At 72.1% G+C, this 56,649-nt stretch carries 51 protein-coding genes (2 of these 51 cut by a window edge); 19 read left to right on the forward strand and 32 right to left on the reverse strand.

Annotated elements, in window-relative coordinates:
• From hypB to ACIGO6_RS27015, 11 genes are all read right to left on the reverse strand, one after another.
• Positions 1-476: the 5' portion of a hydrogenase nickel incorporation protein HypB gene (hypB, locus tag ACIGO6_RS26965; RefSeq protein ID WP_399880566.1), read on the reverse strand. Its footprint begins 220 nt before the window's first position; the window shows 476 of its 696 coding nt (coding positions 1-476); it begins with the start codon at positions 474-476; its stop codon lies off the left edge, out of view.
• A gap of 2 nt (positions 477-478) precedes the next feature.
• On the reverse strand, positions 479-865 hold the full coding sequence (locus tag ACIGO6_RS26970) for a hydrogenase maturation nickel metallochaperone HypA (RefSeq protein WP_399880569.1): 387 nt from the start codon (positions 863-865) through the stop codon (positions 479-481).
• A 130-nt stretch (positions 866-995) separates the two neighbouring features.
• A complete protein-coding gene (locus ACIGO6_RS26975) occupies positions 996-1,112 on the reverse strand; it encodes a DUF6893 family small protein (RefSeq protein WP_399880572.1) in 117 nt (38 codons plus the stop codon).
• A gap of 69 nt (positions 1,113-1,181) precedes the next feature.
• Positions 1,182-1,697: a hydrogenase maturation protease gene (locus ACIGO6_RS26980; RefSeq protein ID WP_399880574.1), complete on the reverse strand. Its 516-nt coding sequence runs from the start codon at positions 1,695-1,697 to the stop codon at positions 1,182-1,184.
• A complete protein-coding gene (locus tag ACIGO6_RS26985; protein WP_399880577.1) occupies positions 1,694-3,169 on the reverse strand; it encodes a hypothetical protein in 1,476 nt (491 codons plus the stop codon). Before ACIGO6_RS26985 ends, ACIGO6_RS26980 begins: the two co-directional genes overlap by 4 nt.
• A complete protein-coding gene (locus ACIGO6_RS26990; RefSeq protein WP_399880580.1) occupies positions 3,166-3,804 on the reverse strand; it encodes a DUF6084 family protein in 639 nt (212 codons plus the stop codon). The genes ACIGO6_RS26985 and ACIGO6_RS26990 overlap by 4 nt, the downstream gene beginning before the upstream one ends.
• Positions 3,801-4,409: a DUF5947 family protein gene (locus tag ACIGO6_RS26995; RefSeq protein WP_399880861.1), complete on the reverse strand. Its 609-nt coding sequence runs from the start codon at positions 4,407-4,409 to the stop codon at positions 3,801-3,803. Before ACIGO6_RS26995 ends, ACIGO6_RS26990 begins: the two co-directional genes overlap by 4 nt.
• A 245-nt stretch (positions 4,410-4,654) precedes the next feature.
• A complete protein-coding gene (locus ACIGO6_RS27000) occupies positions 4,655-5,224 on the reverse strand; it encodes a hypothetical protein (protein WP_399880583.1) in 570 nt (189 codons plus the stop codon).
• Entirely contained in the window at positions 5,221-7,002 is a 1,782-nt protein-coding gene (locus tag ACIGO6_RS27005; RefSeq protein WP_399880586.1) for a nickel-dependent hydrogenase large subunit, read from the reverse strand. The genes ACIGO6_RS27000 and ACIGO6_RS27005 overlap by 4 nt, the downstream gene beginning before the upstream one ends.
• Positions 7,003-7,077: 75 nt before the next feature.
• Positions 7,078-8,163: a hydrogenase expression protein HypE gene (locus ACIGO6_RS27010; RefSeq protein WP_399880589.1), complete on the reverse strand. Its 1,086-nt coding sequence runs from the start codon at positions 8,161-8,163 to the stop codon at positions 7,078-7,080.
• 55 nt (positions 8,164-8,218) lie between these two features.
• The gene (locus ACIGO6_RS27015) at positions 8,219-9,925 is read right to left on the reverse strand and encodes a hydrogenase maturation protein (protein WP_399880591.1); all 1,707 of its coding nucleotides are present in this window, start codon (positions 9,923-9,925) and stop codon (positions 8,219-8,221) included.
• Between the two features lie 340 nt (positions 9,926-10,265).
• Here ACIGO6_RS27015 and ACIGO6_RS27020 point away from each other — a divergent pair, with 340 nt between their 5' ends.
• Positions 10,266-10,565: a hypothetical protein gene (locus tag ACIGO6_RS27020; RefSeq protein WP_399880594.1), complete on the forward strand. Its 300-nt coding sequence runs from the start codon at positions 10,266-10,268 to the stop codon at positions 10,563-10,565.
• A gap of 318 nt (positions 10,566-10,883) precedes the next feature.
• Here the strand turns inward: ACIGO6_RS27020 and ACIGO6_RS27025 are convergent, their stop codons facing one another.
• Positions 10,884-11,909 (reverse strand): bile acid:sodium symporter family protein, encoded by a 1,026-nt coding sequence (locus ACIGO6_RS27025; protein WP_399880597.1) that lies wholly within the window; start codon positions 11,907-11,909, stop codon positions 10,884-10,886.
• Between the two features lie 171 nt (positions 11,910-12,080).
• On the opposite strand from ACIGO6_RS27025, the gene ACIGO6_RS27030 reads away from it, so the two are divergent.
• From ACIGO6_RS27030 to ACIGO6_RS27040, 3 genes are all read left to right on the forward strand, one after another.
• Positions 12,081-12,962: a LysR substrate-binding domain-containing protein gene (locus ACIGO6_RS27030; protein ID WP_399880600.1), complete on the forward strand. Its 882-nt coding sequence runs from the start codon at positions 12,081-12,083 to the stop codon at positions 12,960-12,962.
• 265 nt (positions 12,963-13,227) lie between these two features.
• On the forward strand, positions 13,228-15,054 hold the full coding sequence (locus ACIGO6_RS27035) for an AMP-dependent synthetase/ligase (protein ID WP_399880603.1): 1,827 nt from the start codon (positions 13,228-13,230) through the stop codon (positions 15,052-15,054).
• An 83-nt stretch (positions 15,055-15,137) separates the two neighbouring features.
• Positions 15,138-15,974: an aldo/keto reductase gene (locus ACIGO6_RS27040; RefSeq protein ID WP_399880606.1), complete on the forward strand. Its 837-nt coding sequence runs from the start codon at positions 15,138-15,140 to the stop codon at positions 15,972-15,974.
• A 67-nt stretch (positions 15,975-16,041) separates the two neighbouring features.
• Here the strand turns inward: ACIGO6_RS27040 and ACIGO6_RS27045 are convergent, their stop codons facing one another.
• Both ACIGO6_RS27045 and ACIGO6_RS27050 read right to left on the reverse strand, forming a co-directional pair.
• Complete coding sequence (locus ACIGO6_RS27045) at positions 16,042-16,968, reverse strand: class I SAM-dependent methyltransferase (protein WP_399880609.1); 927 nt, start codon at positions 16,966-16,968, stop codon at positions 16,042-16,044.
• A gap of 152 nt (positions 16,969-17,120) precedes the next feature.
• Positions 17,121-18,842 carry a glycoside hydrolase family 6 protein gene (locus tag ACIGO6_RS27050; RefSeq protein WP_399880612.1) on the reverse strand — a complete coding sequence of 574 codons (1,722 nt, stop codon included), beginning with the start codon at positions 18,840-18,842 and terminating at the stop codon, positions 17,121-17,123.
• Positions 18,843-19,353: 511 nt separating this feature from the next.
• On the opposite strand from ACIGO6_RS27050, the gene ACIGO6_RS27055 reads away from it, so the two are divergent.
• On the forward strand, positions 19,354-22,281 hold the full coding sequence (locus tag ACIGO6_RS27055) for a glycoside hydrolase family 48 protein (RefSeq protein ID WP_399880615.1): 2,928 nt from the start codon (positions 19,354-19,356) through the stop codon (positions 22,279-22,281).
• A gap of 247 nt (positions 22,282-22,528) precedes the next feature.
• A complete protein-coding gene (locus ACIGO6_RS27060; protein WP_399880618.1) occupies positions 22,529-25,183 on the forward strand; it encodes a cellulose binding domain-containing protein in 2,655 nt (884 codons plus the stop codon).
• Here ACIGO6_RS27060 and ACIGO6_RS27065 read toward each other — a convergent pair.
• The 4 genes from ACIGO6_RS27065 to ACIGO6_RS27080 form a co-directional block, all read right to left on the reverse strand.
• Positions 25,176-25,844, reverse strand: coding sequence for a hypothetical protein (locus ACIGO6_RS27065; protein ID WP_399880621.1), 669 nt, complete (start codon positions 25,842-25,844; stop codon positions 25,176-25,178). The genes ACIGO6_RS27060 and ACIGO6_RS27065 overlap by 8 nt on opposite strands.
• 109 nt (positions 25,845-25,953) lie before the next feature.
• A complete protein-coding gene (locus tag ACIGO6_RS27070) occupies positions 25,954-27,831 on the reverse strand; it encodes a rhamnogalacturonan lyase (protein ID WP_399880624.1) in 1,878 nt (625 codons plus the stop codon).
• An 87-nt stretch (positions 27,832-27,918) separates the two neighbouring features.
• On the reverse strand, positions 27,919-28,659 hold the full coding sequence (locus ACIGO6_RS27075) for a class I SAM-dependent methyltransferase (RefSeq protein ID WP_399880627.1): 741 nt from the start codon (positions 28,657-28,659) through the stop codon (positions 27,919-27,921).
• Positions 28,660-28,664: 5 nt separating this feature from the next.
• Positions 28,665-28,970 carry a 4a-hydroxytetrahydrobiopterin dehydratase gene (locus ACIGO6_RS27080; protein WP_399880630.1) on the reverse strand — a complete coding sequence of 102 codons (306 nt, stop codon included), beginning with the start codon at positions 28,968-28,970 and terminating at the stop codon, positions 28,665-28,667.
• 162 nt (positions 28,971-29,132) lie between these two features.
• Between ACIGO6_RS27080 and ACIGO6_RS27085 the strand changes: the two genes are divergently transcribed.
• Positions 29,133-29,948, forward strand: coding sequence for a helix-turn-helix domain-containing protein (locus tag ACIGO6_RS27085; RefSeq protein WP_399880633.1), 816 nt, complete (start codon positions 29,133-29,135; stop codon positions 29,946-29,948).
• Here the strand turns inward: ACIGO6_RS27085 and ACIGO6_RS27090 are convergent.
• Positions 29,930-30,355: a hypothetical protein gene (locus ACIGO6_RS27090; RefSeq protein ID WP_399880635.1), complete on the reverse strand. Its 426-nt coding sequence runs from the start codon at positions 30,353-30,355 to the stop codon at positions 29,930-29,932. The two genes, ACIGO6_RS27085 and ACIGO6_RS27090, sit on opposite strands and share 19 nt — an antisense overlap.
• A 218-nt stretch (positions 30,356-30,573) precedes the next feature.
• Here ACIGO6_RS27090 and ACIGO6_RS27095 point away from each other — a divergent pair, with 218 nt between their 5' ends.
• The 6 genes from ACIGO6_RS27095 (at position 30,574) to narI (ending at position 38,939) form a co-directional block, all read left to right on the forward strand.
• Positions 30,574-31,437: a helix-turn-helix transcriptional regulator gene (locus ACIGO6_RS27095; protein WP_399880638.1), complete on the forward strand. Its 864-nt coding sequence runs from the start codon at positions 30,574-30,576 to the stop codon at positions 31,435-31,437.
• 73 nt (positions 31,438-31,510) lie between these two features.
• Positions 31,511-32,326: an SAM-dependent methyltransferase gene (locus ACIGO6_RS27100; RefSeq protein WP_399880641.1), complete on the forward strand. Its 816-nt coding sequence runs from the start codon at positions 31,511-31,513 to the stop codon at positions 32,324-32,326.
• Positions 32,327-32,430: 104 nt separating this feature from the next.
• Positions 32,431-36,126, forward strand: a complete 3,696-nt coding sequence (locus tag ACIGO6_RS27105) for a nitrate reductase subunit alpha (RefSeq protein ID WP_399880643.1) — start codon at positions 32,431-32,433, stop codon at positions 36,124-36,126.
• Positions 36,126-37,721 (forward strand): nitrate reductase subunit beta, encoded by a 1,596-nt coding sequence (narH, locus tag ACIGO6_RS27110; RefSeq protein ID WP_399880646.1) that lies wholly within the window; start codon positions 36,126-36,128, stop codon positions 37,719-37,721. The genes ACIGO6_RS27105 and narH overlap by 1 nt, the downstream gene beginning before the upstream one ends.
• Before the next feature lie 4 nt (positions 37,722-37,725).
• Complete coding sequence (gene narJ / locus ACIGO6_RS27115; RefSeq protein WP_399880648.1) at positions 37,726-38,220, forward strand: nitrate reductase molybdenum cofactor assembly chaperone; 495 nt, start codon at positions 37,726-37,728, stop codon at positions 38,218-38,220.
• Positions 38,217-38,939, forward strand: coding sequence for a respiratory nitrate reductase subunit gamma (narI, locus tag ACIGO6_RS27120; RefSeq protein ID WP_399880651.1), 723 nt, complete (start codon positions 38,217-38,219; stop codon positions 38,937-38,939). Before narJ ends, narI begins: the two co-directional genes overlap by 4 nt.
• 20 nt (positions 38,940-38,959) lie before the next feature.
• Here the strand turns inward: narI and ACIGO6_RS27125 are convergent, their stop codons facing one another.
• From ACIGO6_RS27125 to ACIGO6_RS27150, 6 genes are all read right to left on the reverse strand, one after another.
• Positions 38,960-39,385 carry an OsmC family protein gene (locus ACIGO6_RS27125; RefSeq protein WP_399880653.1) on the reverse strand — a complete coding sequence of 142 codons (426 nt, stop codon included), beginning with the start codon at positions 39,383-39,385 and terminating at the stop codon, positions 38,960-38,962.
• Positions 39,386-39,471: 86 nt separating this feature from the next.
• On the reverse strand, positions 39,472-41,280 hold the full coding sequence (locus ACIGO6_RS27130) for a hypothetical protein (RefSeq protein WP_399880656.1): 1,809 nt from the start codon (positions 41,278-41,280) through the stop codon (positions 39,472-39,474).
• Positions 41,277-42,338: an ATP-binding protein gene (locus tag ACIGO6_RS27135; protein WP_399880659.1), complete on the reverse strand. Its 1,062-nt coding sequence runs from the start codon at positions 42,336-42,338 to the stop codon at positions 41,277-41,279. The genes ACIGO6_RS27130 and ACIGO6_RS27135 overlap by 4 nt, the downstream gene beginning before the upstream one ends.
• Positions 42,339-42,414: 76 nt before the next feature.
• Entirely contained in the window at positions 42,415-43,833 is a 1,419-nt protein-coding gene (locus ACIGO6_RS27140) for an amino acid permease (RefSeq protein ID WP_399880662.1), read from the reverse strand.
• Positions 43,834-43,917: 84 nt separating this feature from the next.
• Positions 43,918-46,062, reverse strand: coding sequence for a phage holin family protein (locus ACIGO6_RS27145; protein WP_399880665.1), 2,145 nt, complete (start codon positions 46,060-46,062; stop codon positions 43,918-43,920).
• 118 nt (positions 46,063-46,180) lie between these two features.
• Positions 46,181-46,582: a hypothetical protein gene (locus ACIGO6_RS27150; protein ID WP_399880667.1), complete on the reverse strand. Its 402-nt coding sequence runs from the start codon at positions 46,580-46,582 to the stop codon at positions 46,181-46,183.
• Between the two features lie 83 nt (positions 46,583-46,665).
• Between ACIGO6_RS27150 and ACIGO6_RS27155 the strand changes: the two genes are divergently transcribed.
• Together ACIGO6_RS27155 and ACIGO6_RS27160 are read left to right on the forward strand one after the other, a co-directional pair.
• Complete coding sequence (locus ACIGO6_RS27155; protein ID WP_399880670.1) at positions 46,666-47,439, forward strand: MBL fold metallo-hydrolase; 774 nt, start codon at positions 46,666-46,668, stop codon at positions 47,437-47,439.
• Positions 47,436-48,071: a DedA family protein gene (locus ACIGO6_RS27160; RefSeq protein WP_399880672.1), complete on the forward strand. Its 636-nt coding sequence runs from the start codon at positions 47,436-47,438 to the stop codon at positions 48,069-48,071. Before ACIGO6_RS27155 ends, ACIGO6_RS27160 begins: the two co-directional genes overlap by 4 nt.
• A 258-nt stretch (positions 48,072-48,329) precedes the next feature.
• Here the strand turns inward: ACIGO6_RS27160 and ACIGO6_RS27165 are convergent, their stop codons facing one another.
• The 5 genes from ACIGO6_RS27165 to ACIGO6_RS27185 form a co-directional block, all read right to left on the reverse strand.
• Complete coding sequence (locus ACIGO6_RS27165) at positions 48,330-49,394, reverse strand: MBL fold metallo-hydrolase (RefSeq protein ID WP_399880675.1); 1,065 nt, start codon at positions 49,392-49,394, stop codon at positions 48,330-48,332.
• Positions 49,391-50,701 carry an aminotransferase class I/II-fold pyridoxal phosphate-dependent enzyme gene (locus ACIGO6_RS27170; RefSeq protein WP_399880678.1) on the reverse strand — a complete coding sequence of 437 codons (1,311 nt, stop codon included), beginning with the start codon at positions 50,699-50,701 and terminating at the stop codon, positions 49,391-49,393. Before ACIGO6_RS27170 ends, ACIGO6_RS27165 begins: the two co-directional genes overlap by 4 nt.
• Positions 50,702-50,833: 132 nt before the next feature.
• Positions 50,834-51,649: a hypothetical protein gene (locus ACIGO6_RS27175; RefSeq protein ID WP_399880681.1), complete on the reverse strand. Its 816-nt coding sequence runs from the start codon at positions 51,647-51,649 to the stop codon at positions 50,834-50,836.
• Between the two features lie 596 nt (positions 51,650-52,245).
• Entirely contained in the window at positions 52,246-52,488 is a 243-nt protein-coding gene (locus ACIGO6_RS27180; RefSeq protein ID WP_399880684.1) for a DUF5133 domain-containing protein, read from the reverse strand.
• Between the two features lie 197 nt (positions 52,489-52,685).
• Positions 52,686-53,063, reverse strand: coding sequence for an STAS domain-containing protein (locus ACIGO6_RS27185; protein WP_399880686.1), 378 nt, complete (start codon positions 53,061-53,063; stop codon positions 52,686-52,688).
• Positions 53,064-53,175: 112 nt separating this feature from the next.
• On the opposite strand from ACIGO6_RS27185, the gene ACIGO6_RS27190 reads away from it, so the two are divergent.
• From ACIGO6_RS27190 to ACIGO6_RS27205, 4 genes are all read left to right on the forward strand, one after another.
• Complete coding sequence (locus ACIGO6_RS27190) at positions 53,176-53,547, forward strand: helix-turn-helix transcriptional regulator (protein ID WP_399880689.1); 372 nt, start codon at positions 53,176-53,178, stop codon at positions 53,545-53,547.
• Between the two features lie 166 nt (positions 53,548-53,713).
• Positions 53,714-54,274: a DUF6328 family protein gene (locus tag ACIGO6_RS27195; protein ID WP_399880692.1), complete on the forward strand. Its 561-nt coding sequence runs from the start codon at positions 53,714-53,716 to the stop codon at positions 54,272-54,274.
• A gap of 341 nt (positions 54,275-54,615) precedes the next feature.
• Entirely contained in the window at positions 54,616-54,813 is a 198-nt protein-coding gene (locus ACIGO6_RS27200) for a hypothetical protein (RefSeq protein WP_399880695.1), read from the forward strand.
• 144 nt (positions 54,814-54,957) lie between these two features.
• On the forward strand, positions 54,958-55,320 hold the full coding sequence (locus ACIGO6_RS27205; RefSeq protein ID WP_399880698.1) for a helix-turn-helix transcriptional regulator: 363 nt from the start codon (positions 54,958-54,960) through the stop codon (positions 55,318-55,320).
• A gap of 42 nt (positions 55,321-55,362) precedes the next feature.
• Here the strand turns inward: ACIGO6_RS27205 and ACIGO6_RS27210 are convergent, their stop codons facing one another.
• Positions 55,363-55,695 carry an STAS domain-containing protein gene (locus ACIGO6_RS27210; RefSeq protein ID WP_399880701.1) on the reverse strand — a complete coding sequence of 111 codons (333 nt, stop codon included), beginning with the start codon at positions 55,693-55,695 and terminating at the stop codon, positions 55,363-55,365.
• A protein-coding gene (locus ACIGO6_RS27215) for a PP2C family protein-serine/threonine phosphatase (RefSeq protein ID WP_399880704.1) crosses the window boundary here: on the reverse strand, positions 55,692-56,649 show its 3' portion. It continues 332 nt past the right edge of the window; 958 of the gene's 1,290 nt are visible here — the last part of the coding sequence; the start codon falls outside the window, past its right edge; its stop codon occupies positions 55,692-55,694. Before ACIGO6_RS27215 ends, ACIGO6_RS27210 begins: the two co-directional genes overlap by 4 nt.

The following is a 56,649-nucleotide window of genomic DNA, read 5'->3' on the forward strand; positions in this document are numbered from 1 at the left end:
AGGCCGAACGCGGTGGGGTACTTGATCGGCTTGTCCTCGCCCTCGGTGACCGAGGCGAGGACGACCCGCAGCGACTCGCCCAGGTCGTAGGAGGCGGGACAGACGAGGTTGCCCACGTTCTCCACGAAGAGCAGACGGGTGTCCTCGGGCAGCCAGCCGTGCAGGTGCCCGGCGAGCATGTCCGCCTCCAGGTGGCACAGCCCGTCGGTGAGCACCTGCTTGACCGGTACGCCCGAACGGGCCAGGCGGTCGGCGTCGTTCTCGGTGGCGAGGTCGGCGGTGAGGGCCGCGACCGCGACGCCGCGCTCCCGGGCCAGCCGCAGCTCACGCTCCAACAGGGCCGTCTTCCCGCTGCCGGGGCTGGACAGGAGGTTGATCACCGTTGTGCCCCGGGCCGTGAGTTCGGCGCGCAGGACGCCCGCCGCCCTCGTGTTCTTGGCGAGCACGGCCTGCTGGAGGTCGACTGTGCGGCACATCGTCAGTTCTCCTCGGGGTGCGTTACGGGGAGGGTGGCGGGCGTCTCGGCCCAGCCCACCTCGGTGATCGTCAGTTCGCGACCCGACAGCAGCTCGGTCGCCGCCGCACGGCAGTGGGCACACACCAGGTCGGGAGGCATTCCCGTGTCCCACGTACGCCCGCACGGCGTGCAGACCGCCCGGCCGGGGAGAGTCCGGGTGCGGAGTTCGCAGCCCTCCAGGACCGTGCCGACACAGGCGAGTTCGAAGCAGAAGCCGAGCGCGTCGGAAACCACTCCGGCCAGTTCGCCGATGTCGACGCGCACATGTCGCACGCCGCGCGCGCCGCGGACGCGCGCCGCCTGCTCGACCTGGTCCACGACGGACAGGGCGACGGACATCTCGTGCATCGCCACTCCGTCCTGGGCCGGGGATGTCTTGCGCCGCTCATTAGAGAAGGCCCGCCGAGGCCGGGCATACCGGCGCGCCGGGAAGGGGTGGGCGGATAGCCCGTTCGGTGCAGGCGAAGGCCGGGCGGTGTCACATTCTGCGGATACGCAGGTAACGCCGGAGGTCCGGCCAGAAGTTCGCGATGACCACCGCCAGCGCGGTGGCGGTGAGGGAGGCGGCGGCACCGCCGACGAGACGCTTGTTCATGGGGCACTCCGTGGAGTTTCTTGACGTGGGTTTCTGGGGGTCCGATGCCTCGGTGCTACGGGCGGGGCGTCACACGACGGCCGCGTCGCGGATCAGTTCGCCGGCCATCCGCACCGCCTCGGGCACCGCGGCGGCGACCCGCGGGCTGAGGCCGATGCCCTCATCGACGGTCTGTGGTTCGCAGCCCACGACCAGGGTCCGCCGCGGAGGTCGCGCGCCGGTGCCCGCGCACAGGGTGTCCAGCAGGCCCAGCACGGCATCGGGTGACATGCGGTGGCCGTCCAGGGCGGACGCGTCCGGCGACTGCCGTGCGCCGGGAGCGCGGGCGTCGATCAGGTACAGCGTGCCCGGCTCACCGCCCCGCGCCGTCGCGTCGAGCAGGATGAGCGTGTCGTACCCGTCGAGAAGCTGGTAGGCCAGGTGGACCCCGCGGATGCCGATGTCGGTGACCTCGACGCCCTCGGGCAGCTCCTGGCCGGCCAGGGCGCGGGCGGCCTCGACACCGAAGCCGTCGTCGCCGAGGAAGATGTTGCCCACCCCGGCGACCAGGGTGCGGGGGCCGGGCGGTGGGGTGCCGGTGGTCACAGGTCCTCCCCGGTGTCCGCGACGTCTACCTCGTCGGGCTGGAAGTAGAGATAACGGCCCTGTTCACGGCGGATGTCGGCGCCGGGGTCGTCCTCGACGGTGACCGCGATGTGCACGCCCCCGTCGACATCGTGCAGGACCGCCTCCACCAGGGCGCGCCGGCCGCTGACGAAGAGGTCCTGGGCGTCGGAGTGCCGCAGCCGTGGCCGCAGTACGACTCGGCTGCCGGCCCGTACGGGGTGGCCGTCGACGAGGACGTGGTCATGGGCGGGGTCCACGGAGTCGTCGGCGCCCGGGTCCCACCAGGGTGTGTCCGGCCGTACACCGTCCTGGCCGGCGGAGCGGGGCTCCGGCGGGGGCCCGCCGAACACCGGTACGCCGTCGGGTGCCGGCGTCCGCAGCGCGGGTGCTCCGGGCGTGGTGACCTCGCGCAGCCCGCGGACCGCTCCGTGCAGCCGTTCCAGCACCTCCGCCGGCATGGAGTCGGCCAGGTCGATCACCGCGGCGGCCCGGTCGTCGGTGCCCCTGGCCTCGCGCTTCTCCTCGTCGGTGAGGGCGGCGGTGCGCAGGGCCAGGATCTCGTCGATCTCCGTGGCGTCGTACAGGGCGCCCGGGCTCTCGGGGGCGATGGCCGGGTGGTCCTCCAGGATGATCGGCGAGGAGAGGACCAGGTCCGCGGAGCCGGGCTCGCCCGCCAGCACGGGCCAGGTGTGCAGATTGCGGCAGCCGGCGACCGCGGCCCGGGCCCATTCCGGCGGATCCGTCAGCGAGAGGAACCGTCCGGTGTCCAGGCGCAGCAGCGTGTGCGTGGCGACCAGGGAGCGGCCCAGCGCGGTGTCACGGCCGGTGTCCTCGTCCGGTGTCCAGTCGCTGGTGTTCTCCACCACCACGCTCAGCCGTCGCGTGGTGTACGGGCCGTCCAGGTCGCTCGCCGACAGGCGCAGGCGGCCCCTGATCTCCTCGCGGCGGCGCACCAGCCGGCCCACGGTCCGCCCGGCGGCGTCCGTGACCGGCTCGGTCTCCTCGCCCCCCGGCCGGTCGAAGGGGACGACGGCGCCCCCGCCCGCCAGCTCCTCCACGGCGACGGTGAGCCGGACCCGTTCCTCGTGGCCCTCGTCCCAGGGGACCAGGATCCGGTCGTCCAGGTGCAGTTCGGGTACGGTCTCGAAGCCACCGTCCGGCAGGGTCCGCTGGACGGTGCGCCGCCCGGCGTGCAGGAAGCGCAACTCGACGGCGAGGTTCGCGCCCTTGCGGGGCTCCATGAGCAGCTCGGTGTGCTGGAAGTCGTGCTCGTCGGCCGCCGCGGTCCAGGACGGGGGCACGAGGACCCCGAACTGCCAGCGCAGCCGGTTCTTGGCCGCCGAGGCCCGGTAGGGGTAGAGCACGTACCCCTCGAACAGCACGGCGTCGGCGACCTGGCGCGCGACGGCCAGCCTGGTCTCGGTCTCGGAGGTGAACGCGGTCGTGGTCACGGTGTCCTCTCCCCGGCCGCTCGCACGAGGTGTTCGACGGTGGCGTCCCACGAGGGCAGCGCCTGCCGCGACCGGTAGTCCAGCAGCGCGTCCATGGCGTCCCGGGGCAGCCGGATCCAGCCGGAGCCGGGGAAGTGCTGCTCGATCATTTCCTGCCAGGTCTTCACCGGCAGCCGGAACGAGGCCTCCTTGTCCCAGGGGACGGGTTCGACGTGGAAACCGCCTGCCCCGGTGAAGGCGGTACCGGAGAACAGCATCAGCAGCGGTACCTCGCCCTCCTCCAGGGCGTGGAAGTAGCGGGTGGAGGCGATGTCCATGTCGTAGGTGCAGGGCACGACCACGTCGGTCTCCGTCTCGCCGGTGAAACCCTGGACCATCACCGGCACCTGAGCGAACTGCACGGGATGGAGACTGCTGCCCCAACGGGAGCGCTCACCGAAGAGGTCGGTCAGTGCGCGGGCCTCGCCGTCGCCGTAGCCGCGGCGGGCGGGCTCGATGCGGATCTGGCAGCGCAGTGCCAGCGCGTGCACGCGGGTGCCCGGGGACGCGGTGACGCGCAGCCGGAAGACGAGCGTGGGGCCCGCGGCGTACGGGTCGGCGCGCACACCGGTGCACGCGAAGGCGAACTCGGTCACGACCGGCCCCCTCGATGGTCGCGGGCCCGCTCGCGGACATGGGTGAAGAAGGCCTCCAGGTCGGCGCGCGCCTCCGCGCCCCCGTCGAAGCCCTGCCACCGCAGCCGCATACGGCCCACCAGTTCGTAGCAGACGTCGATCGGCACCAGATGGCACTCGACACGACCCTGGTCGCGGCGCAGCAGCAGCGCTTCGACATCGGGCTCCAGAAGGGGTGCCAGCGACGAGGTGGCGAGCACGGACTCCCAGGAGTCCGGCTCCAGTTCACTCTCGGTCGCGCCGGCCGGGCTCGGGTACAGGGCGACCAGCCGGTCGAGCACGGAGTTGTGGAAGAAGAAGGCGACGGAGACGGGGATGCGCAGCCGTTCCCACGCCTGTTCGTCGATGTGGTGCCCGGGGTCGCTCAGGTAGCGGCCGGGAACGGTGCGGAAGCGTCCCGTCGTCCCGCCCGAGCGGTCCAGCAACTGGGCGCAGGGCTCGCAGGCACAGACCAGCGCCCGCTTCTCGGTGTCGACGAGATGCCGGTGCCGCGCGTCACCCACCGGTACCGCGCACAACTCGCACCGCTCGTCCCGGGGCGGACGGGGCGCGGTGAACCGTAGCAGCCCCCGGAGCCCGGGGCGCTGCCGCGCCGGGTCCGGGACGGCCGGGTGGAGGCCGGGCGGAACGTGGGTCGTCGTGACGTGACCGGGCTCCCCGACATCGTGGCGCCCCGCGACCGGCCCCTGCCCGGCGGCAGCACCCGGAAGGCCCGTCCTCGGTGGCTGCCCATCCCCGGCACCGTCCCGGTCGGCGGCCGGCTGTCGCGTCGTGGGGGAGCCTGCGCCGTCGGCCGCCCTCTGCCCGGTGTTCACGGCGCCGTCGCGGTCGGCGGCCGGCCGCTCGTGGTGGCCGTGTCCGGCGGGCCCGCGCCGATCTGGAGCAGAACCGGTTCCCGTGCCGTGTCCTCCTCCAGGACCACCGTCGTGACCTCCGGGGCGAAGCAGGCGAGCGCGTCGCGTGCCGCCTGTTCGACGGCCTCGTGAGTGCCGCGGCAGCCGCAGCCGGCGGATGCGGCCGGGCGCAGTCGCAGTTCGCCGGTCACCGGGTCGAAGCCGGCGTTCTCCACGGGCTGCGGGAGATCGTCCAGGGCGCGGGCGATGCGGGTGGGCGCGTCGTGCGGGTGCAGTCCGTGCAGGACCAGCAGGCTCGCGACGAGGTCGTCGACGAGCAGGGCGTCCAGGGTGCCGGCGGCCCGTCCACCGGGGTCGCGGCCGAGCAGTTCCACAATGCGGGCGAGTCCGGCGCCGTAGAACTCCATGAGCACGCGGACGAGTTCGTCGGCGGCCTCGCACGCCGCGCGGTCGCCGGAGTCGGCGAGCCGGTCCAGGATCTCCTCGACCCGCCGTCCCGCCGACTCCGCGTCGGGTACGGCGCTCATCCGGCCAGACCGCTCAGTCCGGTGGGCACGTGCATCGTCTTCACCGTCCGGCCGTCACCGACGTACATGTGGACGCCGCACGGCAGACAGGGGTCGAAGCTGCGCACGGCGCGCATGATGTCGATGCCCTTGAAGTTCTCCGGGGGGTTCTCCTCGAAGATCGGCGTGTTCTGCACCGCGTCCTCGTACGGTCCCGGGGTGCCGTAGGTGTCGCGGGTGGAGGCGTTCCAGGGGGTCGGCGGGTAGGGGTGGTAGTTGGCGATCTTGCCGTCCCGGATGACCATGTGGTGCGAGAGCACGCCGCGCACCGCCTCGGTGAAGCCGACGCCGATGGACTCCTCCGGCACCTCGAACTTCTCCCAGGTCTGGGTGCGTCCGGCGCGGACCTCCGCGAGGCCCATCTCCGCGCAGTGCAGGGCGACGGCGGCGGCGTAGGCCTGGAAGTAGGTCCGGGCGCGGTTGCGCTCGAGCGCGTTGCTCCACTTCGGGATCTTCCACTCGAAGGTGGTCTCCGGCTTGGTGAGCGTGCGGGGCAGGTTGATGACGACGCTGTGGCCGGTGGCCTTGACGTAGCCGATGTCGACGAGCCCGGACAGGGCTGTGGACCACAGCCGGGCGATGGGGCCGCCGCCGGTGTCCAGGGCCAGGTGGTCCTTGCCGTCGAACCAGCGCGGTGACATCACCCAGCTGTACTTGTCGTCGAAGTTCCGCTTCTGCGGCGCCGGGATGGTGTGCTGGTTCCAGGGGTGGCGCGGGTCGACGGGATTGCCCAGCGGGTCGTGCGTGACGAACTGCTCCTGGCCCTCCCAGTCCTCGTAGTACGAGCCGCCGAGCAGGATGCGGATGCCGAGGTTGATCTCGGTGAGGTCGTTGGTGACGAGCTTGCCGTCCACGATCACGCCCGGGGTGACGAACATGCGCCGCCCCCAGTCCGACATGTTGGCGTACGTGAAGTCGCAGTACTCGGGGTCGTTGAGCGCGCCCCAGCAGCCGAGCAGGACGCGTCGGCGGCCGACCTCCTCGTAGCCGGGCAGGGCCTCGTAGAAGAAGTCGAAGAGGTCGTCGTGGAGCGGCACGACCCGTTTCATGAACTCGACGTAGCGCATGAGCCGGGACATGTAGTCGGTGAAGAGCTGGACGGAGCCGATGGTGCCGACACCGCCCGGATAGAGGGTGGAGGGGTGCACGTGGCGGCCCTCCATCAGGCAGAACATCTCACGGGTGTAGCGGCTGACCTGGAGCGCCTCGCGGTAGAACTCGCCCTCCAGCGGGTTGAGCGAGCGCATGATGTCGGCGATGGTGCGGTAGCCGTGCTCGGCGGCGTGCGGCGCCTCGGTGCGCTCGGCGAGTTCCAGCACGCCGGGGTTGGTCTCGCGGACCATCTTCTCGCAGTAGTCGACCCCGACCAGGTTCTCCTGGAAGATGTTGTGGTCGAACATGTACTCCGCGGACTCGCCGAGGTTGATGATCCACTCGCCGAGGTGCGGCGGCTTCACGCCGTACGCCATGTTCTGCGTGTACACCGAGCAGGTGGCGTGGTTGTCGCCGCAGATGCCGCAGATGCGACTGGTGATGAAGTGCGCGTCACGCGGATCCTTGCCGCGCATGAAGACGCTGTAGCCGCGGAAGACCGACGAAGTGCTGTAGCACTCGGCGACCCGCTTCTGCTTGAAGTCGATCTTCGTGTGGATGCCGAGGCTGCCCACGATCCGGGTGATCGGGTCCCACGCCATCTCCACCAGACCGGAGCCGTCACCGGTCGTAGTCGAGGTCGCCATTGTGTCTGTGCTGCCCTTCGGTCGGTCGGTTCTGCCTGGTGGATACGGGTCGTCGGGTGGCCGGGGTGGGGCCCCTCACCACGGCGGCCGGTAGCCGGTGGTGATCTCGCGGCCGGTATGCCGCCACTTGGGCTCCTTGTCCACCGTCCGGGCCGTGATGGTCCGCAGTCTGCGGATCACCGCGCCGTACGCGCCGCTCGCGGTGCTGGAGAGCTTGCCGCCGGGCGGCTCGTCCATGAAAGGCATGAACTTGTCGGGGAACCCGGGCATGGTGCAGGCGATGCAGATGCCGCCCACGTTGGGGCAGCCGCCGATGCCGTTCATCCAGCCGCGCTTGGGCACATTGCACTTCACGACGGGGCCCCAGCAGCCCAGTTTCACCAGGCACTTGGGCGAGTCGTACGACTCGGCGAACTGGCCCTGCTCGTAGTAGCCGGCCCGGTCGCACCCCTCGTGGACGGTCGCCCCGAACAGCCAGGTCGGGCGGAGCTTGTCGTCCAGCGGGATCATCGGCGCGGATCCGGCGGCCTGGTAGAGCAGGTAGGTGAGGGTCTCGGCGAAGTTGTCGGGCTGGATGGGGCACCCCGGCACGCACACGATCGGGATGCCCGCCTGCGACTTCCAGTCCCAGCCCAGGTAGTCGGGCACTCCCATCGCACCGGTCGGGTTCCCGGCCATGGCGTGGATGCCGCCGTACGTGGCGCAGGTGCCGATCGCGACGACGGCCAGGGCCTTGGGGGCGAGCCGGTCGATCCACTCGCTCGTGGTGATGGGCTGGCCCGTCTCCGGGTTGTCACCGAAGCCGCACCAGTACCCCTCCTGCTTGATCGACTCGTTCGGGATGGATCCCTCGACCACCAGGACGAAGGGGTCGATCTCGCCGCGCTCCCCCTTGAAGAACCACTCGATGAACGTGTCCGACCCGCCCACCGGCCCGCACTCGAAGTCGATGAGCGGCCAGTGCACGGCGATCTTGGGCAGGCCCGGCAGGGCTCCGAGGGCGATCTCCTCGATGCTGGGCTGCATGGCGGCCGTCAGGGCGACCGAGTCGCCGTCGCAACTCAGCCCGGCGTTGATCCAGAGGATGTGGATCGGCTTCTCGTCCGTGCCGAGTGCGTCGGAGTCCGGCTCCGCGCCCGTGGCCGGGGGTGCTGCGCTCATCACTGCCTCCCGGGGAGGAATACGGCGAAGCCGATGAAATCGGCCCGCGTCCTAGCTAAGAGTCGGCCAGCTCCGCCGCCACCGCACGCGTAGCGGCCGACCGGTCGAGTGCCGTCTCCTTGCGGACGAACGCCCGGCGCAGTGCGTGGTAGGGCGCGTCGGGGTCGAAGAAGATCGCGCGCATGCGGTCGAGTTCCCGCTCGCGGACCACCGCGAGGGGGGTGACGGTATCCCGGCGCTCGTGCTCGGCCTTCTTCGCGGCGAGACGGGTCTGCGTTCCGGAGACGGCCGACCAGCGTTCGGCCAGCCGGGTGACCTCGTCGGTGAAGCGGGCCGGGTCACACTCGACGACCCGGTCGACCAGACCGATCTCCCGGGCCCGGCGGGCACTGACGGGCAGCGCCTCGTTGGTCAGCCGTTCCGCCATGGCGGCGCCCACCCGGCGCGGCAGGCTGTACGTCCAGTACTCGGAGCCGGTCAGGCCCATGCGCCGGTAGTGCGGGTTGAGCACGGAGCCGGCGCGGCACCACACTTCGTCGGCGGCCAGCGCCAGCATGACCCCGCCGGCCGCGGCGTTGCCGCCGAGCGCGCTGACGACGAGCCGGTCGGTGGTGGTCAGGACGGCCTCGACCAGGTCGTTCATCGCGTTGATGTTGGCCCAGGACTCCGCGGCCGGATCGGGCGCCGCCTCGATGACGCCGAGGTGGATACCGTTGGAGAAGAAGTCACGGGTGCCGCCGAGCACCAGCACGGCGGTCGGCCGCTCGCACGCCGCGCGGTAGGCGGCCAGCAGGCGCCGGCAGTGGCCGGCGGACATCGCGCCGCCGGGGAAGGAGAAGGACAGCACGCCCACCGTTCCCTCCTCCCGGTACCGGATGTCCGACCAGACGTCGTCGTCCACGGACGCCAGTACGGGCGCCGGCACCTCCGCCACCCCGGTCAGCCGCCCGGCCAGGGCGAGGGCGGCCGGCAGCTTGCAGGCGCGCGGGGCACCGGCGCCCGTCCGGGCCCGCAGCTCGGGAAGCCACACCGCGCCGTCCACCGTGGCCCGGCAGACCGCGCCCGCCCGGGTCGCCAGCAGCTCGCCGGGACGCCCGCGCAGACGCGGCTCGGCGTGGCCGCCGTGCAGGAACCACTCCCGGCCGAGCAGCTCGTCCAGGACGCCGGGCTGGGAGTCGGCGGCGCGCAGCTTGCGCAGCACGGTCCCGGTCGGGTCGTGGGCCCAGTCGATGCGGCGTGTCTCCTGGCGCATCGGGGGCCGGCTCCGGGCGCCCGGCAGCGTGCGCTGGTCGAGCGGTGTGTACGTGCCGGACGAGAACCGGTCGACGGCGGCCAGTACGGCACCCACGGCCGCGTCGGACAGCTCGTTGCGGTACAGGTCGCTCTTGCCGACCCCCGGCACCGGGCAGCTCGCCGTCGCCCACACGGGGCCCGCGTCCATCTCCTCCTCGGCCTGCAGGACGGTCACGCCCCATGTGCCGGCACCCTCCTGGACGGCCCAGTCCAGCGAGGACGGCCCCCGGTCGCCGACGGGCCCGGGGTGCACGATCAGGCACGTCCGGGTCGTCCAGACCGCACGCGGTACGACGGTCTTGAGCATGGGCGCCACGACCAGATCGGGCGCGTGCCGATCGACGGCCGTGCGCACGTCGTCCCCTCGGGTCGTCACCTCCACGGCCACGCTGTGCCCGCGGTCGCGCAACTCGGCGTGCACGCGCTGGGTGAGGCTGTTGTTGGCGCTGGCGATGAGCAGGATGCGCATGGCGACCCTTCCGAGGGTGCTTCGAGCGTCGGCGGTGAGGCGTCCGGCTGCCTGTGATGGTCGGGCACACCGGTCCGCGTGCGTCGACACGAATCCCGCACATCACCCGCAGGGGTGACAGGTTTCGCCACATGGCAGGCCGCCGACAGAGGGAGCCGACATGCCTTGAATGCGGCTAAATGGGATAATCGTAAGGTCCTGGGCACCGGAGAACGTGCCCTTCCGCCAGAGCGCACAGACAGGTCGGCACATGCCCGAGGAACGCAGGTCGTCGAAACCGTCGGACGGTCGCGGAACCGGTCGTCACCGGTCCGGCGAGCACCACGGCTGGTCGCCGGACGTGGACGAGACACAGCAGCAGGACGACAATCCGAGCGCCCGTCGGTCCTTCCACGCCGAGGAGCACGCGCCGTCGCCCGGAGCGGGCCGGAAGACCTCCAAGGAGGAGCGCACCCCGGTCCCGGGCGATGTCGCGGACAGCGGCGCGCGGCGGGGCGAGGAGCAGGACGCCGGAAGGGAGAAGGGGATGCGGGACACCGGTGGCAGGGGACGGTCCGGGCGGCCGAGCGGCACGAAGGACGACTCCGCCTTCACCGGAGTCGACCCGGACGCACCAAAGGGCAGGCGCCGCCCCGGCTGACCTCGGGCCGACCACCCCGGCACCGTCACCGCCTCACCGGCCGCCGTCTCCCCGCACGGCGGCCGGTCGTCGTGCCCCCGTCCGAAGTCACCTCACTGCACGCGTCGGCGGCTCGCTCCCGGTCGGCGGACGCGAGGACCGGGCCCAGCCACGCCGGGACGGCGGACGGCACCGCGGGCGGCGCGCTCTCCCTCGACGGTGCCCCGCGCGTGCCTGCCGTACGACGAGCGGCTCGCGCTCAGGGCCGGCAGGCGACGGCACCGCCCCGGCACTCGGCGGCCGACGGCATTCCGCGTGGACCGGGTGGACGCTGGCGGCTCACGACGGCCGTCCGGCCGGCTCAGCCGGAACGGCTCCCGGTGCCGTGGCGCAGGCGGGGGCGGCGGACTCCTCCGAAGCGGCCTCCGGGTCGTGCGACCGGCGCCTGGCGATGACCGCGCAGACCATCAGCTGCATCTGGTGGAAGAGCATCAGCGGCAGCACGGCCAGTGAGGCGTGGGCGCCGAACAGCACGCTCGCCATGGGCAGTCCGGCGGCCAGCGACTTCTTCGACCCCGCGAACTGGATCGCGATCCGGTCCTCCCTGCCGAAGCCCAGCCCCTTGGCCCCGTACCAGGTCAGGAGCAGCATCACCGCGAGCAGTACCGCCTCCACGGCCAGCAGACCGGCCAGCCGGACGGGGCTCACCTGGTGCCAGATGCCCTGCACCATGCCCTCGCTGAACGCGGTGTAGACGACGAGGAGGATCGAGCCGCGGTCGACGAGCCCCAGCACCTTCTTGTGCCGGGCGACGAACCCCCCGATCCAGCGGCGCAACAGCTGTCCGGCGACGAACGGCACGAGCAGCTGCAGCACGATCTTCACCACCGAGTCGGCGGAGAACCCGCCGCCGCTGCTGCCCAGCAGGGCGGCGGCCAGCAGCGGCGTGACGACGATGCCCACCAGCGAGGAGAAGGAGCCCGCGCAGATCGCGGCGGGCACGTTGCCGCGGGCGATGGAGGTGAAGGCGATCGACGACTGGATGGTCGACGGGACCAGGGTGAGGAAGAGCAGGCCCTGATAGAGGGGGTCGGTCAGGAAGACCGGGACCAGTCCGCGCGACGCGAGCCCGAGCAGCGGGAAGACGACGAAGGTGCAGGCCAGCACGGTGACATGGAGCCGCCAGTGTCGCACCCCGTCCATCGCCTCACGGGTGGAGAGCCGGGCGCCGTAGAGGAAGAAGAGGAAGGCGATCGCGGCGGTGGAGGCGCCGGAGGCGACGTCCGCGCCCGTGCCGCGGGCCGGCAGCAGCGCCGCGAGGCCCACGGTCCCGAGCAGCAGCAGGATGTAGGGATCGATCGGCATCCAATGCGGCCAACGCAGGCGTTTCACGGTGCTCCACTTACTCGTTCGCTCTTGACTCACGTGACTCACGGGTCCCCGCTCCATCCTGCTCTCCCGCCCCGCGATCGGGAATCCCGTATACCGCTCTGACTGCCATCACGTTCCCCGATGGCCCCGCGCTAGGCTGGAGCGATGTACGACCCCTCCCACCTGCGCACCTTCCTGTCCGTGGCCCAGACGCTGAGCTTCACGCAGGCCGCCCGTCGGCTCGGGCTGCGCCAGTCGACGGTGAGCCAGCACGTGCGGCGGCTGGAGGACGCCACCGGACGGCAGCTGTTCACCCGCGACACGCACTCCGTGGAGCTGACCGAGGACGGCGAGGCGATGCTCGGCTTCGCCCGCCGGATCCTGGAGGTGCACGAGCAGGCGACGGCGTTCTTCACCGGTACGCGGCTGCGCGGGCGGCTGCGCTTCGGGGCGTCCGAGGACTTCGTGCTGACCCGGCTGCCGGAGATCCTGGAGGGCTTCAGGCACGACCACCCGGAGGTCGACCTGGAGCTGACGGTGGAGCTGTCGGGCACGCTGCACGAGCAACTGGCCGCCGGCAAACTCGACCTGGTGCTGGCCAAGCGGCGGCCGGAGGACCCGCAGGGCGAGCCGGTCTGGCGCGACCGGCTGGTGTGGATCGGCGCGGAGCGGCTGCGCCTCGAACCGGACCGTCCGGTGCCGCTGATCGTCTATCCGCCGCCCGGCATCACCCGCGCGCTCGCGCTGGACGCCTTGCAGCGGCAGGGCCGCGAGTGGCGCATCGCGTGCACCAGCGGCAGCCTCAACGGTCTGATCGCGGCGGCCCGCGCGGGCCTCGGCGTGATGGCGCACTCCCGGGGCCTCGTCCCGCCCGGCCTGGTGCGGGTTCCGGAGCGGGCCGGGCTGCCCGAGCTGGGCCGGGTCGACTTCGTGCTGGTGCACGGCCGGCGCCGGGCCTCGGCCCAGGACGCGGCGGACGCCCTGGCGTCGGCGATCCTGGCGGGCGGCGACCGCCTGCACCGGCCTCGGGGCACGGGCCTCGGATAGGTGAGCCGCTCGCCCCGGCACGGGTGCCCGGACGCCCCCCGTACCGGCAGTAAGCGGGTCGTACAGATTCGGTGGAGATTACGCCCCCGAAACTTACTCAACCGTCAGGAAACTGTCCGACCCTTCCCCATGTGAGCGCATTTTCTCTCGCTGACCAGCGCGAACATGAGCGCTGTTCGGATTCGCCGCCCCTCCCGCCCCCGCCCGGCGTGGGGTAGCTTTCACGGCGCTGTGCGGGGGCGTCACGAGGAGCGGGGAGCGGGGTTTGCGCGAGTTCACCAGTCCTCCGTCGACGTCGGCACCACCGGTGGGCGGTCTGGCCGACGTCGTCTTCCAGCATGCCCAGGACGACCCGCTCCACATCGCGCTGGGCCGCAAGGACGAGGCCGGCCAGTGGCGGGACGTGACCGCCGGCGCGTTCCGCGACGAGGTGCTGGCCCTCGCCAAGGGGCTGCTCGCCCAGGGCGTCCGCTTCGGCGACCGGGTCGCCATCATGTCCCGCACCCGCTACGAGTGGACGCTCTTCGACTTCGCCCTGTGGGCGATCGGCGCCCAGGTGGTGCCCGTCTACCCGACCTCGTCGGCCGAGCAGTGCTTCTGGATGCTGTACGACGCGGAGGTGACGGCCGCGGTCGTGGAACACGAGGACCACGCCATGACGATCGCCACCGTCATCGACCGGCTGCCGCACCTGCGCGGCCTGTGGCAGCTCGACTCCGGCGCCGTGCAAGAGCTGTACGACGCGGGCGCCCACCTCGACGACGAGGTGGTGCACCGGCACCGGAAGGCGGTCACGCCGGACACGGTCGCCACCGTCATCTACACCTCCGGCACCACGGGCCGCCCCAAGGGCTGCGTCATCTCGCACGGCAACTTCATGTACGAGGCGGACACCGTCATCGGACGCTGGGAGCCGGTGTTCCACTCCAGGAAGGGCGACGAGGCGGCGACCCTGCTGTTCCTGCCGCTCGCCCACGTCTTCGGACGGATGGTGGAGGTCGCGGCGATCCGCGGCAGGGTCCGCTTCGGCCACCAGCCGCAGCTGAACGCCGCCGCGCTCCTGCCCGACCTGGCCGCCTTCCGGCCGACCTTCATCCTGGCCGTGCCGTACATCTTCGAGAAGGTGTTCAACGCGGCCCGGCGCAAGGCCGAGAAGGAGGGGAAGGCCGGTCCCTTCGAGAAGGCCGTCGAGGTGGCCGTGAAGTACGCGGAGGCGGTGGAGGCGAAGGCCTGGGGCGACGGCCCCGGCCCGTCGGCCGGCCTGCGCATGCAGCACCAGTTCTTCGACAAGCTCGTCTACACCAAGGTGCGGGCCGCGATGGGCGGACGCATCCGCAACGCCATGTCGGGCGGCTCGGCGATGGACCGACGGCTCGGCCTGTTCTTCGCGGGCGCCGGCGTGCAGATCTACGAGGGCTACGGCCTGACCGAGTCCACGGCCGCCGCCACCGCCAACCCGCCCGAGCGCACCCGCTACGGCACGGTCGGGCAGCCCATACCGGGCGTCACCGTGCACATCGCGGACGACGGCGAGATCTGGCTCAACGGCGACAACGTCTTCCAGGGCTACCTCAACAACCCCAAGGCCACCGACGAGACCCTGCACGACGGCTGGCTCGCCACGGGAGACCTCGGCTCGCTCGACGAGGACGGCTACCTCACCATCACCGGCCGCAAGAAGGAGATCCTGGTGACCTCCGGCGGCAAGAGCGTCTCGCCGGGCCTGCTGGAGGAGCGCGTACGGGACCACCCGCTGGTCAACCAGTGCATCGTCGTCGGCAACGACCGCCCCTACGTCGCCGCCCTGATCACCCTCGACCAGGAGGCGGTCGAGCACTGGCTGGCGATGCGCAACAAACCGCCGATGTCCTCGGCCGACCTGGTGCACGACGCCGATCTGGAGACGGAGGTGCGGCGCGCGGTCGTCACGGCCAACACGCTGGTGTCGCAGGCCGAGTCGATCCGGACCTTCCGCATCCTGGCCCAGCCGTTCACCGAGGAGCACGGCCTGCTGACACCGTCGCTGAAGCTGAAGCGCCGGGCCATCGAGAAGGCCTACGGCACGGAGGTCGAGGCGCTGTACACCGCGTGAATTCGCCGGTCAGGAATGCATCGCGGCCCGTGATCGTTGACGATGGGAGTAACACCTTTCCACAACCGAAGGATCAAGAGCTCGTGAGCAGCAAGGTCCCCCCGATCATCCTGAACAACGGCGTCGAGATGCCCCAGCTGGGCTTCGGCGTCTGGCAGGTCCCGGACGACGAGGCCGAGACCGCCGTCGCCCAGGCGCTGGAGGCCGGGTACCGCAGCATCGACACAGCGGCGATCTACGGCAATGAAGAGGGCACCGGCAAGGCGATCGCCGCCTCCGGCATCGCCCGCGAGGAGCTCTTCGTCACCACCAAGCTCTGGAACAAGGACCAGGGGTACGACTCCACCCTGCGCGCCTTCGACACCTCACTGGGCAAGCTCGGCCTGGAGTACGTGGACCTGTACCTGATCCACTGGCCGCTGCCGTCGAAGGACCGGTACGTCGACACGTACAAGGCGTTCGAGAAGCTGCACGCCGACGGCCGGATCCGGGCCATCGGCGTCTCCAACTTCCTCCCGGAGCACCTGGAGCGGCTGATCGGCGAGACGTCGGTCATCCCGGCCGTCAACCAGATCGAGCTGCACCCCCACCTCCAGCAGCACGCCGCCCGTGAGTACCACGCGGAGCAGGGCATCGCCACCGAGGCCTGGTCCCCGCTCGGCTCCGGCAAGGGCATCCTGGAGATCCCGGCGATCGTGGCGATCGCCCAGAAGCACGGCCGCACCCCGGCCCAGGTCGTGCTGCGCTGGCACCTGCAGACCGGCAACGTGGTGATTCCGAAGTCCGTGACGCCCTCCCGGATCAAGGAGAACATCGACGTGTTCGGCTTCGCCCTGGACACCGAGGACCTCGCGGCGATCAGCGCGCTGAACGAGGACCGCCGCCTGGGTCCGGACCCGGCGCAGTTCGACGTCGTCTGAGCGTCACGCACACGGGTCGAGGCCCGGTCCCGGCGGACCGGGCCTCGACCCGTCTCGCGCACCCGCGTCAGACCGGCCGTACGGCCGTGTAGACCGTGTGCGCCACCAGCACGAACACGTCCTGCCGCCGGTGCACGCTCGCCTCGTCCCCGGGGTCGAGCAGCCGGTCGAGCGTGGTCCGGTCGACGGCGTCGAGGCCGTCCCCGATCCTGTCGCGCATCCGGGTCAGCGAGCCGGCGACGTACGCCCGCGCCTCGTCCGGCAGGGGCGCCGGCAGGTCCAGCAGGAAGCTGCGGGTACCGGTGGGCTTCAGGCCGGCCGCGGTCAGCATCGCGGGCCAGTCCTCGGTCTCGGCCACCGAGCCGGGCAGGCTCGCGCGCATCTCGGCGAAGTAGCCCTCCTCCACGGCGTGCATCCGGGCCTGCAGCCCGGGGCGTCCGATTCCGATGTCGCGAGGCAGGAAGCGGGCGGGCAGCCCGCCCTCCAGGACCGCCAGGGTGCCGCCGGGCGCGAGGTGCCCGGCGAGCGCGGCCAGGGCGGCCCGCTGGTCGCCGAGGTGGTGCAGGCTCTGGCTGGCCCACATCAGGTCGGCGGGGTACTCCAGCTCGCCCAGGACCCCGGGCAGATCGCCGGTGAGGGTGCCGAAACGGTCGGCGAGGCCGAGCCGGGCGGCGCGGTCGCGGGCCCGCTCCAGCAGCGGTCCGGCGCCGTCCGCGGCGACGACCCGGGCGCCGGGGAAGGCGTCGGCCAACAGGCAGGAGACGACGCCGGGCCCGCTGCCGACGTCCACGACCAGGCCTGGCTCGGTCGCTTCCCGCGCCAGCCAGGCCATGGCCTGCCGGTACAGCGGCGTGTACAGCTCGGCCTGCTCCTCCAGCATGGGGGCCATCTCGGCCCAGTCGATGTCGGTGTGGTCGTGAGCGTGTCCGTGTGCGTGTCCGTGTGCGTGTGCGTGTGCGTGTCCGGCGTCGTGCTGGTGGTGGTCGTGCGCCATGGTGGTCGGCCTCCCGTTCGCGGTGCCGTCAGCGTGCGACGCCGCACCGCACCGGGGCAAGCCGTGTTGCCGCAACCGCAAAAAAGTCACCCCACCGGGGCCCGGTCCCGAGAGGACCGGACCCCGGCGGCGTCATCCGCCCCTCGGTCCGCCTACGGCAGCGGCGGGTAGGCGTTCTTCATCAGCTCCTGGAACTGCGCGGAGAACCAGGCCCCGGAGATCGGGGCGTCGGGCAGGGCGCCCGACATGTTGTTGCCGTTGCGCGCGTTGCCCGTGTAGGTGGGGTCGCACATCCGGTCGAAGCCCTTGCCGTCCGGGTTGTCGATCAGCTTGCTGGAGCCGTCGGACTCGCCCGGGGGCTTCATCCACACGTACGCGTCGATCCCGGCGGCGGGGCTGGCCTGCGGGCGTTCGCCGAGACCGGCTCCGGACTGGTTGCACCAGTTGCCGAGGTGGATGCGGCGGTCGTAGCGGCCCCCGTCGACGTAGGCGTCGACGCTGGTCTGCGGGCCGGGACCGGCGGGCCGGGCGGTGCCGCCCCAGCCGTTGCGGGAGGTGTCGATCAGCATGCCGAGGTTCGTGTCGAAGCCGATCGAGACCAGCTTGTCGCGCATGGCCTGGGCGTAGGACAGCTCGTCCGTGTACTGGTTCCAGTCGACCCACTTGGACTGGCGCACGGAGGTGCCGTTCACCGAGTCCGAGATCTTGAAGTTGTCCTCCTTCAGGGCGCTGTAGTTGGCCGTGTTGACGATGAAGCCGTGCACGTCGTCGACGGTCGCCCCCTCGGTGGTCGCGGCGGTCTTGAACATCTCGGCGGAGGGGCCGAAGTTGCTGTCCCAGCCGAGCCAGCCGTGGTGGCCGGCGTCGACGTAGTTGTAGACGTTGCCGATGTCGCCGAGCTTGTTCAGGGCGTAGCCGACGCCCTTCTGGTAGTTGCCGTTGGCCTTCATCACGTCGCAGTTCTCCGTGGCGGTCGGCCGCCCGGAGACGTTGGTGACCAGGTTGGGCAGCGAGTCGATCTCGACCGTGGTGACGATCCGGAGGCCCGCGTACTTGGGGTCGGCGAGGATCTCGGCGATCGGGTCGATGTACTCGGTCTTGTACCGGTCGATCTCCGTGGGGCCTAGCTCGCCGTTGGAGGCGAGGGCGGCGCAGTCGCGGCCGGGCAGGTTGTAGATGACGAGCTGGACGGCGAGTTCGCCGGAGCCCTTCTGCGTCAGCGCCTCGTCGAGGTGGTCGCGCAGCCCCATGCCGCCGTTGGCGCCCTCGATCGCGGCGATCCGGTCGAGCCACACACCGGTGGGCTGGTTCGCGATGCGACTGCCACCCGGTTCGGCCGCGGCCTTCGCCTGCCACTCCGGGTTCACGTAGACCTTGGCTCCGGTGTACGGGTTGTCGACCTTGTCGCCCGTCTCCGGCGGGTCCGTCGGGTCCGGCGGGTCGGTCGGGCCGCCGCCGTCGACGTTGCAGGTCACGCCGTTGAGGGTGAAGGTGGCCGGGATCGCGTTGCTGCCGCTGTAGGTGGCCTGGAAGCCGAAGCTCGCCGAACCGCCGGTGGACAGGGTCCCGTTGTAGGACTCGTTGGCCACGGTGACGGCGGCGCCGCTCTGACTGACCTTCGCGTTCCAGCTGTTGGTGACCTTCTGGCTTCCGGCGTACGTCCAGCCCAGTGACCAACTGGAGGTGGCGGCACCGTTGTTGGTGACGGTCACGGCGGCGGTGAAGCCGCTTCCCCAGTCGTTCTGCACCTTGTAGTCGACGGCGCAGGCGGGGGCCGCCGCGCCGGCGTTCGCGGAGTGCGCGGCGAGGGCCGTGCCGGAGGCGCCGGCGACCAGTGTCAGGGCGGCGAGCATCGCGGTTCTGCTACGGGTCATGAGTGCGGGTTCCTTCTTTCGTGGGGTGACGAATGCTGTCGTCCCGGGCCGCGCGTCCGTCGGGCGCGGCCCCTTGCCGACGGCATGGGGGTGCCGTCGCGTGCGGAGATCAGGAACGGCCCGCGGGCACGGTGAGAGCGCCCCGGGGATGTGCGAGCCGGCGTGCCGGCCGTTCGCGCGCCGGACGGGCCGCAGCGGCGGCTAAAAGTCCTGAACGCGGGAGATGGTACGGGGGTGGCGCATGGGCGGCTCCTCGCAGTTCGGGCGCGCCGTGACGTACGCGCCGACTGGTGGAACCGCTCCCACTGGTGCTGCGAAGGTAGCGCCAAGTGACGGTGAAGAACAGAGGAGTCACCGAAATTCTCTCGGTGACGGTCGTCGAATCTTTTCGACTCTTCACACACCTTGACCGCCCTGGACCCCCTCCGCACTATGGGAGCGCTCCCACTGGTTCAAGGCTTGTTGCTCCTCCCCCACTCCCCTCCCCGAGCCGCAAGGAGGAACCAGCACGATGCACTCCGAACGCAGACGCAGACCCGGCCGCCGCGCCGCGCGGCGACTGTGGACCGCCGCACTGGCGGCCCTCGCACTCCCCCTCACGATGCTGGGCACCGGAGCAACTCCCGCCCAGGCAGCGGCAGTTCAGTGCAGCGTCGACTACCGGACCAACGACTGGGGCTCCGGCTTCACCGCGGAGCTGACGCTCACCAACCGCGGCGACGAAGCCATCGACGGCTGGACCCTGTCGTACACCTACGCGGGCAACCAGAAGCTGACGAACGGCTGGAACGGGACCTGGTCGCAGTCCGGCCGGACGGTCACCGTGACCAGCGCCGCCTACAACGCGCGGATCGCCGCCGGCGCCGCCGTCTCCACCGGCGGGCAGTTCAGCTACAGCGGCAGCAACACGGCGCCGACGGACTTCACCGTCAACGGCACCGTCTGCGCCGGGGCCCACCAGCCGCCGATCACCGTGCTGACCAGCCCGGAGCCGGGCGCGGTGTACTCGCAGGGCGAGGCGGTCCCGCTGGCGGCCACGGCAGCGGCGGCCGACGGCGCCACGATCAGCAAGGTGGAGTTCTACGACGACACCACCCTGCTGGGCACCGACTCCAGCGCGCCCTACACGCACTCCGCCTCTGGCTTGACCGTGGGCAGTCATTCTCTGGTGGCGAAGGCCTACGACAGCACGGGCGCCGCGGCGGACTCGACCCCGGTCGGCATCACGATCGCCGCGGGCCCGACCGTCGCCGCCACGCCCACCCAACTGGGCGTGCAACAGGGCGAGTCGGGAACGTACGAGGTCAAGCTGTCGAAGCAGCCGACCGCGAACGTGACCGTCACGACGTCCCGCGCGAGCGGCAACACGGGCCTGACGGTCACCGGCGGGGCGAGCCTGACCTTCACCCCGTCCAACTGGGACACCGCCCAGAAGGTGACCGTCGCCGCCGACGCCTCCGGCACCGGCTCGGCGGTCTTCGAGTCGACGGCCCCCGGCCACGGCAAGGCCACGGTCACCGTCACGCAGCTGGGCGCCACCAAGGACTACGACGCCCGCTTCCTGGAGCTCTACGGCAAGATCACCGACCCGGCGAACGGCTACTTCTCGCCCGAGGGCATCCCGTACCACTCGGTCGAGACCCTGATCGTCGAGGCCCCCGACCACGGGCACGAGACCACGTCCGAGGCGTACAGCTACCTGCTGTGGCTCCAGGCCATGTACGGCAAGGTCACCGGCGACTGGGACCGGTTCAACAACGCCTGGGAGATCATGGAGACGTACATGATCCCCACCCACGCCGACCAGCCGACCAACGCGGCATACAACGCCTCGAAGCCGGCCACCTACGCGCCCGAGCTGGACACGCCGGACGAGTACCCGGCACCCCTGGACGGCGCGGTCTCCGTCGGTCCGGACCCGATCGCCGGCGAGCTGAAGTCGGCCTACGGCACGGACGACGTGTACGGCATGCACTGGCTCCAGGACGTCGACAACACCTACGGCTACGGCAATTCGCCGGGCAAGTGCGAGGCGGGCCCCTCCGACACCGGCCCCTCCTACATCAACACCTTCCAGCGCGGCGCGCAGGAGTCGGTGTGGGAGACGGTGCCGCAGCCGACCTGCGACGCGTTCAAGTACGGCGGCCCGAACGGCTACCTCGACCTGTTCACCGGTGACGCGTCCTACGCGAAGCAGTGGAAGTTCACCAACGCCCCGGACGCCGACGCGCGCGCCGTGCAGGCCGCCTACTGGGCGGACCTGTGGGCCGAGGAGCAGGGCAGGGGCGACGAGATCGCCGGAACCCTCGACAAGGCCGCCAAGATGGGCGACTACCTGCGCTACGCCATGTTCGACAAGTACTTCAAGAAGGTCGGGAACTGCGTGGGGGCGTCGAGCTGCCCCGCCGGCACCGGCAAGGACTCCTCGCACTACCTGCTGTCCTGGTACTACGCGTGGGGCGGCGCGGTGGACACCTCGGCGGGCTGGGCCTGGCGCATCGGCTCCAGCCACACCCACGGCGGCTACCAGAACCCGCTGGCGGCGTACGCGCTGAGCACCTACGACGACCTGAGGCCGAAGTCGGCGACGGGCGCGGACGACTGGGCCAAGTCCCTGGACCGGCAGATCGAGTTCTACCGCTGGCTGCAGTCCGACGAGGGCGCCATCGCGGGCGGCGCGACCAACAGCTGGGCGGGCCGGTACGCCGTGCCGCCGGCCGGTACGCCGACGTTCTACGGCATGTTCTACGACGAGAAGCCGGTGTACCACGACCCGCCGTCCAACCAGTGGTTCGGCTTCCAGGCGTGGTCCATGGAGCGGGTCGCCGAGTACTACCAGCAGAGCGGTGACGCCCGGGCGAAGGGGGTCCTGGACAAGTGGGTCGACTGGGCCCTGTCGGAGACGACGGTCAACCCGGACGGCAGCTTCCGGATCCCCTCGACGCTGAAGTGGTCGGGGCAGCCGGACACCTGGAACGCCTCCTCCCCGGGTGACAACGGCGACCTGCACGTCACCGTCGCGGACTACACCAACGACGTCGGTGTGGCGGCGGCGTACGCCAAGACGCTGACGTACTACGCCGACCGCTCGGGCGACACGGAGGCGGCCTCGACCGCCAAGGCGCTGCTCGACGGCATGTGGGAGAACAACCAGGACGCGCTCGGCATCGCCGTCCCGGAGACCCGCGCCGACTACAACCGCTTCGACGACCCGGTGTACGTCCCGAACGGCTGGACCGGGACCATGCCGAACGGCGACACGATCGACGCGTCGTCGACCTTCGCCTCGATCCGCTCCTTCTACCAGGACGACCCGGCCTGGTCGAAGATCGAGAGCTATCTCGCGGGCGGTGCCGCGCCCACGTTCACGTACCACCGGTTCTGGGCCCAGGCGGACATAGCCCTCGCCATGGGCTCGTACGCGGAGCTACTCGAATAGTCCCCGCGAAGCGCTCCGCGGGGTTGCGCGGGTTTTCGTCTGCGGGCCGGTGCGTGGCTGGTCGCGCCCGCGCGGCGGTAGCCGCACGTTGGCACCGCCCCGCGCCCCTGCGGGGCGCTTGACGGCTCCGTGTGCATGGTTCCGCCACCGGACGGCGGAGCCACCTGCCGGGCGGCCCTCGTCCACGCCGAGGGCCGCCCGGTCCTCGCATGTGTTCTGCTCCTGACGGAAGGACGGTTCCCCCACCGTGCGAAGAACCCGCATCCTCACCGCGACGCTGGCGCTCGCGGCCGGCCTCCTCATCGGCGGCCCGCCCGCCGCACTGGCCGCCGAGACGCCGAAGGCGGCCGTGGCCGCCGACTCCTACACCTGGAAGAACGCCCGCATCGACGGGGGCGGCTTCGTCCCCGGCATCGTGTTCAACCGCTCCGAGAAGGACCTGGCCTACGCCCGTACCGACATCGGCGGGGCCTACCGGTGGCAGGAGTCGTCCCACACCTGGACGCCGTTGCTGGACCACGTCGGCTGGGACGACTGGGGTCACACGGGCGTGGTCAGTGTCGCCTCCGACTCCGTCGACCCGGACCGGGTGTACGCGGCGGTCGGCACCTACACCAACGACTGGGACCCGGGCAACGGCGCGGTGCTGCGCTCCGCCGACCGGGGTGCGAGCTGGGAGAAGGCCGACCTGCCGTTCAAGCTGGGCGGCAACATGCCGGGCCGCGGCATGGGCGAACGCCTGGCCGTCGACCCGCACGACAACGACGTGCTGTACCTGGGCGCGCCCAGCGGCAAGGGCCTGTGGCGGTCCACCGACGCGGGCGCGACGTGGTCGCAGGTGACGGCCTTCCCGAACCCCGGGAACTACGCGCAGGACCCCGGCGACACGAGCGGCTACGCCTCCGACAACCAGGGCATCGTCTGGGTCACCTTCGACGAGTCCACGGGTACGGCGGGCGCGGCCACGAAGACGATCTACGTCGGGGTCGCCGACAAGGAGAACGCCGTCTACCGCTCGACCGACGCGGGCGCGACCTGGCAGCGGATCGCCGGGCAGCCCACCGGCCACCTGGCCCACAAGGGCGTGCTGGACGCGGAGAACGGCTACCTCTACCTCGCCTACAGCGACACGGGCGGCCCGTACGACGGCGGCAAGGGCCGACTGTACCGGTACGCGACGGCGACGGGCGCCTGGACGGACATCAGCCCGGTGGCGGAGGCCGACACCTACTACGGCTTCAGCGGTCTGACCGTCGACCGGCAGAACCCCGGCACGGTGATGGCGACGGCGTACAGCTCCTGGTGGCCGGACACGCAGATCTTCCGCTCGACGGACAGCGGCGCGACGTGGACCCAGGCGTGGAGCTACACGTCGTACCCGAACCGCGAGAACCGCTACACCATGGACGTCTCGTCGTCCCCGTGGCTGACCTGGGGCGCGAACCCGACCCCGCCCGAGCAGACGCCGAAGCTGGGCTGGATGACGGAGGCGCTGGAGATCGACCCGTTCGACTCGGACCGGATGATGTACGGGACGGGCGCGACGATCTACGGCACGGAGAACCTCACCAACTGGGACGACGCAGGCGGCAGGTTCGCCATCGAGCCCATGGTCCGCGGGCTGGAGGAGACGGCGGTGAACGACCTGGCCGCTCCCCCGTCCGGTGCCCCGCTGCTGAGCGCGCTCGGTGACGTCGGCGGCTTCCGGCACACGAGCCTGACCGAGGTGCCGTCGATGATGTTCACCTCCCCGAACTTCACCTCCACCACGAGTCTGGACTTCGCGGAGACGAACCCGGACGTGGTCGTGCGGGCCGGGAACCTGGACGCGGGCCCGCACATCGCCTTCTCCACGGACAACGGCGCCAACTGGTTCGGCGGGACCGACCCGTCGGGCGTGAGCGGCGGCGGCACGGTGGCCGCGGGCGCCGACGGCAGCCGCTTCGTGTGGAGCCCGCAGGGAGCCGGCGTCCACTTCACCAGCGGCTTCGGCACGTCCTGGCAGGCGTCGAGCGGCATCCCGGCCGGGGCGGTCGTCGAGTCCGACCGGGCCGACCCGAACACCTTCTACGGCTTCAAGTCCGGGAGGTTCTACGTCAGCACGGACGGCGGCGCGACCTTCACCGCGTCGGCGGCGACCGGCCTGCCCGCCGGGGACAGCGTCCGCTTCAAGGCGCTGCCGGGCGGGGAGGGCGACATCTGGCTCGCCGGCGGGTCGGCGGACGGGCCGTACGGCCTGTGGCACTCGACGGACGGCGGCGCGACCTTCACCAAGCTCCCGAACGTCGAGGAGGCCGACACCGTCGGCTTCGGCAAGGCGGCACCGGGCGCCTCGTACCAGACCCTGTACACCAGCGCGCAGATCGCCGGCGTCCGCGGCATCTTCCGCTCCACCGACCAGGGCGCCACCTGGACCCGCGTCAACGACGACGCCCACCAGTGGGGCTGGACCGGCGCGGCCATCACGGGCGACCCGCGGGTGTACGGGCGGGTGTACGTGGCGACCAACGGCCGCGGCATCGTCTACGGCGACACGGCCGACACCGACCCCGGCCCGGGCCCCGGCCCGGCGCCCACCGGCGCCTGCGCGGTGACGTACACCATCACCAACCAGGGGGCGGACGGCTTCCAGGCCGACGTCCGCCTCACCAACACGGGCACGTCCGCGTGGAACGGCTGGTCCCTGGCCTGGTCGTTCACCGGCGACCAGAAGGTGACGCAGATGTGGAACGCGGGGCACACCCAGTCCGGCACAACGGTGACCGCCGAGAACGTCGGCTGGAATGCCGGCGTGGCCCCGGGCGCGTCCGTGAGCTTCGGGTTCACGGGGACTCGGTCGGGGGCCAACCCGGTGCCGGCCGTCTTCGAGAGGGACGGCCGGCGGTGCTCGGGCGCTAGTTGACCTGCCCCGTGAAGATCGCCGTCTCCGAGTCGAAGTCGGGGGCGACCTCGATCTGGATGAGCTTCTCGCCCTTGGGGAGTGCGCAGCCCCACGGTACGTTGATCGACCGGCCGGCGAGGAGCTTGGTCTGGGGTCCGCCCCCGAGGTCCGCGTCACTGTCGAAGATGCCCTCGCTGCTCCGCCCGTCCTTGCCGTAGGAGCAGTTGACCGTGAGGAGGGTGGAGTCGAGGGTCTCGGTGCCGCCGTTCTTCACCTTGACCGTGAACCGTACGTAGGGGGTGTTCTCGGGCGAGGCGTACTCGCCCGACACCGAGCGCTTGAAGCCGGAGAGGCTGATCTCGACGTCGGACTCGTAGGTGACCGGCTCGTCGAGTGCGACGACGCCGTCGTCGCTGTCCTCGGGCGCGGGCTCCGTCTCCTCGTCGGCCGCGGCGGCGGCGCCCTCGCTCACGGCCTCCGTCTCGGTGACGGTGACCGTGGGCGCGGGTCCCGCCTCGTCGTTGCCCGTGACGCCCGCGGTGACGGCTGCGGAGACGGCGGCGGCCACCACCGCGGCGGCCACGGCGACGACGGCCGTGTGGTTCCTCTTCGGCGGCGGAGGAGGCGGGGGCACCGGTGGCCCGTAGGCAGGCACGGGCGGCGGTGGGACGGCGTTGTTCATGGTTCCCCCCAGGGAATGATGCAGTTGCGCGGTACATCATCACCCGAGGGGCCCTCATGTGGAGATTACGTGATGAAAACGTGTCATTGATCGTGTGGCCGGCTCCGCGTCACGGCGTGTACACCGTCGGCCTGGGTGCCGTCGTCATGCCGTTGCCGAGGAAGAAGCTCGGGTGCGGGGGCTGGTTGTAGGCGGTGTTCTGCCAGGCCAGGGCCGTGCGGTACTGGGTGTCGTGGAGGAGGGTCGTGATCCTGCGGTCCGTGTCGTGCGGGGTGGAGTAGATACGCAGGGCCGTGTTGCTCGACGTGCGCCAGACGACCTCCTCCCTCCAGTCGCCGAGGATGTCGCCGGACAGGACCGGGGTGGCCTTGGTGCCGTTGTTGGACGCCACGCCGGAGCCGGTGAGCAGGCGGGTGTCGCCGGAGGTGCCGTACTTGTCGACGCGGGTGCCGTCGAGGAGTTCGCGGACGGGGTCGCCGTCCCACCAGGACAGGAAGTTGGTGCTGGAGGGCTTGCGGCTGTTCACCACCGTGCCCTTCGGGTTGCGGATGCCGCTCTCGGCCGAGGACCAGGACTCGGCGCCCGCGCTGCCGGACCAGATGTCGGCCGAGACGCCCCGGCCGTTGTCACCGCTCGCGCCCGTGGACCAGATGATCTGGCCGGTGCGGGCGTCGGCCATCCAGGACGAGGGCTTCGAGCTGTCCTCGTCGACCTTGAACTCCTCCAGGCCCGCGCGGGACGGGTCGAGGTCGCCGACGTGCATGGCGTCGCCGTGGCCGTTCTTCGTGGTCCACAGGGCGTTGCCGTTGTCGTCGACCGCCATCGCGCCGTAGACGATCTCGTCCTTGCCGTCGCCGTCGACGTCCGCCACGGACAGCTGGTGGTTGCCCTGACCGTCGTAGCCCTTGCCCGCGTTGGTGGAGGAGTTGGTGTCGAAGGTCCAGCGGCGGGTGAAGCGGCCGTCCCGCCAGTCCCAGGCGGCGATCACGGAGCGGGTGTAGTAGCCGCGCGCCATGATCAGGGAGGGGCGGGAGCCGTCCAGGTAGGCCGTGCCGGCCAGGAAGCGGTCGACGCGGTTGCCGTAGGAGTCGCCCCAGGAGGAGACGGTGCCCCGGGCGGGGACGTAGTCGACCGTGCCCATGGCCTTGCCGGTCTGCCCGTTGAACATCGTCAGGTACTCGGGGCCGGTGAGGATGTAGCCGGAGGAGTTGCGGTGGTCGGCCGAGGAGCTGCCGATGACCGCGCCGGTGCCGTCCTTCGTGCCGTCGGCGGTCTTCATGGCGACCTCGGCCTTGCCGTCGCCGTCGTAGTCGTACACCTGGAACTGCGTGTAGTGCGCGCCGGAGCGGATGTTGCGGCCCAGGTCGACGCGCCACAGCCGGGTGCCGTCGAGCCGGATGCCGTCGACGATCGTGTTGCCGGTGTAGCCGGACTGGGAGTTGTCCTTGGCGTTGGTCGGCTGCCACTTGAGGACGATGTCCAGCGCGCCGTCACCGTCGAGGTCGCCGACCGAGGCGTCGTTGGCCTCGTAGGTGTAGGCGACGCCGTCGGGGGTGGTGCCGCCGGCGGGCGGGGTGATCGGCACGTCCTTGTACCCCGCCCGGAACTGGATCGCGTGGACCGAGTCGCCCTGCTCCGTGCCGCCCACGACCGCGCGGACGGTGTAGTCGGCGTGGGAAGGGGCGCCGGAGTGGAAGTAGGTGGTGGAGCCGGTGATCGGCGTGGAGTTGACCTTCGTGCCGGCGCGGTAGACGTTGAACGCCACGTGGTCCGGGTCGGTGCCCAGCCAGCGCCAGCTGACCAGGTTGCCGTCGCCGGTGTGGACGCTGACCACGCCCCGGTCGAGGGCCTCGACCTGCCGGGCCGTGGCGGCCTCGGCCTCGTCGGTGACGAGGGTCGTCAGACCCGCGCCGACGAGCCCGGCGGCGGCGAGTGCCGCGCCGAGGACGAGCGGACGGCGTCTGCGGTGCTTGTGGGGGTGCCTCACGGGACGAACCTCCTGGGAGGACGGATGGATTCCGCCTCTCAGTCGCCGCCCGGGGCCACGGGGTTGCCGCTCCCGCTCCACCGCTTCCTACGGCTTTCTGAACGCCCTGAGGGTGAAGACCGGGTCGGGCCGGGGACGGTCCTGGTCGGGCAGGGCAGCGAGCCGGGCGGCGAACTCCTCCGCGAGCGGCTCCCCCGGCGGCAGCGTGACGAACCAGCCGCGTCGCAGATCGGCGACCGTGCGGCGCGGGCTGCGGCCCTGGCCGTGCCCGGTGAAGCGGGCCTGCCCGGCCGGGACCAGGCCGTGCGCGCGGGCGTACGCCTCGACGAGATCGGCGGCGTCGTGGGCGGTGCTCGGCGGGCGGGAGGAGAGTACGGCGTCGATGTCACTGCCGACGTTGTGCGAGGCGCCCTTGTCGACCGTGGTCACGTACACCCCGCCGGGCCGCAGGACGCGGGCGCACTCCCCGACGATCGCCCGCGCGTTCTCGGCGCCGCCGGCCAGGTGCAGCAGCCACACGCTGGTGGCGGCGTCGAACTCGCCCTCCCGGAAGGGCAGTCGGCGACTGTCGGCCAGCACCACGGCGCCGGGCAGCCGGGCGGCTGCGTAGCGCGTCATGGTGGGGGCGAGGTCGGCGCCGGTCACGCGCATGCCCTGCCGTCCGGCGGCGAACCGCCGGGTGACGATGCCGGTCCCGCAGGCGACGTCGAGCAGGCTGCGCGCCTGTGGGGGTACGAGGCTCAGTACGGCCTGTGCGGCGGCCTCGGCCCGGGGCTCGCCGCCGCGGGAGGCGTCGTACCGTTCCGCTTCCTTGTCGTAGTCGAGCACACCCCTCAGTGTGCCCCGTGGCCGGCGGCCAGGTCTTGCACCCTGCGGGCGAGCTCCACGTCCTTCTCGGTGACGGCACCGCCCGCGCTGTGGGTGTGCACGGCGAGGGAGACGGTGTTGTAGCCGAGGGTCAGGTCGGAGTGGTGGTCGAGTTCCTCCTGCACCTGGGCGACGTGGACGACCATCGCGGTCGCGGCGAAGTGCGAGCCGAGCCGGTAGGAGCGGGTGAGGCGGCCTTCGTCGAGGGACCAGCCCGGCAGCTCGGCCAGCCGCTCCTCGATCTCCTTCTGCGACAGCGGTTCGACGGGCATGGGCTGCGCTCCTTACCTGCGTGGCGGTGCCTGGTCGGCAGTACCTGGGTGGCGGTGCCTGGCTGAGGCTCTCTCCCAGCCTGCCACAGCACGGCCGCCGCAGCCCCGGCCCGGAGAACCGGCCGGGCCCGGCGGGGACCGCCGTCGACTACCGTTCGGAGCATGACCGCACTCACGTCCGGTACCGTCCCCACCGCCCAGGGCGTGGGCCCGCTGCTGCGCGCCTGGCGGGAGCGGCGGCGGGTCAGCCAGCTGGAGCTGGCGCTGCGCGCGGACTCCTCCGCCCGGCACATCAGCTTCATCGAGACCGGCCGCTCCCGGCCGAGCGAGGAGATGGTGCTGCGGCTCGCCGAGCACCTGGACGTCCCCGTCCGGGAACGCAACGCGCTGCTGCTCGCGGCCGGTTACGCCCCGCACTACCCGGAGACACCGCTGGACGACCCGGCGCTGGACGCCCTGCGCGAGGGCATGGAGCGGCTGATCCGGGGATACGAGCCGTACCCCGCGCTGGTCGTGGACGCGACGTACCAGGTGCTGGCCGCCAACCGGGGCATCCTGATGCTGATGGACGGGCTCCCGGAGCACCTGCTGGAGCCGCCCGTCAACGCGATGCGGCTGACCCTGCACCCGGAGGGACTGGCACCGCGCATCCGCAACCTGCGCGAGTGGCGCGGGCACCTGCTGGAGCAGATGGAGCGGCAGATCGCCCTGCACCGCTCGGAGCCGCTCCGGGCGCTGTACGAGGAGGTGGCGGCGTACCCGGTGCCCGAGACCGGCGCGGGCGAGGAGCCGGCCGAACCGGTGCCGTACTTCGCGCTGCCGATGCAGATCGAGCACGAGGGACGGACCCTGTCGTTCATCTCGTCCATCTCCACGTTCAACACGCCGATGGACGTGACCGTCGCCGAGCTGGCCATCGAGACGCTGCTCCCGGCCGACCCGGCGACGGTCAAGTACCTTCACACACTGCTCCCCTGACGCTGCCTCAGCGCCGCGTACTGGAGCAGCGCGAACCCGGCGACGGTGAGCGCCTGGAGCACCGTCCACACGGCACCGGCCGTGGTGGGCGTCAGCCACAGGCCGAGGGCGGCGAAACTGACCGCCGCCCAGGCGAGGTTGGCCTCCACGACGGCCCGCACCCCGAGGGCCTGCGGCCGGGGACGCGCGGCCAGCAGCGCGACGCATCCGGCGTACACCGCGAGGAAGGCGCCGAGGGCGAGGAGCAGCCCGGAGTCGGCGCCGAGGAACCGGCCGAGCGGCCCGGAGAGCGTGAGGTAGGCGACCGCGTTGGCGCCGGTCACCACCGCGTCGAGGGCCAGGAAGCGGCGCAGCATCAGCTGCGGTTCGGCGGTGCGGGCGAGGACGGCCAGCTGATTGGTGGACATGACAGGTCACCCTCCGTCGGGGTCGGGACACTGCTGCGGGGACCGGGTCACGGGCCGGAGTGCGCCGGCCCGTGACCCGGTGACTCCACGATCGCGTCCCGGCCGCGCAGGGTCGATTACCCGACAGGTAATGACGTTGATCCACGAACACCCCTGTGAGACTGACAGAGGAACATGACAGACTGCGTGGAGACTTGGGCGCGTTGGGGAGGCGTGGCGTGAGTGAGCGGCGGGCCGCACCCACCGTGGGCCAGGTGGTCCTGGGCAGGCGGCTGCAGGAACTGCGGGAGACGGCGGGCCTCAAGCGCGAGGAGGCCGCCAAGGTGCTGCGGGTGGCCCCGGCGACCGTGCGGCGCATGGAGATGGCCGAGGTCGCGCTGAAAATACCGTACGTCCAGATCCTGCTGACGGCGTACGGGGTGCCCGCGGACGAGGTGTCGGCGTTCGTGACGCTGGCCGAGGAGGCGAACCAGCCGGGCTGGTGGCAGCGGTACCACGACGTGCTGCCGGACTGGTTCAGCATGTACGTCAGCCTGGAGGGCGCCGCGCGGATCGTCCGTTCCTACGAGCCGCACTTCGTGCCGGGGCTGCTGCAGACCGAGGACTACGCGCGCGCGGTCATGGAGGCCGGCACGATCGGGAACGCGGGCGGTGAGGCCGTCGAGCGGCATGTGTCGCTGCGCATGGAGCGGCAGCGGCTGCTGGAGCGCGCGGACCCGCCGCACCTGTGGGTGGTGATGGACGAGACGGTGCTGCGCCGGCCGGTGAGCATCGACGGCCGGGTGATGCGCGACCAGTTGGACAAGATGCTGCAGTTGGCGACCCGGGACCGGGTGACGCTCCAGGTCGCCGAGTTCGACGACGGACCGCACCCCGGGACGTACGCGCCGTTCACCCTGTTCCGGTTCGCGGAGCCGGAGCTGCCCGACATGGTCTTCACCGAGTACCTGACGGGCGCCCTGTACCTGGACTCCCGTACGGAGGTCTCCGCGCACCTGGAGGTCCTGGACCACATGACGGCGCGCGCCGCCTCGACCCAGCGCACGGAGAAGATCCTGCGCGCGTACCGCGAGTGCTTCTGAACCGGCAGTCCTGACCACCACCACCCTGGCAGCCACAACCCCTGACACCCCGGCCCCGAGGAGACCACCCCGCATGACCGGATCCGACGCCACCCCCGCGTCCATCGACACCAGCCGGCCGCACCCGGCCCGCGTCTACGACTGGTGGCTGGGCGGCAAGGACAACTACCCCGTGGACGAGGAACTGGCCCGCAGGATCCTCGCCGCGGACGACACGGCGGTGCGCGGGGCGCGGGCGAACCGCCGGTTCATGCACCGGGCGGTGCGGACGCTCGCCGAGGCCGGGGTGCGCCAGTTCCTGGACATCGGCACCGGCATCCCCACCGAGCCGAACCTGCACCAGGTCGCCCAGGCGGTGGCGCCCGAGGCACGGGTGGTCTACGCCGACAACGACCCGATCGTGCTGCGGCACGCCGAGGCGCTGCTGCACGGCTCCGCCGAGGGCTCGACGGAGTACGTCCACGCGGACGTCCGCGACCCGGACACCATCCTGGGGCCGGCCGCCGAGTCCCTGGACTTCGCGCGGCCGGTCGCCCTGTCGCTGGTGGCCCTGACGCACTACCTCGGCGACGCGGCCGACGGCGACGACGTGCACGGCCTGCTGAAGCGGTACGTCGACGCGCTGGCGCCGGGCAGCCATCTGGTCCTCTCCCAGGTCACGCCGGATCTGAACCCGGAGGCGGTGGGGAAGGCGGCCGGTCTGTTCGCCCGCAGCGGCACGCCGTTCTACCCGCGCTCGCTCGGCGAGTTCTCCCGTTTCTTCGACGGCCTGGAGCTGCTGGGCCCCGGCGTCATCCCGGTCACCGGATGGCGGCCGGACCCGGAGGACGTGGCGGTCCAGGCGGAGGGCATCGTGCCGGTGTACGCGGGGGTGGCGCGCAAGGTCTGACCGGTACCGGCCGGCGTCCGCCCTGACCCGTACGGGCGCCGCGAACGGGTGCGCTCCCGCGCCCGCCCCTAGGTTCGAAAGCCAGGGCGATCGAGGGAGCGCACGTGACGGACACGCGGACACCGCCCACCGAGCCGGGCGCGGCGCTGCTGCGGGCGGGGCGGTTCTTCCGGCCCGGCACCGCCGCCCCCGACCTGCACAGCATCGGGCTGGTCGGCGGCCGGGAGTCGGACGCCTTCTACCGTGACCGGTGGAGCCACGACAAGGTCGTGACCTCCACGCACGGCGTGAACTGCACGGGTTCCTGCCGCTGGAACGTGTTCGTCAAGGACGGCATCATCACCTGGGAGACCCAGGCGACGGACTATCCGTCGGTCGGCCCGGACCGCCCCGAGTACGAACCGCGCGGCTGCCCCCGGGGCGCGGCGTTCTCCTGGTACACCTACTCGCCGACGCGCGTGCGCTACCCGTACGTACGCGGGGTGCTCCTGGAGATGTACCGGGAGGCGAAGGCACGGCTGTCGGACCCGGTGCTGGCCTGGGCCGACCTCCAGGGCGACCCGGAACGCCGGCGCCGCTACCAGCGGGCGCGCGGCAAGGGCGGCCTGGTGCGGGCGACCTGGGACGAGGCGGTCGAGATGGTGGCCGCCGCCCATGTCCACACCATCAGGACGCACGGGCCCGACCGCATCGCCGGCTTCTCCCCCATCCCGGCGATGTCGATGGTGTCGCACGCGGCGGGCGCCCGTTTCCACTCCCTCATCGGCGCCCCGATGCTGTCGTTCTACGACTGGTACGCGGACCTGCCCGTGGCGTCCCCGCAGGTCTTCGGCGACCAGACGGACGTGCCGGAGTCGGGCGACTGGTGGGACGCGGCGTATCTGATCATGTGGGGTTCGAACGTCCCGGTGACGCGGACCCCGGACGCGCACTGGATGGCGGAGGCGCGCTACCGGGGCCAGAAGGTCGTGGTCGTCTCGCCCGACTACGCCGACAACACCAAGTTCGCCGACCAGTGGCTGCACCCGCACCCCGGGACGGACGCCGCGCTCGCCCTCGCCATGGGGCACGTGGTGCTCAAGGAGTTCTTCGTCGACCGGGGGACGCCCTTCTTCGACAACTACGTACGGCGCTTCACCGACCTGCCGTTCCTGGTCACCCTGACCGAGCGGGACGGGGCGTACGTCCCGGCGAAGTTCCTGCGCGCCGCCGACCTCGGCCAGGAGGGTCAGGACGCGCGCTGGAAGACGGTCGTGCTGGACGAGGCGACGGGCCGTGCGGTGGTCCCGAACGGGTCGCTGGGCTTCCGCTGGAACGAGGCGGACCGGGGCAGGTGGAACCTCGACCTGGGCGACGTCCGGCCCCGGCTGACCCTGCACGGCCAGGAGACGGCGGCGGGCGTCGAGGTGCTGCTGCCCCGCTTCGACACCGACGGCGGCGTCCACGCGCAGGGCCGCGGGGACGTCGTACGGCGGGGGGTGCCGGCGACGCGGCTGAGCGGGCCGGACGGGCCCCTGGTGACGACCGTCTTCGACCTGCTGCTGGCCCAGTACGGCGTGGCGCGGCCCGGGATGCCGGGGGACTGGCCGGCGTCGTACGAGGACGCGGACTCACCCGGCACCCCGGCCTGGCAGCAGACGCACACCTCGGTGCCGGCGGCGGCCTGTGTGCGGATCGCCCGGGAGTTCGCGCGCACCGCCGAGCGCTCCCGGGGGCGCTGCATGATCCTGATGGGGGCGGGCACCAACCACTGGTTCCACTCCGAGACGATCTACCGGGCCTTCCTCGCCCTGCTCCAGCTCACCGGCTGCCAGGGCCGCAACGGCGGCGGCTGGGCGCACTACGTCGGCCAGGAGAAGTGCCGCCCGGTGACCGGCTGGGCGTCGCTGGCCGCCGCGTCGGACTGGTCGCGCCCGCCGCGCCAGATGATCGGCACCGCGTACTGGTACCTCAACACCGACCAGTTCCGCTACGACCGGTTCGGCGCCGACGTGCTGGCCTCGCCGCTGGGTGAGGGGCGGCTGGCGGGGATGACGGGCGCGGACTGTCTGGCGCTGTCGGCGCGGACGGGGTGGATGCCGTCGTACCCGACCTTCGACCGCAACCCGCTGGAGCTGGGCGGGACGTTCGGCGACCCGGTGGCGAACGCGGTGGCCGAACTGCGGGCGGGCACGCTGAAGTTCGCCTGCGAGGACCCGGACGCGCCGGAGAACTGGCCGCGCATCGTGACCCTGTGGCGGGCCAACCTGCTCGGTTCGTCCGGGAAGGGCGCCGAGTACTTCACCAAGCACCTGCTGGGCACGCACTCCTCGCTGCGCGCCGAGGAGGCCGCGCCGGGCGAGCGGCCCCGGGACGTGGTGTGGCACGAGGAGGCGCCCGAGGGGAAGCTCGACCTGCTGCTGTCGCTGGACTTCCGCCACACCTCCTCCACGCTGCTGTCGGACGTCGTCCTGCCGGCGGCGACCTGGTACGAGAAGCACGACCTGTCCAGTACGGACATGCACCCCTACGTGCACGCCTTCTCCCCGGCCGTGAATCCGCCGTGGCAGACGCGCACCGACTTCGACACGTTCAAGGTGCTCGCGGAGAAGCTGAGCGAGCTGGCCGTCGGCCGTCTCGGCGTGCGCAAGGACCTGGTGGCGGCGCCGCTCCAGCACGACACCCCGGGCGAGATCGCCCAGCCGGGCGGGGTCGTACGGGACTGGCGGCGCGGGGAGTGCGCGCCCGAGCCCGGGAAGACCCTGCCGAACCTCGTCGTCGTGGAGCGCGACTACACGGCCGTCGGCGCGAAGTTCGCGGCGCTCGGCCCGCTGGTGGAGGCGAAGGGCCTGCCCGCCAAGGGCATCACCCTCCAGCCGGACGAGGAGGTCGAGCGACTGCGGGACATGAACGGCGCGGTGCGCGGCGGTCCGGCCGACGGGCGCCCGGCACTGGACACCGCGGTGAAGGCCGCGAACACCATCCTGGCCCTCTCCGGCACGACCAACGGACGGCTGGCCGTCCAGGGCTTCCACACCCTGGAGACCAAGACCGGGCAGGCGATGGCCCACCTCGCCGCCGAGCACGAGGGCAAGCGGATCACGTACGCGGACACCCAGGCGGCGCCCGTGCCGGTCATCACCTCGCCGGAGTGGTCGGGCAGCGAGGCCGGCGGGCGCCGCTACACGGCGTTCACGCTGAACACCGAGCACCTCAAGCCCTGGCACACCCTCACCGGCCGCCAGCACTTCTTCCTCGACCACGACTGGATGCACGAGCTGGGCGAGGCCCTGCCGGTGTACCGGCCGCCGCTGGACATGAGCCGGCTCTTCGGCGAACCGCAGCTCGGGCCGGACGGCCACCGGGAGGTGACGGTGCGCTACCTCACCCCGCACAACAAGTGGTCCATCCACTCCGAGTACCAGGACAACCTGTTCATGCTGGCACTGTCGCGGGGCGGGCAGACCGTCTGGATGTCTCCGCAGGACGCGGACGCGATCGGTGTCACCGACGACGACTGGATCGAGGCGGTCAACCGCAACGGCGTGGTGGTGGCCCGCGCCATCGTCTCGCACCGCATGCCGCCCGGCACGGTCTACATGCACCACGCGCAGGAACGCACGGTCAACGTCCCGCTGGCGGAGACGACCGGCAGGCGCGGCGGCATCCACAACTCGCTGACCCGTCTGCTCCTGAAACCGACCCATCTCATCGGCGGCTACGCCCAGTTGTCGTGGGCGTTCAACTACCTGGGCCCGACGGGCAACCAGCGCGACGAGGTGACGGTGATCCGCCGCCGCAGCCAGGAGGTCGAGTACTGATGCGTCCGATGGCCCAGATCGCCATGGTCATGAACCTCGACAAGTGCATCGGCTGCCACACCTGCTCGGTCACCTGCAAACAGGCGTGGACCAACCGCCGGGGCATGGAGTACGTCTGGTTCAACAACGTCGAGACCCGCCCCGGGCAGGGTTACCCGCGCCGCTACGAGGACCAGGAGAAGTGGCGCGGCGGCTGGGAGCTGAACCGGCGCGGCGCGCTCAAGCTCAAGGCGGGCGGCCGGATCAAGAAGCTCGCCGGGATCTTCTCCAACCCGCGGCTCCCCGAGATCAAGGACTACTACGAGCCCTGGACGTACGACTACAAGAACCTCACCGACGCCCCGCTCGGCAGCGACTACCCCGTCGCGCGGCCCGTCTCGCAGCTCGACGGCAAACCGATGAAGATCGGCTGGTCCTCGAACTGGGACGACGACCTGGGCGGCGCCCCCGCCTACGGCGACCTGGACCCGATGGTGGAGCGGACCCGCGAACTGGCCTCGCAGAAGGTGCGGTTCGCGTACGAAGAGACCTTCATGTTCTATCTGCCGCGCATCTGCGAGCACTGCCTCAACCCGTCGTGCGTGGCGTCGTGCCCGTCGGGGGCGATGTACAAGCGCTCCGAGGACGGCATCGTCCTGGTCGACCAGGACCGCTGCCGGGGCTGGCGGATGTGCGTGACCGGCTGCCCGTACAAGAAGGTGTACTTCAACCACCGCACCGGCAAGGCCGAGAAGTGCACCTTCTGCTATCCGCGCATCGAGGTGGGCCAGCCGACGGTCTGCTCGGAGACCTGCGTGGGACGGCTCAGGTATCTGGGGGTCGTGCTGTACGACGCCGACAAGGTGACCGAGGCCGCCGCCACGCCGGACGAACGCGACCTGTACGAGGCGCAGTTGGGAGTCTTCCTGGATCCGGAGGACCCCGCGGTGCGGCGGGCGGCCGAGGAGGCCGGCATCCCGTACGACTGGCTGGAGGCCGCCCGGCGCTCCCCCGTGCACGCCCTGGTGAGCAGGTACCGCATCGCGCTGCCGCTGCATCCGGAGTACCGCACCCTGCCGATGGTCTGGTACATCCCGCCGCTGTCGCCGGTGGTGGACGCGCTGACGGAGACCGGGCACGACGGTGAGGACGCGGGGAACCTGTTCGGCGCGATCGACACGCTGCGCATTCCGCTGGAGTACCTGGCGGAGCTGTTCACGGCGGGCGACACCGGCCCGGTGCGGGCCTCGCTGGAGAAGCTGGCGGCGATGCGCGCCCACATGCGGGCCGTCAACCTCGGGGAGGAACCCGACCCGGCCGTCTGCGCGGGCGTCGGCATGCGTCCCCGGGAGGTCGAGGACATGTACCGGCTGCTGGCGATCGCCAAGTACGAGGAGCGGTACGTGATCCCGACGGCCGCCGTCGGCGACGCGCACCGCCTGGAGGCGTCGGCGCTGCCGGACACATGCAGCCTCGACACCGAGGGCGGCCCCGGCATGGGCGGCGACGGTCCGTTCGGCCAGGACTCGGGGCGCAGGAGGCTGCCGCTGGTGCCGGTGGAGAACTTTCACATCCTGCGCCGGCGGCAGACCGCGGACGACGAGAGGGAGGTCTGATCCGATGCCCGGGTTCGAGGTGCTGTACCAGGCGGCGGCGCTCTGCCTGACCTACCCCGACGACGACTTCCGCGCCCGGCTGCCCCTGCTGCGCGAGGCCGCGCCCCAGCTGCGCGCCTTCACCGACCACGCGGCCGTGACGCCGCAGGGCGAGCTCCAGGCGCACTACGTGGAGGTCTTCGACTTCAAGAACCGGCACAGCCTGTACCTGAGCTGGTGGACCGACGGCGACACCCGCAACCGCGGCATGTCGCTGGTCCGCTTCAAGGAGCTCTACCGCGCCCACGGCCTGGAGTTCACCGACGAGGAACTCCCCGACTTCCTCCCGGCGGTGCTGGAGTTCGCCTCCCGCACCGGGAACATCGGCATGCTCACCGAGCACCGGGACGCCCTGGACCAGCTCCGCTCCCGGCTCACCGCCTTCGGCACGCCCTACGCCTGTGTCCTGGACGCCGTGTGCGCCACCCTGCCGCCCGCACCGACCGGAGTCCGCCCGTGACCGTCTTCCTCTGGGGCGTCCTGCCCTACGCCGCCTTCGCCCTGCTGATCGCCGGCCTGATCTGGCGGCACCGCTACGACCGCTTCGGCTGGACGACGCGCTCCTCGCAGGTCTACGAGTCGAAGCTGCTGAACATCGCCTCACCGGTGTTCCACTACGGCATCCTGTTCGTGCTGGTCGGCCACCTGATCGGGCTGTTCGTCCCGGAGTCGTGGACGGACGCGCTGGGCGTGAGCGAGCACGCCTACCACCTGCTGTCGCTGTACGGCGGCACGGCGGCCGGGGTGCTGGCGGTGGCGGGGATCCTGCTCCTGGTCTACCGGCGGCGCACGAACGCGCCCGTCTTCCGCGCGACGACCGCCAACGACAAGGGCATGTACGTCTTCCTGCTGGGCGCGATCGTCCTGGGCATGGTGGCCAAGCTCGCGCACTCCTCCGGCACCGGCTACGACTACCGGCAGACCATCGGCCCCTGGTCGCGCAGCCTGTTCACCCTCCAGCCGAGGACGGAGCTGATGGTGGGGGTGCCGGTGCTGTACCAGGTGCACGCGGTGGTCGGCATGGTGCTGATCGCCCTGGTGCCCTACACCCGGCTGGTGCACATGTTCAGCGTGCCGGTGCAGTACCTGTTCCGGCCGTACGTGGTGTACCGGTCGCGCGACCCCAGGCAGCTGGGGCCGCGCCCGGACCGGCGGGGCTGGGAGCGCGCGGGCTCCTAGACCCTGTCCGACTAGGCCAGCTAGGCCAGCTTGGCCGTCAGGGTGATGGTCGTGCCGGCCAGGGCCTGGCTGACCGGGCAGTTCTTCTTGGCGTCCTCGGCGGCGGCGACGAACGCGTCGTTGTCGAGGCCGGGGACGGTGCCCTCCACGGTGAGGTGGATGCCCGTGATGCCCTCACCCGGCTGGAAGGTGACGTCGGCGGAGGTGGTGAGCTTGGTGGGCGGGGTGCCGGCGCCGGCCAGGCCGTGCGACAGCGCCATGGAGAAGCAGCTGGAGTGGGCGGCGGCGATCAGCTCTTCCGGGCTGGTCTTGCCGTTGGCCTGCTCGGCGCGCGACGGCCACGACACCGGCTGCTCGCCGATGCCGGACGAGTCGAAGGTGACGACACCGTTGCCCTCGAGCAGGTTGCCTTCCCAGACGGTGTGTGCGGAGCGCGTGGTTGCCACGGCGGGTCCTCTCGAATTCGCTTGCTGTACTGGGGCGGTGGGAGCCCGGCGGCCGGGTTCCCACCCCCATCCGATCACACTCCGGCTCAGCTCACCCGGAAGACCGGCCCTCGGGCCGTGAACGGCAGCCGCGCGCCCTGCGGAATCAGGTAGGCGTGCTCGCGCCGCACCCGCAGCACGTCGCACCAGCCGTCGGTGATGACGAGGACCGGCGCGGTGGGCGGGAAGTCGTCGGCGCGCAGCAGCAGGTCCACACCGGGCTGGAGCACGGTGCCGCCGCGGCCGTGCACCCGCACCCGGCCCGCGATGTCCGTCACGGGCAGGTACCCGGCGTCGTGCGGCGCCGCGTCGCAGAAGACGACGCGGGCGGCGGGCACGTCGCGGGCCTCGGCGTAGGAGGCGATGGCGCCGAGCGCCTTGCCCAGCAGGGTGCGGTCCATGGAACCGGAGGTGTCCAGGACGACGCCGAAGGTGCAGCGGGCGATCTCCTCGGGCGGGAAGTACCGTCCGGCGCGCGGGATGTCGGGGGTGGCCGCCTGGCGCCGGGAGGGACGGGCGTACGACCGTACGGGCTCGGGGCGGGGGACGAACTCGTCGAACCAGCGGGCGAGCCGCGCGTCCCAGGGCAGCGGCGGGTGGCTGAGGGCGCGGATCTCCTCGACCAGGCCGCCGGGCAGGTAGCCGCGCTCCTGCTGCCGGTGCAGGTCGAGGCCCTGGGCCAGGCCGCGCCGGTAGAAGCCGTCGAGGTCGACGTAGTCGCGGGGGGAGCCGAGCGGGCCGCCGAGGATGTCGCCGACGCCCTTGCCGCGCAGGGTGGACAGGCGGCGCATGCGGCGCAGGTCGGCGGCGATGCGGTCGTAGACCTCCTCGGCGGACAGCCCGGCCAGCTCCGGGTCGTGCAGCAGGCCCTCGGGCATGGTGCCGACCTGCATCTCGACGAGCCAGCCGTTGATGACGTAGTCGCAGGCGACGTTGAAGAGGTAGGGGTCGCGGGTGCCGCAGCGGTCACCGTGGCGCAGGGCGGCGTGCAGCATCTCGTGGGCGAGGACGAACCGCCATTCCTCGTCGTCGTACCGGCGCAGGGGGTTGACGTAGATCTCACCGGCCTCGGCGTTGACGGCGGCGACGGAGATGCCGTGGGCGCGGGCGAGTTCGGCGTCGGCGACGAGGGTGATGCCGGCCGCGATGCCGCCGAGCAGCGGGTAGGAGGAGACGAACCAGCTCAGGGCCTGCTGCCAGGGCGGCAGGCGGGTGGGGCCGCCCAGCATGTCGTCGCGCCGGCCGCCCGCGAGGTCGAGGGCGGTGGACATGGTGCGGGTCAGCGCGTGGGCGAAGGCCAGCTGCCAGTCCGGCGCCTGGCCGTTGTACCCGTCCCAGGGCACGAGGAGCTGGTCGGGTTCGGCGCCCGCGGTGCCGCAGTGCTCGTAGGCGGCCGGGATGCCGCCCTCGCGGCGCCAGCCGGCGGCGATGCGCTCCTCGTCCCCGTCGGGGTAGGCCGGCGGCAGGTGGTCCGGGGTGCGGCCGACCGGGAAGGTCTGCAGGAAGCGGTTGACGACGACGCAGCGGGCGGCGAGGTCGTAGCGGTCCGGCTGGACGCGCTCGCCGGTCGCGGCGGGTACGTGGCCGAAACCGAGGTGGATCAGCGCGTGGGCGATGGCCCAGGCCCACTCGGCGGGCTCGGCGTGACGGGTGTGACTCAGGTGGACCCGGCCGTTGGAGCTGACGCGGACGAGTCCCTGACGGGGCGCGACCCGGCACTCCTCCTCGCGGCACAGCTTGACCTCCATCGCCGCCAGGGCAGGGTTGGCCCACACCAGCCGGACGCCCTCGGCGCAGTCCTCCGCTGCCGGGTCCTTCTTCTTCTGCTGCTGCTTCTGCTTGCGGGTGCGGCTCATCGGCGGGCCTCGACCAGCCGGGGCATGTCGCGGGCGGCCTCGACCAGGAACCAGGCGGGCAGCACCGGGTTGCCGTCGGCGTCGGAGGCGATGACGCTCTGGGCGACCTCGACGGAGATCTCGGCGAGCTGCACGAGCAGCGACTTGGCGCGGTACGCGGTCTGGCGGCCGTTCGCCGACATGTGCTCCTTGCTCGCGGGCAGCTCCTTGACCAGCCGGCCGCGGAAGGACTCGGCGAGGTAGTAGAGCAGGTCGCGGTCCTGGAGGCCGCTGGGCCAGCGGGCCTCGCCCTTGAGGATCGCCTCGATGCCGAACCGGCTGCGGACGATCTTGACGTAGCCGCAGAAGGCGGTGGCGTGCGCGGGGGTGAGCGTGCCGTGCGCGAGGACCTTCAGGGTCTCCTCGTCGAGGTCCTGTCCGAAGGAGTGCAGGGCGTCGGAGAGCATGTGCCAGGAGCGCGGGGTGGAGAAGGGCTCCTCGGTCTTGGGCGGCTTGGACCACAGGTGGTCGGGGCGGTCGGTGAGGTGGTCCGTGATCCAGGGGTGGATGCCGTTCTCGGCGGCCCAGGCCAGCCAGTCCTTCGCGGAGGCGTCCAGGTGGACGTGGGTGAGGCGGTTGACCAGCGCGGAGGCGATGGGGCGGGCCAGGGCGTTGTCGGTGGCGCGGTTGCCCGCGCCGATGACGATGGAGCCCTTGGGCAGCTCGTAGCTGCCGATGCGGCGGTCCAGGATGAGCGAGTAGAAGGCCTTCTGCACGTCCGGGCCGGCCGCGTTCAGCTCGTCCAGGAAGAGGCAGTACGGCTCGTCGCGGGCGATGGACTCGGGCGGGCAGAACACCGACCGGCCGTCCCGGATCTGCGGGACGCCGATCAGGTCCTCGGGCGCGAGCTGGGTGCCGAGCAGGCTCACGCACTCCAGGCCCAGCGAGTCGGCGAAGTTCCTCACCAGGGAGGACTTGCCGATGCCGGGGGCGCCCCACAGGAAGACCGGCCGCACGGTGGCGAGGCCGAGCAGCAGTTCCGGGAGACGGGCGGGAGTGACGGTGACGGCTGCCTGCACGCAGGGGCTCCTGAGGGAGGGTGTCGGGAGGGGACCGCACCAGTGTGGGCGCCCCGCCTCCCCCCGCGCAGCCGAATTACGGTGCGGCGGGACCCTCCGTACGCCGCCTGCGGGCCGCCATCACCGCGTAGACCAGCACGCCCGCGAAGAGGAAGAGGACACCCTGGTAGACCGCCGCGTAGCCGGCGCCGGCGACCAGCCAGAGGGAGAAGCCGGCGGCGACCGCCGCGATCACGCCGTCGCGTACCAGCCGGGCGCGGTCGACCTTCTCGCCCTGGCCGGAGACCAGGTGGAAGAGCTGGGCGGCGGTGGCCAGCAGGTAGGGGACGGTCGCGGTGAAGGTGGTGACGAGGACGAGCATCTCGAAGACCTTCGCCGAGCCGGACGTGTAGTTGTAGACGGTGAGCAGGGAGGCGAGGACGACGGTGACACCGACGCCCACGGTGGGGACACCGCGCCGCTTGCGTGCGAACGCCGCCGGGAACAGGCCGTCCTTGGCGGCGGCGTACGGCGTCTGGGCGCTGAGCAGGGTCCAGCCGTTGAGGCAGCCGGTCATGGACACGAGGGCGGCCAGCGCGACGGCCCAGCCGCCCCAGGCGCCGCCGAACATGGCGTTCACGGCGTCCGAGAAGGGGGCCGACGAGGCGACCAGGCGGTCGTGGGCGACGGTGCCGAAGACGGAGAGGGTGCCGAGGAGGTAGACGAGGGCGGCGCCCGCGGTGCCGATGACCGTGGCGCGGCCGACCGTGCGGCGCGGGTCCTTGACCTCGCCGGCGCTGACGGCGGCGGACTCCACGCCGAGGTAGGAGAAGAGCAGGATCGCGGCGGCGGCCGACACCGCGCCGATGCCGCTGCCGCCGGTGGCGTTGAACGGGCCCAGGTTGTCGGCGTCGAAGAAGAACAGGCCGCCGACCGCGACGAGCAGCAGCGGCGCGAACTTCAGGACGGTGGCGACGAGCTGGACGGCGCCGACGTAGCGGGTGCCGGCGAAGTTGGCGAGCGCGGGCAGCCACTGGATGACGAGTGCGGCGAGGCAGGCGGTCCAGCGGTGGTCGTTCACCGGGATCAGGACGTCGAGGTAGCCGACGGCGGCGACGGCGAGGGCCGCGTTGGACACCCAGGTGGTGATCCAGTACGCCCAGGCGGCGAGGAAGCCGGCGAAGTCGCCGAAGGCCTCGCGGGCGTAGACGTAGGGGCCGCCGGTGCGCGGGTCGCGGGCGGCGAGGCGGCCGAAGACCAGGGCGAGCGCGATGGCGCCGACGGTCAGGACGCCGAAGGCGAGCAGGCTGATGGTGCCGAACGGGGCGACCGAGGCCGGGAGGAGGAAGATGCCGCCGCCGATGATGTTGCCCATGACCAGGGCGGTGGCGACGGGGAGCCCGAAGCGGCGGGCGTGCCTGTTGTTGCCGGGGGCGGGGTCGGGGGTGGGGGCTGGGGCCGCTGGGGTCTCCTGCGGGGCCGGAGCCGGTGGGGGGACGGTCCCGGTGACGTGCATGGGGTGGTGCGCCTCTCGTGGAACTGGTGCCCGGGATCGCCGGGACGGCGCCCATGGTCCGGCACCGTCCGGCGCGGCGCCAAATCAGGCGCTTTTGTCCTGCACGACCCCCTCCTCAGCGGGAAAAGGTGCGCCGCCGAGGGCCGTGGACCGGGAATCGTCCACGGGTACCTGCGGGCCGTTCGACTCGCGCAGCCAGCGCCGCAGCACCCGGTGGACGTGCTCGGCGCCGACGATCTCCGCGCCGTCGCTTACGGGTGCGGACAGGACGACCGGCGACAGCAGGAAGGCGCGCGACTGGGCGCCGCCGAGCCCGCCGTGGGAGCCGATCTGCTCCTCGAAGGCGAGGACCTCGCCGTCGGCCGGGTCGTGGAAGGAGTTGACCATGATGTCGGCGGTGTGCGGGAAGGAGTGGGTGCGGCGGACGGCGTCGGCGGCGCCGGGGCCGAAGGCTGCGAGCGGGCCGGGGTCCTCGTCGAGCCGGTCCAGGGGGATCTCGGCGCCGCGCGCGCCGAGCACGAGACCGCCGTGCCGCTCGCTGCGGACCAGCAGGAAGCCGATGCCGGGGTGGTTGGCGAGGGTGGGCAGCAGGGCGGGGTGGCGGGCGTCGATCTCCTCCCGGGTCATCCGGTGCGGCACGTCCGGGAAGGAGACCAGGCCCAGGTTGCCGGAGGCCAGCACGATCGGCTCCGAGCGGCGGCCCGTGGGGGTGTCGGCGGGGCGCTGCTGCTCGGCGCCCTCCTCGACGGGCCGGTGCAGGGCGGCCCGTACGGTGTTGCGCGCCTCGGCGCCGCTGCGGGTGCGCTGCGCCCGGCGGGGCACGGGCAGTCCGCAGCCGGCCCGCACCAGGTCGCCGAGGGTGAGGCCGTAGCGGGCACGGAAGGTCTCGCCGGGGCTCTGGCCGTGGTCGGACAGGACGACGATGCGGTACTGGCGGGGCGCATGGTCGGCGACCTTCTCGATCAGCGCGAGGGCCCGGTCGAGCCGCCGGAGGACCTTGGCGGCGTCCCGGCCGCCCGGCCCGGAGTGGTGCGCCACCTCGTCGTACGCCACCAGGTCGGCGTAGACGGCGGTGCGGCCGGCGAGCATGTCGCCCATCACCGCGGCGACGACGACGTCCCGTTCGACGACGGTCGCGAAGGCGCGGACGAAGGGGTAGAGGCCGCCCCGGGAGACCCGCGGGCGGACCTTGTGGAGGCGGGCGCGAGTGGACTGGCCGATCTCCCGGCCCACCTCGGCGACGAAGGACATCGCGGTGCGGACGGCGTTGGCCGGGTCGGAGAAGTAGGCGAAGTACCCGGACCGGGAGCGGGTCTCGCGGCTGCGGCGGCGGGTGGCGATGGACAGGACGAGGGCCTGTTCGTCGGCGCCGCCGCCGAACAGGTTGCCGCGGCTGGCGCCGTCGAGGCTGAGCAGTCCGCCGTCGCCGGTGCGCTTCACGGCGCGGTACTGGAGCTCGGCGGCGCTGGTCGGGCGGTTGCAGACCACGACCTCGCCGCTGTCCTTCTCGTACCAGCGGAAGGCGGGGACGTCGTGGTTGCTGCCGTGCAGGATGCCGAGCTGGCTGGCGCCGGTCTGGCTGGACCAGTCGGTGCGCCACAGGGCGAGCCGGTGGGTCGCGGAGCTGCCGTCGCGGCCGAGCCAGCGGGCGACGGTGGGCATGGCGCCGCTGTCGACGGCGTCGGTGAGGACGTCGTGGCCGACGCCGTCCAGCTGCAGGAAGACGGTGCCGGGGCCGGCCGGGCAGGGCGGGCCGGATCTGCGGCGGCGGTCGGCGAGGCGGTAGAGCCGGCGCCGGTAGGCGTCGTCGTCGCGCACGGCCAGGGCACCGCCGGTGGCGGAGGCGACCGCGGACATCACCGCGGCCACGACGACCGCCGTCTCCGGGGCCACGCCACCGCGCCCGGCCGGGTTCACGTCGATGGCGAGGAGCAGCAGCCCGCCGTTGAGGAAGAAGACCAGCAGCCCGAGGACGAGCGCCGGTACCAGGAGCAGCAGACGGACCAGCAGCGGCCACACCAGGGCCGACAGCAGACCGAAGGCACCGGCACCGACCGCGGCGCTCACGGCGATGTCGGTCGCGCTGTCGCCGTCGGGCGACTGGAGCCGGAAGTCCGGCAGGATCCCGGCGAGCACGAGCATCGTGAGGGTGGAGACGGCCCACACCGCGACACTCCGCCCGATCTGACTGGCGACCCGGCGCCAACGGCCTCCACCCACGCTCCGCACACCTCACGTCCCGGCCCGTCGTCCGCGCGGGCCTTCCCCACCCTGTCACAACGGTCCGGAGCACCCGTTTGTCCCCCCGGGTCCGGTTCACACCCCCCGGCCCCCGGGGCGAGCGGGGTCAGCGGCCGTCGTAGCCCGCCGTCGGCATCGACAGGCGCCGGTGCACGCAGGCCTTCATCCGGGCGTCGTAGGACGGTTCGGCGTGGCCGGCCGTCTCGACGCGGACCCCGCGCCGCGCGCATTCCGCGGTGAACTCCGCCACGGACGACAACGCGCTCTCCAGCACCCGTCGGCTGGGCGCCACGAACAGGTCCTGTCCCGGGCGGACGCCGTCCCACAGGGCGGCGTGGTCGGGCCGCAGTCCGCGGACCAGCAGTTCCCGGGCGACGACGTAGCCGTGCTCCGCGGCCCAGCGGGCGCACATGGCGTGCTGGCTGCGGGAATCGACCAGGAACGGGTCGTCGTCCAACTGCTCCAGCGGCGTCAGACTCGCGATCGCCGTCACCCGCACCAGCCCCATGGTGTCCCCCTCACCTCCCGTTTTCGCCGCCGACCCTACTCCTGGACGTAGGCTTCGGGGAGTCGCGCGAAGGAGGCAAAGAGGTGCCGGTGGAGCTCACGTGGTGGGGTCACGCCACCTGCACGGTCGAGGATTCGGACATCCGCGTGCTCACCGATCCTCTGTTCGTCCGCAGGCTCGCCCATCTGCGCCGCAGGCGGGGCGCGGTGCCGCCGCCGGACGCCTGGCGCGCGGACGTGGCGCTGGTGTCCCATCTGCACGCCGACCACCTGCACGTGCCGTCGCTGGCGCGGCTCGCGCCGGGCACGCGCCTGCTCGTGCCCCGGGGCGCGCCGCGTGCGGTGCCGGGCATGCGCAGACTCGGGCACCTGAAGCTGACCGAGGTGGCGCCCGGCGACGAGACGATCGTCGGTGACCTGCGGATACGGGCGGTGCCGGCCCGGCACGACGGGCGGCGGCTGCCGCTCGGACCGCACCGCTCCCCCGCCCTCGGCTATGTCGTCGAGGGCGAGGCCCGGACGTACTTCGCCGGGGACACCGGCCTGTTCGACGGCATGGAGAAGGAGGTCGGGCCGGTCGACGCGGCGCTGCTGCCGGTGGGCGGCTGGGGCCCGTACCTGGGTCCGGAGCACCTGGACGCGGGGCGGGCGGCCGAGGCGCTGGCCCGGCTGGCGCCACGCACGGCGGTGCCGGTGCACTACGGCACGTACTGGCCGATCGGGATGGACGCCGTGCGCCCCCACGAGTTCCACACGCCGGGCGAGGAGTTCGTGCGCCTGTCGGCGCTGCGTGCGCCGGGGGTGGCGGTGCACCGGCTGGGGCACGGCGAGAGTGTGCGGGTGGAGGTCGCGCGGTGAGCTGGCTCGGCGCCGCCACGACGAGCATGACGAGCATCCCAACGGACCCGGCGGGACAGGCGTTCGGCTATCCGTCGCTGTTCCTGCTGGTGCTGATCGGGGCGTTGGTGCCGGTGGTGCCGACGGGCGCGCTGGTGAGTTCGGCGGCCGTGGTGGCGATGCACCAGACGGTGCCGTTCGCGATGCTCATGGTGTTCCTGACGGCGTCGCTGGCCGCGTTCTGCGGGGACATGGCGCTGTACTGGCTGGGGCGGCGCGGGGTCGGCTCGAAGAACGGCTCGCGCTGGCTGGAGGCGATCCGGTCCCGGGCGCCCGAGGACCGGCTGGAGCAGGCGCAGCGCAAGCTCACCGAACACGACGTCGCCGTGCTCGTGCTCTCCCGGCTGGTGCCGGCCGGACGCATACCGGTGATGCTGGCCTGTCTCCTCGCCGAGTGGCCGCTGCGCCGCTTCGCCCGGGGCAACCTGCCGGCCTGCCTGGCCTGGGCGGTGACGTACCAGCTGATCGGGATCCTCAGCGGCTCGCTGTTCAGCAAGCCCTGGGAGGGCATCGCGGCGGCGATCGCGCTGACCGTACTGGTCAGCGGTGCACCGAGCGTGTGGCGCCGGTTGCGGGGGCCGGCGAAGGCGTAGCCCTGCGGGGCGGCCGCGCGGAACGGCGGCGGGGCCGACTCCCGGCAGACCGGGACGGCGACGCCGCCGGGCGGGCGGCCCTCCTTGAGTGAGGGCGGGCGCGTCGGCCGCGCCGCGGGGGCCTTGCGACGGCTTTCGCGGGGGCGGCGCACGGCTCGGCGTCCGCGTGGACCGGCGGGGTGCTCGTCGTCCGGCGCTGCCCCGAACGCCGGGGTGCCGGGTCCCGTGGCCGGGCGGGGTGGGCAGGTCCCTGTGCCGCTACTCCAGGACGCGGGAGGCGCCGATCGGGAGGTCCCACAGGTTCTCGCGGGGCAGGCCCGCGTGGTGCCAGGCCGCGCGGACGCGGGTGAGCGGTTCCAGGACCGGTTCCGCCGACAGGACGAACGTGCCCCAGTGCATCGGCGCCATCCGGCGGGCGCCGACGTCGCGGGCGGCCCGCACCGCCTCCTCCGGGTCGCAGTGCACGTCGCTGAGCCACCAGCGGGGGTCGTAGGCGCCGATGGGGAGCAGGGCCAGGTCGATGCCCGGGTAGCGGCGGCCGATGCGGGTGAACCAGTGGCCGTACCCGGTGTCGCCGGCGAAGTACACGCGGCGGCCGTCGGGGGCGGTGAGCACCCAGCCGCCCCACAGGCTGCGGCAGGTGTCGGTGAGGGTGCGCTTGGACCAGTGGTGGGCGGGGACGAAGTCGAACCGGACCCCGTTCAGCTCGGTCGCCTCCCACCAGTCCAGCTCGGTGACCCGGGTGAAGCGGCGGCGGTGGAACCACCGGGCGAGCCCGGCCGGGGCGAGGACGGGGGTGTCGCGCGGGAGCCTGCGCAGGGTGGGGGCGTCCAGGTGGTCGTAGTGGTTGTGGCTGATGACGACGGCGTCGACGCGCGGCAGGGCGCTCCAGGGGACGCCGACGGGGGTGACACGGGCCGGGGTGCCGAGGATGCGGCGGGACCAGACGGGGTCGGTGAGCACGGTGAGCCCGCCCATCTGCAGCACCCAGCTGGCGTGTCCCGCCCAGGTGACGGCGACGGTGCCGGCGTCCACGCGGGGCAGCGGGCCGGGGGCGTACGGCAGTCGGGGGATGTCGGTGAGGCCCTCGCGGCCGGGTCTCACCGCGCCCTCGCGGGCGAATCTGGCGAGGGCCTTCAGACCGGGCAGCGGGGCGGTCAGCCGGTCGTGGAAGGTCCGCGGCCACACCCGGCGCTCGGCCGGCGGCCGGGGTTCGGCGAGCGGGGGGAACGGGGGCGCGGAGGGTGACGTGGCCGCCGCGGCGCCGAGGCCCTCCTGGACGGGCGTGGGCGTGCCGGTGGTCGACCGGGGCTGCTGCGTCATCGAGGAGGCTCCCATCGCTGAGCGTCGCGGAGATCGTCGAAGACCGACTTCAGTCGGCTGAGCGCGCGGTGCACGTGTGGCAGTTCCAAGGGATCGGGGGACGCGAGGCACTCCGCGCCGTGGCCCGCGTCCGGATCGCCGGTCGGGCCGGTCGCGCCGAGGAAGGGTCCGGTGGCGAGCCGGACGCGTAGGGCCGCGAGGTCGTCGCCGAAGCGGTGGCCGCCGGGAGCGGGCATGCCGAGCCGGGCGGTGAGGAAGTCCTCCAGTTCCTGGGCGTCGCCGACGCCCTGGGCGCCGAGCGCGTCGCGCAGCGGACCGAGGTCGGCGTACAGGTGGCGGCCGGCCTGTGGGGGGCGTGCGGTGGCGCCCGCGGTGACGACGGTGGAGTGCACGGCGGCGGCCACGCGCGCGTGCAGGCGCACCGCGGCCGAACGGCGGGCCGTGACCGGCTCGGGTTCGGCCAACGCGTACCCGGCCGCCGCGGCGACGGGCGCGGCGACGCGGGCGCCGAGCGCGGTGAGCACGTCGAGCACGCGCGCGTGCAGACCGTCCCCGGCGGCGGAGGCGGGGAAGCGGGCGACGGCGGCCGGCCAGCCCGGCGGCAGCAGCGCGCCGGCCAGGTCGGTGACGACGGTGACCCGTGCGGGCCACATCTCGGCGGGGCTGAGCAGCACGGTGGCATGCGCGTCGTACAGGGTGTCGCGCCAGGTCTCGTCGCTGACCAGGTGCAGTCCCTCGGCCGCGGCGGCCTCGACGGTCTCGTGCAGCAGTTCGGGCGGCGCGACGGTGCCGGTGGGGTCGTCGGCGACGGAGAGCACGAGCAGGCGGGGGTCGCCGCCCTCGGCGCGGACCCGGCGGACGGTCTCCAGGAGGGCGTACGGGTCCGGTACGCCGCCGGACTCGGCCGGGGTCGGCACGTGGAAGACGGGTCTGCCCAGCAGGCGGGCGTACGGCGCCCACCAGGCGGCGCACGGGCGCGGCACCAGGATGTCGCCGCCGAGCGCGGCGGTGAGCGCGAGCAGCAGGGCGTTGGCGCCGGGGGCGGCGGCCACGTGGCCGGGCTCGGTGGGCAGGCCGCGGCGGTCCCAGTAGCCGCAGGCGGCGTCCAGGAGGGCGGGGGCGCCGCCGGCCGGTTCGTCGTGGGCGCGGCCCGCGGCGGCGGCGAGTACGGCGGACAGCTCGGGCAGTACCGGCAGGCCGTCGTCGGGGAAGTGCGGGCCGTAGCGGACGGGACCGTGGCCCACGGGGTCATGGCCTGCGGAGCCATGCCCTGCGGAGGGAGGGCCTTGGGGATCCGTCAGCCGCATGCGTACCTCCGCACGGTCCGTGATGCACTGTCCTGTCGCCGTCGGGCCGCGGGCGCTTCCTCGGCCGTTGATCCAGGTACCCACCGTGCCGCCCCGTCATGGCTGCCATGGCTGCCATGGCTGCGGGCGGGGTCAGTGGAACCCGTCCTCCCCGCGCAGGCGCAGCCGCAGCCGGTGCGCGGCCGCGCCGCACGCGCCCGCGATGAGCACACCACCGGCGATCAGCGCGGGCATCGAGTCGGTGAAGGTCCCGCCCGCGCCGGCCCGTACCCCGTGCTCCACCGCGGCGCCGCCGCAGGACTTCCCCTGCGCGGAGGGACACGCCGGCTTGGGTGTGGCGGCGTCACCCGCCCCCTCCCACTCTCCCTCGCCCTCCTCCGGGACGGTCATCGTCGCGCTCCACGGCTCGCCCTCGTCGCCGGAGGCCGACGGGCAGGTGCCGTCGACGGTCCAGGGTTCCTCCTCGGGGTCCGCCGCCTCCGCGTCCACGCGGGCGGTACCCCGGTAGGCGGGACCGGACGTCGTCGCCTCGCCGCCCGCCACCTTGCGCAGCGCGACGGTGCCCTCGTCGAAGGCCTGCGAGGTGGCGTCGAGCGTCGAGGGCGCGGCCCCGCCGGTCGGACCGCAGGCGACCGAGACGGTGACGGTGTCACCCGGGGCGACATCGGCCGGGCGGACCTCGGCGGCGGGCGCTCCGGAGCCGTCGACGACCGACGGGACGCCCGGGTCGGCCGGGTCGGGCGGCAGAGGGACGCCGGAATCGGAGCCGGGCGGCACGGGCACGCCCGGCTCCGAAGCGGACGGCACGGAAGACGGCACCGCCGCGCCGGGGTCGGTCGAGCCGGCCGGCAGGGGGACACCCGGGTCGGCCGTGCCTGGTCCCGCGAAGACGCCGAGGGCGGTGCCGGCCAGGACGGCGACGGACAGGGCGCGGGCGGTGCGACGCATGGGGCGGGCTCCTTCGAGCGACGGCTGCGGGGGCACGGCACTCGCGCCCCCCGCAGCCATCACAGCCCGCCCGGCACGGGGACGCGCGCCACCGTGCGCCGTTCGCGCGAGCGGGGCGCCCGGGCGGGTGAGAGCCGAGGCAGGGACGGCCGTTACCCTGCCGCTTTCTCCCATCCACACACGCGGTGGCAACCGTCACCCGCGCCCTCCTGCTCACGCCACCGCAGTCTGTCCCTCGCCGGCAGCGGGCGAGGACACTCCCGCGCGAGATGTGCACACGCTGATCGCCGCTCAGCTCGGAGTGGGCGACTCCCGCGTCATCACGCCACCGAGTCGCCAGGGACACCATTCGGCACGCCCTCCCCCACTTGTCGTCACCAACCAGGTGCAGCAACTGGATTTCGATTTCGCCCACCGCACCAGCGTGTGCCTGACCGACCGCTGTCCGTCGACTGCTTCCTCTTGGCCGGCGACAGCGACCGCATCCACTCACAGGGGGCCCTGCACCATGCACCAGTACGGCGTCACCCGGTGGCCCCATCGACAGACCGGTGGCGGCCTCCTGGGACTGTCCCGCTTCCGCGGCCTCGATGCACCTACGCCGCCAGCGTCTCGTCGTCCTGGGACACGCTCGTACGGGTGGTGTACCTCTCGAGCAGAGTGTCCGCCCTGGCCAGAGCCTCCTCGGCGGTGCGGGCTCCGGTCATCACGCACAGCGTGTAGCTGGCGTCGTCGAGCGCCCTGCCGGTGTGGCCGGTGGGACGCACGTCGTGCTCAATGCGCGCCTGAGCGAACCGGGCCAGCACCGCACGCAGTTCCTTCTCCGCCGGAAGGATCATCGTGATATCTCTCCCCTGATGAGTCCCGCCCGCAGAACGGCTGGCCGTACCGCGGGGAGGTGACCGTCTTCATGGTGTCCGATGGCCCCGGTGCAGGACCGGGGCCATCGGACAGAATTCCGAATGCCCCGCGCCGAAAGGTCCATGCCGCCGGTGCGGGACCGTCGTCCGGGCCGCGGCGCGGATGACTCAGGGCTCTAGCAGTTGGCGGCTTCCTCCACCGTCGCCCGCACCTTGAGGATCGTTTCGACTCCGGTGATTTCGAGAAGGCGCCGCACTTGCTGTGTCGGCGCAGCCACGCGGAGGTCGACGGCTCGATGGGTGAGGATCAGCAGGTTCAACAGAGTCGAGTCGGCGAAGGTGACGCCGGAAGCGTCCAGGACCACCTTCGAATGCTCCTTGGCCGCGGTGTCCAGCGCCTCCGCCAGGGGCGCTATCGAGGACATGTCGTACGAGCCTCGTGCGCCGACGACCCGGGCGCCGCCCCTTTCGTACAGCACCACCGAGGCTTGCTCCGGGCGCTGCAGTCGGCTCACGTCGGCGGCGTCAGTGCGCCCAGTGACCGGCTCATACATAGACACCTTCGGGCCCCTCCTGCGATTTCCACACACAGATCCTGTCACCCATTGCACGAAAAGTATGTCATGTATGTGGCTTCACGCAAAGACGGTCCGTAGAATGCTGTGCATGGTCGAAGCGCCCGAGTCTCACTCCGGATGGACGTTCGTCACCAACCACGCGCGTGTGCTGGCGGCCATCGCCGACAACCCGAGCGTCCGGATCCGTGACATCGCCGCCCGCTGCCGGCTCACCGAGCGCGCCGTCCAACGGATCATCTCCGACCTCGAGCAGGACGGATACCTCTCCCACACCCGCGACGGGCGCACCAACACCTACCGCATCCAGCCGGACAAGGTCCTGCGCCATCCTGCGGAAGCAGGCCTGACCGTCGCCTCACTGCTCTCCCTGCTCGTGCAGGACGAAACCGACCGTGGACGCTACGAAAACCGGCCCTCCGGCTTGGCCGGCGTCAGCGGGCGCGCGACGGAGGCGCGGTAGACGCCGGTCACAGAATGGCCGCTCATGCAAGGGCCACCCCTCCCGCACCGGTGCCGGTTCTCACCCGTATCCCGGTCCCGACGGAGCACCTCCGTCAGGTGTCCTCTGCATGCGAAGAGCTCCAACGGGCAGATGAACGGTCCGCAGAAGGAGGGGAAAGGCAAGCATGGCGACGGAGTCGATCGAGCGGTCGGAAGCAACGACCGGCGGGGGCTGTGCGTGCGGAGGCCACGGCAGCGCTGCCGCGGACGAGGCACCGGAGACGCCACGCGAGCGGGTCAACCGCCGCTGGAACGAGATCATGCAGGAGACGCGTGTCGCTCAGACGGGGGTGCAGATCCTCTTCGGCTTCCTGCTCAGCGTCGCCTTCACCCCCCTCTTCCACGACCTGAGCACGTTCGACCACGCCGTCTACGTCGTCACCGTGATCTCGGGTGCCACGGCCACCGCGTGCCTGATCGCCCCGGTCTCCATCCACCGCTTCCTCTCGGGTCAGCGGATGAAGGACGAGATGGTGGAGGTGGCGCACCGGCTGATGATCAGCGGCATGCTCCTGATGGCCGTGACCATCGGCTGCACGCTGCTCCTGATCCTGCACGTCGTGGTGCCGGGCCTCATGGCGAAGCTGCTCGTCGGCGGCGTGATGGTCTGGTTCGCCCTTTCGTGGTATGCCCTTCCCCTCTGGCTCCGCCGCCGGTCCGCCCGCCGCGCGGCCCGTCAGGTCTGAACTGCCGGCGCGGGGCGGCACACAGGCTCTGGATGCGCGTGGTCGACCGAAAGCGCGCCGAGCCTGCGCCCGACGACGGTGTCGTGATCGCTCCCAGCGTGACACCGAGCACGGTGCACCTCTCCCGGCGCGCCGACTTGGGACGGTTTCGACCGTTGTCAATGCTGGTGATCACTTCGTCCAGCCGCCTTGCGGACCCGCCCCGGCAACCAGAACCAGCAGGCCGGCCGGTGTACGGCGGCGTTGACGGGACAGAGGCCAGGGGGCTGTGATGCAACCGGCCGCCGCCCAACCCTTGGCGGCGGCCGCCATAGGAAGCGAAGAGAAGTAAGGAACAGGGGATGTCGCACGAGCAGATTCGCCGGCCTGCAGAGCGGGCCGATGACCTGATGGCTCCCGCCAAGCCGCAGTGGCAGGACCTCTTCAAGGCTCCCGCGTACGGGCCCGAAGTCGCCGAGCCGCACGGGGAGGAGGAGGTCCGGCTTGCCCGACGTCCGCGGCAGCGCCGTGGTGGGCGCAGCAACACCCGGGCCGCTTGACACTTGACGCGGTGGCTTCGTTTCCCCCGGTCGCCCCGGACCACGGCCGACCGGGGGGAGGCTCACAGACAGTCATCTATCTATTGCATGAAAAATGTGTCGTGCTTTCAGTGTCCGGCAAGGGTGGTCCGTACAATGCCCCGCATGGTTGAAGTGCCTGAAGCTCACTCCGGATGGACGTTCGTCACCAACCACGCGCGTGTACTGGCGGCCATCGCCGACAACCCGAACGTCCGGATCCGTGACATCGCCGCCCGCTGCCGGCTCACCGAGCGCGCCGTCCAACGGATCATCTCCGACCTCGAGCAGGACGGATACCTCTCCCACACCCGCGACGGGCGCACCAACACCTACCGCATCGAACCGGACAAGGTCCTGCGCCACCCGGCCGAAGCAGGCCTGACCGTCGCCTCACTGCTCTCCCTGCTCGTGCAGGACGAGACCGATCGCGGCAGGGAGTCCGGCACCCGCTCGTTCCGCTCGGTCCACGCGAGCGGTGCGCGGTAGGAGCACTTGTTGCAGCTGCTGTCCACGACCCCTGGGGTCGGATCACGTGGCGGCGGCGCTGTCCGGGTAAATGGGAAAGATCTGGTCCAGGCCGACAATGCGCAGCACGCGCAAGATGTGGTCGGGCACCGTGGCGAGCGCGATGCCGGCCTGGGCGGCCTGCGCGTGGTTGCGGGCGACGATCAGCGCGGTGATGCCGCTGGAGTCGCAGAACGTCACGCCGGCCAGGTCAAGGACGAGGCGATTGCCGGGCCGGAGGACGAGCGTGGTGAGCAGTGCCCGCAGTCGGTCGGCGGTGTCGTAGTCGAGGTCGCCGTGAAGCTCCAGAACGGGCCCGGTGGCCCCATCTCGGGTGACGATCTCCAGCTGGCTCATTCGATGACTTTGTTCTGGGGGCTGAGGGCGGCCGGGACGCCGAGGGCGAGCAGGGCCGTGTCGTCGTCGAGGCCGTCCCCGAAGTCGTCCAACAGTTCGGTCAGGGCCTGGATCACGGCTTGAGGCGACTTGCCGGCGTGGCCGGCGGCGAATTCGAGCAGGGCCTCGTCCCCGTACAGACTGGTGCGGTCTTCGCCGGTGCGGGCTTCGGTCAGGCCGTCGGTGTACAGCAGGAGAGTGTCCCCGGGGCCGAGGACGGTCGTGGCGGTGGCGAAGGGAGCGGAGGGCAGGACGCCGACGAGGAGCCCGCCCGGCGTGGACAGGAACTCAGCCGTGCCGTCGGCCCGGAGGACGAGGGCGGAAGGATGCCCGCCCGAGGCCAGGTGGACGGTGACCGCGCCGGAATCGCTGTCGGGTTCCAGGAGGCCGAAGATGACCGTGCAGTAGCGCGGGTCGCCGCCTCTGTAGCGCTCGTTGAGCACCTTGTTGAGGGTCGTCAGGGCGGCAACGGGGTCCGGGTCATGGAGGGCCGCGGCACGCAGGGTGTAGCGGGTGAGCGAAGTGACCGCCGCGGCCTGGGGCCCTTTTCCGCACACGTCGCCGAGGAAGAAGGCGAAGCGCCTGCCGTCGCTGGGGAAGAGGTCGTAGAAATCGCCTCCGAGCCGGTCGGGAGAAGCGGTGCGGTAGTGCACCGCCGCCTCCACCCCCGGTACGGACGGCAGGGTGGCGGGCAGCAGTGACTGCTGGAGAACGGCCAGGGCGTCCTGGAGCCGGGCTCGGTCCGCCTCCGCCTGTTCGCGCGCGTCCTCCGCCGCCTTCCGGGCCCGCAGCAGCTCCTCTTCGTAAGCCCGGCGGTCCCGGGCGTCGAACACGGTGGTCCGAATCAGCAGGGGCTCTCCGGTGCTGCCGTGTTTGACGACGGAGGAGACAAGTACTGGTATCCGGCCACCGCCG

It is taken from the genome of Streptomyces sp. NPDC053750 (assembly GCF_044544295.1).
In the GTDB taxonomy this organism is placed as follows: domain Bacteria; phylum Actinomycetota; class Actinomycetes; order Streptomycetales; family Streptomycetaceae; genus Streptomyces.

What these genes read in the sequence shown, in the direction of transcription:
- ACIGO6_RS26970 (WP_399880569.1), bottom strand. Translation starts at nt 865, where the DNA reads ATGCACGAGATGTCCGTCGCCCTGTCCGTCGTGGACCAGGTCGAGCAG.
- ACIGO6_RS26975 (WP_399880572.1), bottom strand. Translation starts at nt 1,112, where the DNA reads ATGAACAAGCGTCTCGTCGGCGGTGCCGCCGCCTCCCTCACCGCCACC.
- ACIGO6_RS27000 (WP_399880583.1), bottom strand. Translation starts at nt 5,224, where the DNA reads ATGAGCGCCGTACCCGACGCGGAGTCGGCGGGACGGCGGGTCGAGGAG.
- ACIGO6_RS27005 (WP_399880586.1), bottom strand. Translation starts at nt 7,002, where the DNA reads ATGGCGACCTCGACTACGACCGGTGACGGCTCCGGTCTGGTGGAGATG.
- ACIGO6_RS27010 (WP_399880589.1), bottom strand. Translation starts at nt 8,163, where the DNA reads ATGAGCGCAGCACCCCCGGCCACGGGCGCGGAGCCGGACTCCGACGCA.
- ACIGO6_RS27015 (WP_399880591.1), bottom strand. Translation starts at nt 9,925, where the DNA reads ATGCGCATCCTGCTCATCGCCAGCGCCAACAACAGCCTCACCCAGCGC.
- ACIGO6_RS27025 (WP_399880597.1), bottom strand. Translation starts at nt 11,909, where the DNA reads ATGCCGATCGATCCCTACATCCTGCTGCTGCTCGGGACCGTGGGCCTC.
- ACIGO6_RS27030 (WP_399880600.1), top strand. Translation starts at nt 12,081, where the DNA reads ATGTACGACCCCTCCCACCTGCGCACCTTCCTGTCCGTGGCCCAGACG.
- ACIGO6_RS27045 (WP_399880609.1), bottom strand. Translation starts at nt 16,968, where the DNA reads ATGGCGCACGACCACCACCAGCACGACGCCGGACACGCACACGCACAC.
- ACIGO6_RS27050 (WP_399880612.1), bottom strand. Translation starts at nt 18,842, where the DNA reads ATGACCCGTAGCAGAACCGCGATGCTCGCCGCCCTGACACTGGTCGCC.
- ACIGO6_RS27055 (WP_399880615.1), top strand. Translation starts at nt 19,354, where the DNA reads ATGCACTCCGAACGCAGACGCAGACCCGGCCGCCGCGCCGCGCGGCGA.
- ACIGO6_RS27065 (WP_399880621.1), bottom strand. Translation starts at nt 25,844, where the DNA reads ATGAACAACGCCGTCCCACCGCCGCCCGTGCCTGCCTACGGGCCACCG.
- ACIGO6_RS27080 (WP_399880630.1), bottom strand. Translation starts at nt 28,970, where the DNA reads ATGCCCGTCGAACCGCTGTCGCAGAAGGAGATCGAGGAGCGGCTGGCC.
- ACIGO6_RS27085 (WP_399880633.1), top strand. Translation starts at nt 29,133, where the DNA reads ATGACCGCACTCACGTCCGGTACCGTCCCCACCGCCCAGGGCGTGGGC.
- ACIGO6_RS27090 (WP_399880635.1), bottom strand. Translation starts at nt 30,355, where the DNA reads ATGTCCACCAATCAGCTGGCCGTCCTCGCCCGCACCGCCGAACCGCAG.
- ACIGO6_RS27100 (WP_399880641.1), top strand. Translation starts at nt 31,511, where the DNA reads ATGACCGGATCCGACGCCACCCCCGCGTCCATCGACACCAGCCGGCCG.
- narH (WP_399880646.1), top strand. Translation starts at nt 36,126, where the DNA reads ATGCGTCCGATGGCCCAGATCGCCATGGTCATGAACCTCGACAAGTGC.
- narJ (WP_399880648.1), top strand. Translation starts at nt 37,726, where the DNA reads ATGCCCGGGTTCGAGGTGCTGTACCAGGCGGCGGCGCTCTGCCTGACC.
- ACIGO6_RS27130 (WP_399880656.1), bottom strand. Translation starts at nt 41,280, where the DNA reads ATGAGCCGCACCCGCAAGCAGAAGCAGCAGCAGAAGAAGAAGGACCCG.
- ACIGO6_RS27140 (WP_399880662.1), bottom strand. Translation starts at nt 43,833, where the DNA reads ATGCACGTCACCGGGACCGTCCCCCCACCGGCTCCGGCCCCGCAGGAG.
- ACIGO6_RS27150 (WP_399880667.1), bottom strand. Translation starts at nt 46,582, where the DNA reads ATGGGGCTGGTGCGGGTGACGGCGATCGCGAGTCTGACGCCGCTGGAG.
- ACIGO6_RS27165 (WP_399880675.1), bottom strand. Translation starts at nt 49,394, where the DNA reads ATGACGCAGCAGCCCCGGTCGACCACCGGCACGCCCACGCCCGTCCAG.
- ACIGO6_RS27170 (WP_399880678.1), bottom strand. Translation starts at nt 50,701, where the DNA reads ATGCGGCTGACGGATCCCCAAGGCCCTCCCTCCGCAGGGCATGGCTCC.
- ACIGO6_RS27175 (WP_399880681.1), bottom strand. Translation starts at nt 51,649, where the DNA reads ATGCGTCGCACCGCCCGCGCCCTGTCCGTCGCCGTCCTGGCCGGCACC.
- ACIGO6_RS27180 (WP_399880684.1), bottom strand. Translation starts at nt 52,488, where the DNA reads ATGATCCTTCCGGCGGAGAAGGAACTGCGTGCGGTGCTGGCCCGGTTC.
- ACIGO6_RS27185 (WP_399880686.1), bottom strand. Translation starts at nt 53,063, where the DNA reads ATGTATGAGCCGGTCACTGGGCGCACTGACGCCGCCGACGTGAGCCGA.
- ACIGO6_RS27190 (WP_399880689.1), top strand. Translation starts at nt 53,176, where the DNA reads ATGGTCGAAGCGCCCGAGTCTCACTCCGGATGGACGTTCGTCACCAAC.
- ACIGO6_RS27195 (WP_399880692.1), top strand. Translation starts at nt 53,714, where the DNA reads ATGGCGACGGAGTCGATCGAGCGGTCGGAAGCAACGACCGGCGGGGGC.
- ACIGO6_RS27200 (WP_399880695.1), top strand. Translation starts at nt 54,616, where the DNA reads ATGTCGCACGAGCAGATTCGCCGGCCTGCAGAGCGGGCCGATGACCTG.
- ACIGO6_RS27205 (WP_399880698.1), top strand. Translation starts at nt 54,958, where the DNA reads ATGGTTGAAGTGCCTGAAGCTCACTCCGGATGGACGTTCGTCACCAAC.
- ACIGO6_RS27210 (WP_399880701.1), bottom strand. Translation starts at nt 55,695, where the DNA reads ATGAGCCAGCTGGAGATCGTCACCCGAGATGGGGCCACCGGGCCCGTT.